Below are 55974 nucleotides of genomic sequence, written 5' to 3'. Positions count from 1 at the left end.
TCGGTCACCGAAACCGGATCGATCGCCTTGGTCGGCTGGCCGAGCCCGACACGCACCGTGCCGCCTGCTGCGGCCGCGGCGCGCGCGCCTCCCAGCCCTTGCGAGGCGGCAAAGCCGGTCAGGCCGAGCAGTGCGGCATATTTCAGGAGATCGCGGCGCTTGAGAAAGCCGCCCTGATATTCGTCGACGGCGACATTCCAGATGTCCCCCGACAGGTTGCGAACTGCGTCGATATCTCTGTGTTTGGTCATGTTAAACCCCTGCTCCGATATGAAGATTGAAAAGCTATGCGACGGGTTCGCCGTCGAGATGGATGCGGTCGACGGCCTGCGGATAGAAGGCAATGAGGCCTTTGATCTTCGGCATTTCGTCGATCGGGTCGCGGTAGCTCCAGGCGATATCCGGGCGCACCGAGCCGTCGCTCAGCAGGCCCGACCAATAGGAGGCGATGCCCTTGTAGGGACATCGCGTCGTTGTGACGGACGCCGTCAGCCGCTCCAGCCGGATGTCTTCCGCCGGCAGGTAGAAGCGGGTCGGCAGATGCGTCTCGAACAGCAGCACCGGGCGATGGCTGTCGGCGATCGGCTCGCCGTCGAACCAGACCTGCACATGGCTCGTGCTTCGCAGCACATCGATGCGCGCATAAGGGTCTCGCGCGTGGACGAAGACTTCCTCTTCCTCCTCGAACCATTGGTCGACGGCTTTCCAGGTGAAGGCGATGCGCCCTGCCAGCGGCGCCAGCGCTTCGTCCGGCGGCGAGATGAACGCCCACGCCGCGTTGGCACTGCGCCTGTCGCCGCTGTCGATATCCCAATAGGCGGTCTCGCCACCGACTGGATGCGGTTCGCGATGCAGCGAAGGCTTCAGCACCGACGGGTCGACCGATGACGGCGGGAAGAAATAGATCGGCAGGAAATGGTTGGAGCGCAGCACCAGCACGTTACGGCTGTCGGCGATGGTGCGGCCGCCGAATTTGACCCGCACGCGCTTGGGGCTGTGCAGGACATTGACGAGCTGCGGAGCGGTCGTTTCGCGCGGCTGCAATCTTGGGGCGACAGTCATGATCGTTCTCCCGGTCAGGACACGGCGCGCGCATTGTCGCGCTGCTCGGCGAAGCGGTTAGCGGGCCGCGCCAGGCCGAGGCGGTCGCGCAGCGTTCCCGGCGCGTATTCGGTCGGGAAGACGCCACGGCGCTGCAGTTCCGGCACCACCTGTTCGGCGAAATTCACCCAGTCCTCGGGCAGCAGCGGGAACATCAGGTTGAAGCCGTCGGCGGCACCCGAAACGAACCAGTCTTCGAGCTGGTCGGCGATCTGTACCGGCGTGCCGGCGACGGTCGGCACCGAACCGCTGTTGGCGAGCTTGCGGGCGATCTCACGCAGGCTGAGATTCTGCTTCGCCCACTGCTTGACCCGGTTGAGCGACGTGCGCCCGCCATTGAAGGTGCTTTCGTCCGGCAGCGGCGGCAGCGGCCCGTCCGGCGGAAACACCGATAGGTCCAGCCCGCTCCAGCTAGACAAAAGATCGATGCCGACCTGATCCGGCAGCAAGGTCTGCAGATATTCCTGCTTTTCCCGGCCTTCCGCCTCGGAAGCCGCCACGATCGGCAGGATGCCGGGCAGGATCTTGAAGCTTTCCGGCGGCCTGCCGTGGCGGGCGAGACGCTCGTTGATGTCCTGACGGTACTTGATGCCGTCTTCCCTGGTGCTGAAGATGGCGAAATGCACGTCGGCCTGGGCGGTGGCGAAATTCTTGCCGTCCTCGGACGAGCCTGCCTGGACGATCAGCGGATGGCCCTGCGGCGGCCGCGAGACGTTGAGCGGCCCGCGCACCTTGAAATGCTTGCCCTTGTGGTCGATGGGATGGACCTTGTCGGGGTCGGCGAAATAGCCTGACGCCTTGTCGATCAGCAGCGCCTCGTCTTCCCAGCTGTCCCACAGCGCCTTGACGATATCGAGGAATTCGGCGGCGCGCTCATAGCGGAACGCATGTTCGATATTGCCGTCACGGCCGAAATTGCGCGCCTCCTCGTCCATCGCCGAGGTGACGACGTTCCACGACGCCCTGCCCTTGCTGATATGGTCGAGCGAGGCAAACATGCGCGCCACATTGTAGGGCTCGCTGTAGGAACTCGACGCCGTGGTGATCAGGCCGATATGTTTGGTCACGCCAGCCAGCGCCGACAGCAGCGTCAGCGGTTCGAGGCGGGCATTGGCATAGTGGGCAACGCCGCTCTTGACCGAATCCCAGATCGAAACGTGGTCGGCGACGAAGATGGTGTCGATCCTGGCACGTTCGGCCGCCTGCACGAGATCGCGGTAGAACTCGAAATCCAGCACCTCTCGGCCCGGCGCCCGCGGGTGGCGCCACGACATCCGATGATCGCCCTGCGGGTTGAAGAAAAATGCGCTGAGGATCATGTGGTCTCGAGCCATGCCGGCCTCCTTCCAGATCTGCTCGGGAGACCGTCGCGCTGCCTCGGCAAGCGGCGACAATCTCTCCTGAACGATGAAAGGTAGATTGCGCTCTAGCCTAATTCGAGTAATTTTATAGAGATTATGTATTGCGAAAGCGGAAGCGATTGCCATCGATCGCGGCGCTGGAAGAAAGTGGTTTCAAGCTCCCAATGTCCTCCTCGGTTCTGAACGTCGACCAGCTTTCCATCGCCTATGACGGGCGCAACGGATCGCACCCCGCCGTCAGCGGCGTGTCGCTGCGCATCGGCGAAGGCGAAGCGCTCGGCCTGGTCGGCGAGTCGGGATCGGGGAAAAGCTCGGTGGCGCTCGCCATTCTGCGCTATCTGCCGAAGAACGCGCGCCTCGCTGCGTCAGCGCTGGAATTCCAGGGCCGGGAAATCCGCGACCTCTCCGCCGAGCAGCTGCGCCAGCTCAGGGGAAACCACATCGCCGCCGTCTATCAGCATCCGGGCGCGGCCCTCAATCCAAGCATGACGATCAGCCGGCAGATCACCGAGACGATCATGCGGCATCGCCCGGTTCGCCGCGACGAGGCGCGCGAGCGGGCTTCCGAACTGCTCGGGCGAGTCCGGGTGAGCCATCCAGAGCGGGTGCTGGGGCTCTATCCGCATGAATTGTCCGGCGGCATGCAGCAGCGCGCCAACATCGCCATTGCGATTGCGCTCGACCCGTCGCTGCTGGTGCTGGACGAGCCGACGACAGCGCTGGATGCCAGCATCCAGTCCGAGATCATCGCCATCCTCTCCGACCTGCGCAAGGATCACAAAACCAGCATCCTGCTGATCAGCCACGACATCCACATGATCCGCCGCTCCTGCGACCGGGTGGCGGTAATGCAGTCGGGAGCCGTGGTCGAAAGCGGTGCTGCCGGCGATGTCTTCGACAACCCCTCTCATGCCTACACAAAGGCGCTCATCGCCTCCATCCCGGCGCTCAACTACACCAAGCGGGACGGAAGACTGGCGGAGACGGACGGCCTGCCATCGCATCCGGCAACCCTCGATGAAGAAGCCGGCCCGCCAAAAGAACGCCGGATCGCGATCGCCTGCAAAGGCATCAGCCATTCTTTCGGCAGCCAGCCAGTGCTGCACGAGATCGATCTCGACATCGGCCAGGGCGAGACCTTCGGGCTGATCGGCGAATCCGGTTCCGGCAAATCGACCCTGGCACGGATCGTCACCGGCCTGCAGACGCCAGACGCCGGATCAGTCGAGCTGTTCGGCAGGACGGTCGCGCCGCGCGTCGAAAAGAGGAACCTCGCCGAACGCCGCGACATGCAGATGGTCTTCCAGTCGCCGGATCGCACGCTCAACCCGCGCCAGCGGATCGGCCGGATCCTCGGCCGTCCGCTGCGCCGGCTCGCCGGCCTGCGCCGAAGCGAAGTGAGAGCACGCATCAGCGACCTGCTGCAATCGGTTCGCCTCACCTGCGCCACGGCCGAGCAGAAATCGCGGTCGCTGTCCGGCGGCCAGCGGCAAAGGGCGGCGATCGCGCGGGCCTTTGCCGGCGTGCCGAAGGTCGTCGTGCTCGATGAACCGACCTCGGCGCTCGACGTCTCCGTCCAGGCGACCGTTCTCAACCTGCTCAACGACCTGCAGCGCGACAAGGACACGACCTATCTGTTCATCAGCCACGACCTCAGGGTGGTGCGCTACATGGCCGACAGGATCGGCGTACTCTATCGCGGCCGCCTCGTCGAGACCGGCTCATCCGACCAGATTTTTCGCGGCCCCAACCACCCCTATACGGCACTGCTTCTGGCGGCGTCTTCCGACGAGGCCGAGCCGAAGCCGTCCGCTCCAGTCGAGATCGAGGCCGCCGGCATCCCGAACACAGGATGCTCCTTCGCCGACCGCTGCCCCCTGGTCCTGCCCGAGTGCAGAACGGCAGAGCCACCCGCCAGCCAGGTCGCAGCCGGCCACCGGATCGCCTGCTGGCGGCACGGCCAGGCTTTGTAAGCAGGATCACCGGCAGTCCGAAGGCCCGCAACAGCAGGGTTCCTTCTCAGGCACGATGCGATGCCGGGATTGTCGCAGCATTGGAATCCGACTTGCAAATGCCGTCTTTTGAGGCCAGCCTAGATGCATGATGGCACGCCGGTCGCCAAAACATGTCCTTGTCATGCTGCTCGCGGTATTCCTGACCGCCGGATTCAGCCTGTCTGCCGCTCAGGCAAGCCTCATGTCGGCGAAGATGATGATGACGACTGGCAGCGGCATGACCATGCCTGCCGACACCGGCATAGCCAAGATGGCCGACACCGCCATGAATGGCGACTGCAACGCCTGCCTCAAGGGCGCGGGCGACACCGGCAAACCGATGCATTGTCCGCCGACCTGCATCGCGCTGGTGCTCGCGGTGTTGCCGCTCGAGTTCGCGGTGATGACTGTGACCCGGGCATCGCTGCCGACCCCGTTCCTTCACGGGCGAAGTTCCGTGCCCGACCCATTCCCTCCCAAATCCACCGATCTCGTCTGACGCCGTTTCAGCCATCCCGCGGCTGATTTCCGGCGTTTGATTGCCGCTGGCGCTTGCACCGGCAGGCACACAGCAATTCGACGTCGAGAGGCTCGCCGTCGATCGAGATCGCAAAGGGCTTGAGAGTGAGTATCGATTCCAGTCATTCCATTTCACGCCGCAGGTTTGTCCTTGCGGCGGCGAGCGTTGCTGCGGCCACCCTCGTGCACCCCGCAACGCCAAGAGCATCCGCCGTCGATGAGCGCCGTATCAGGATCGCGCCAGGCCACGCCAGCTTCACCAGCCCTGACGGTCCGCTTACTCCTGTCTGGGCGTATGACGGGACGGTCCCCGGCCCGATGCTGCGCCTGCGCCAGGGCCGACCCGCTCGCATCACTGTCGAGAACGCATTGGACGAGGAAACCACGGTCCATTGGCATGGCATCCGCCTGCAAAACGCCATGGACGGAGTGCCTGGCCTGACGCAGCCGCCGATCAAGCCGGGAGAAGATTTCGTCTATGAATTCACGCCGCCCGACGCCGGCACCTTCTGGTACCATCCGCATGCCAACAGCCTTGTACAGCTCGGCCGCGGGCTCGCCGGCGCCCTCATTGTCGAGGAGACCGAACCCGTTACCGTCGACCGCGACCTCTTGTGGTTGCTGCAGGACTGGCGGCTTGCCGACGACGGTCAGATGGCGCCCGGCTTCGGCAGCGCGATGGACGCGGCGATGTCCGGCCGCGTCGGCAACGTCGTCACCATCAACGGCACGGCGCCGGCCGACCAGAGCGTAAGGGCGGGCGAACGCGTCAGGCTGCGGCTGGCCAATGCCTCGCTTGCCCGCATCATGGCACTGCGCTTCGAAGGCCACCGCCCGGTCGTCGTGGCGATCGACGGCCAGCCCTGTGATCCGCATGAACCGGAGGACGGCCGTCTTGTTCTGGCACCTGCCATGCGCATCGATGTCGTGATCGATATGCAGGGCGACCCAGGCAAGCATTACACGGTGATCGACGACTTCTACGACGGCCTCGCCTACACGCTGACCACGCTTGCCTATGACGGGGCATCGCCGCTGCGGGCCCATCCTCTCGGTACGCCGCTTGGCCTGCCGCGCAACCCGTTGCAGCAACCCGATCTCGCAAGCACCGAGCGCCAGGAGATCGTCCTGCAAGGCGGCATGATGGGTGGCGGCAAGCTCGCCGGCGTCGGCGGCATGATGGGCATGGCGACACCCGGCATGAAGGGTGGCGCTGCCTGGGCGATCAACGGCATGTCGATGACCGGTGACGGCCACGTCGGCATGGCGCCGCAGTTCACCCTGCCCCGCGGCGCAACCTGTCATCTCACAATGCGCAACGAAACTGCCTGGTGGCATCCGATGCATGTCCATGGCTTCAGCATGCTGGTGCTTGCGCGCAATGGTTCGACGGTGCCGCGCCGGCAATGGCAGGACACGGTGCTGCTGGCTCCCAAGGACACGATCGAATGCGCCTTCGTCGCCGACAATCCCGGCGATTGGATGCTGCACTGCCATGTCGCCGACCACCAGATGGCCGGCCTCATGACGGTGTTTCGAGTGACCTGATTTTCTCGTCAACAACGTCAAGACAACAAGGAGAACTGCAATGAAACTGACTTACTCTCTCGCCGCTTTTGCAGTCGCAATCGCCATGCCGCTGCCAGCTGTCGCGGCGACCATCAACGCGGTGATGTACAAGAACCCGCAATGCAGCTGCTGCGAATCCTATGCCAACTATCTGGAACACAACGGTTTCAAGGTCGACATTAAGCCCGTCAACAATCTGTCCCAGATCAGCAGTGACGCCGGTGTGCCGGCGGACCTCGAAGGCTGCCACACGCTGATGGTCGACGGCTATGTCGTCGATGGCCTGGTGCCGGTCGATATCGTCAAGAAACTGCTGACGGAGCGGCCCGCCATCACCGGCATCACGCTGGCCGGCATGCCGACCGGTGCTCCCGGGATGGGTGGCGAGAAGGCCGGCCCCTTCATCGTCTACGCGTTCACCAAGGACGGCAAGGCGCCCACCGTCTACGCGACGGACTGAAAGGCAATCGCGATGTCTGCCGATATGTCGGATTGCCCTGCCCGAACCTGGCTCGCCATGATGTTGATCCTTTGCCGGGTTTCTCGTGCCGTTGCTCCTGCTGCTCGGCGTAGCGGCGCTCGGAAAATACTCGCTGACAGGTCGGCAAATCCCAAGCGGCCGCGCGGACCTTCGGCCCGAGTCGAAGGAGCAACAGCCATGAAGATGGTCGCTCTCGCTCTCTTCGGCGCACTGCTCGCGGTGCCTGGATCTGCGACGGCCGGCGAGCCGCCGCAGAATTTTGCCGTTCAAGCGAGCCCGCAGCCGCTTCCGGAGATTCAGTTCCAGGATGGCGATGGGCAACCCAAAACGCTCGCCGATTTTTCCGGCAAGATCGTGCTGCTCAACATCTGGGCGACATGGTGCGCTCCCTGCCGCAAGGAAATGCCGACGCTCGACAGGCTGCAGGCCAAACTCGGTGGGCCGGACTTCGAGGTCGTCGCGCTGTCGATGGATCGCGGCGGACCGGACAAGGTGAAAAAGTTCTTCGCCGAGATCGGCATCGAGCATCTCGCCCTCAACATCGACACGTCGGGCAAGGCGATGTTCACGCTCGGCGCCCCCGGCCTTCCCATGACATTGCTGATCGATCGCCAAGGCAAGGAGGTCGGCCGCCTGATTGGTCCGGCTGAATGGGATGCTCCCGACATGGCCGACTTCATCCGCAGCTATTTCGCTGCCAACTGAGAAGGAATTCACTGTGACCACTACAGAACTGATCCGAGCCAAGGAGGCCTCGTTCGGTCGCAATGTCCTCGCCTCCATTCGCTACTATCTCGGCGGCCGACATGGCTTCCCCGCATTGGCGGCGGCCGTGATCGTCGCAGGCCTTGCATTCAACTGGAGCTGGCTGGTCGCGGCGGGCGTCGCGCCGCTGCTTCTCAGCGTTTTGCCCTGCGTCGCAATGTGCGCGCTTGGCCTCTGCATGCACAAGATGACAGGCCGCGCCTGTCCGGCCGAAGACGGTTCCCCCAAAGCGGACGAGGTCACCGATGGTCCGACAACGGTGCCCGCCGATCTGAAAGGCAACAGTTGATGCCAGTCCGTATCCAAGAATGGATGCATTTCCTGCGGTGCCTGATTTCCGTGGCTGCCCTGGTCGTGGGTTTCGTCCACGGCGCGCAAGCGCACTCGCTCGAAGAACTCGACACCACGCTTCAGGGCGACGAAAAGTATTTCCAGCAGATCGACAAACCCGCGCCCGACTTCACGCTGCGCACCGCAGACGGGCACATGGTGCGGCTGGCTGATCTGCGTGGCAAGGTTGTTATCCTCCATTTCATCTACACATCGTGCACGGACGTTTGTCCATTGCATGCCGAGAAGATCGCCGAGATCCAGAAAATGGTGAACGGCACGCCGATGGAGGACCAGGTCACCTTTGTCAGCATCACCACAGATCCGACGAGAGACACGCCAGACGTGATGCGAAAGTACGGGCCAACGCATGGGCTCGATCCCGTCAATTGGGTGTTCCTGACCACGCCCCAGGACCAGCCGGAGGACGCCACCCGCACGCTGGCGGAAGCTTTTGGCCACAAATTCACCAAAACGGACGACGGCATTCAGGCGCACGGCATCGTCACGCATGTGATCGACAAGGAGGGCCATTGGCGCGCGAATTTCCATGGCCTGGATTTCGCACCGATCAATCTCGTCACCTTGGTCAATGCGCTGACCAATAGCATCGAGCGGCCGCATCACGAACAGCAAGAGGGCTGGCTGGCGAAATTAAAGAACCTTTTCTGAAGCATCATCCGAAGGAAGGAGAACCCTATGATCTATAATTCAGGGCAATTCGGCGGAGTTTCCGGCAAAATGGCCCGTTCCCTCATGCTGGCCATTGCAACGCAGCCGCCAGGTGGCGCCGATCATGGCGGGCTTCGTCGTCGGCGACCAGATTTTCCCGGGCGCGACCGATCTTGCGACCATGAAGAGCCTGGTCGAGCAGGCCAGGTCCGCCAAATGAGCCAGATATCGCACCCCAGTCGACGAACGGTTCTGGGCGGCATTTTTGGGACCGCCGCGATTATTGGCTTCCTCAGGGATACGGAATTGGCAATCGCCGCGGAGGATCCAGGTCTGGCGAGCCGCTTCAAAGACCTCAGCGAAAACGGCAACAGCACATGTTCGGCCAAATTTACGGAGTCGATCGCCACCATGCCGAGCACCTCGCGGATCAAGGGCTCGTGCTGCAGCCCGATGGAAATGAAGCGCTATGTCGAGCAGGTGAACGGCCTGGCCAGATACCGCGACATCGCGATGATCCCGAGCGATCCGTACGATATCCCGGCGGGCGTCGCGCAGAAGATGATGCCTTACTACGATGTGACACTTACCAGCGCCGAACAGCGGATCTACGACTATGCGATGGCAAATTCCGAGGAGAAGGGTCCGTGCTGCTGCCAATGCTGGCGCTGGAAAGTGTATGGCGGCCTGGCGAAATACCTGATCCGCGAGCACGGCTTCATCGGCAAGCAGATCGTCGATGTCTGGGACCTGTCCGACGGCTGCGGCGGCGGCATGTGAAATTGTCGCGGCGTACTGACTTGCCGTAACCGGAAGCCCGGAGTTCTACCGCCGAGATGGACTTCGGCGCTTCTTCGCATACAAGTAAATGCGTTTGTGCTAATATATCATCGCCATGCACCTTCGTGCGTGACCAACCAATGGGAGGACGCGATGAAAACCATGAATCGCAGGTCTGCAATTGCCCTCGGTATGACGGCTGCCGCGGCGACGCCTTTTTTTGCCCTGACGGCATCCGCGAAGGCCAAGAAATACGGCCCGAAAGAAGGCAAGGAGATTGCGCCCGGTGTCAGACTGGTTGAGGTCGGCACCGGCAACGCCGACATTCCCGCCTACAAGAGCATCTCGATTGTCGACATAGTCTTTCAGCCCGGAGCACACGTGCCTCAAACCGTGATGGACAACGACATGGTCTGCACGATCACTTCCGGCGCGTTCACCATCAAGAAGGCAGACAAGGAATTCAAGCTCAAGACAGGTGACATGTACACCTGCGCCAAGGGCAAGACCGACGAGGCGACGAATACAAGCAAAGAGGTCGGCGTGCATCGTATCGCCGTCCTGATACCTGCCTAGCAGCTGGAGTTCCGGCCGGACAGGCGGCTTGCATGCTGTCCGGCCGTCGTTTTGCGGATCGCCGGCCGCTGGCGTTGTCGGCTAGCGCCCCAACAAGGTGAGCAGGATTCCACCCCTTGCGGCGTGTGCCGGCGCTGGCGCCCGGTCATGCATCGGATCGCACTCGCGGTAGCGCGTTTCCGATCAGGTATAGTGCGATACCCGAATTGGCTCTTGAACGGTCAACTCGGACGCGCGTACCATCATATCATCTGAATTGAGTCTGCTTTATTAGTCCGGGCTAAGATCCGGATTGGCTTGGATATTTTTCCTTGAACACGCAAGCAATCGGCGGCGCGCCGGAGCGCGGCAAATCGTTTGCCCATGTGGCGGAAGCCTCCTGGGGCAAGGGCCTCAGCACCTTGCTCCGCATCGTGCGCATGACGCTGCGCCATCCCTGGCAGGTCGCCATCACCATCGCCTCGACCTTCATTGCCGCGACGCTGCAGCTTTTCATTCCCCGCCTGCTGGGACGCGCCATCGACCAGGCGCAAGGCGTCATGGCCGCGGGTGCCGGCACTGCCGCGGAGCAGGCGCTGTGGAGCACGGCGCTGACGCTGCTCGTCGTCAGCATCCTGCGCGGTCTTTTCACCATGGCGCAAAACTACTATGGCGAGGCCGTCGGCCACCGAACCGGCTATGAACTGCGCCTGGCCTTCTACGAGAAGATCCAGCGCCTGAGCTTTGCCTACCACGACAGGGTCCACACCGGCGATCTGATCACGCTCGGCCTGCTCGATCTCGACGGCGTGCGCATGTTCTTTTCCACCGGCATCCTGCGCGTCGTGCTGCTCGGCGTACTGATCGGCGTCGGTGCCTATTTGCTGATCAGCACCGACCTCGTACTCGGGCTGCTCAGCCTGAGCTTCGTGCCCTTCGTCGCCTGGCGGTCCTCGGTCACCCAGCTGGCGCTGCGCAGCACCTGGCTAACGTTGCAGGAGCGCCTCTCGGTGCTGAGCCGGGTGATGGACGAGAATCTCGGGGGCATCCGTGTCGTGCGCGCCTTCGCGGCGCAGCGGCACGAGCTCGAAAAATTCGACCGCGCCAAGCTGTCGGCGCTGGAGCTTGCCAATCAGCGCGTCGACATCCGCGTCGCCAACACCAGCGCCATGAACTTCTCCTTCCTGGCCGCCATGGGCCTGGTGCTCTGGTTCGGCGGCCAGAAGGTGATTGCGGGCCAAATCAGCGTCGGCACGCTGGCCCAGTTTCTCACCTTCATGACCATCCTGCAGATGCCGGTGCGCCAGCTCGGCCTGATGGTCAACTCCTTCGCGCGCGCCTCGACCTGCGGCACCCGCCTGTTCGAGTTGCTCGACGCTGAGCTCGACATCGAGGACGCGGCTGGCGCCAAGGACCTCGTCGTTACCGACGGCGTGCTGCGCTTCGACAATGTCGGCTTCCGCTACGAGGGCGTGGGCGGCCGGCCGACGCTGTCGGGCATCTCATTCGAGGCCCGGTCCGGCGAGACCATCGGCATTGTCGGCCCGCCTGGCAGCGGCAAGTCGACCATCGCGCACCTGATCCCGCGTTTCTACGACGTCACGTCAGGTGCGATCACCATTGATGGCCAGGACATCCGTGAGGTGACGCTGCAATCGCTGCGCAAGGCCGTCGGCGTCGTGCAGCAGGATGCGTTCCTGTTCACCACCTCGATCGAGAACAACATCGCCTACGGCAATCCCTGGGCGCGCGAGACCCGCATCGGGCAGGCGGCCGAGTACGCCCAGCTGCACAACTACATCATCGGTCTCCCGGCGGGCTACACCACGGTCGTCGGCGAACGCGGTGCGTCGCTTTCCGGTGGCCAGCGGCAGCGCCTGACCATCGCCCGCAGCCTGATGCTGCGGCCATCGGTGCTGGTCTTCGACGATTCGACCGCGGCAATAGACGCCGGCACCGAGCAGCGTATCCGGGCGGCGATGAAGCGCTTTGCCAAGGATCGCGTCACGCTGATCATCTCGCATCGGCTGAGCTCGCTGATGCATGCCGACCAGATCCTGTTCGTCGAGGGCGGCCGGATCGTCGAGCGCGGCACGCATGAGGAACTGCTGGCGCTCGGCGGACGCTACCGCGCCCTCTACGACCTGCAGCTGCGGCCGGAGGACGACCGGTCCGTGGCGGGAGCCGCGTGATGTCGACACAGAACGACGACGACAAGGAAGACACCAGCGGGCGGCCGACAAAGGCGGTCGTGGGCTCGCACCGCGACGAGGAAGAGGTTTTCGGCAAAGCCTACGATCCGCGCATCATCAGGCGTATCTGGAGCTTCGTGAGGCCGTACCAGAGCCGGATTTTCATCTCGGTCGCTGCAGTGCTGGTGTTCACGCTGACGCAACTGGCGATCCCGCTGGTCATCCGCTACGCCATCGACCACGGCATGACGGCGGGCAGGCTCGACCAGTCGGTGATGATCGCCGCGATCGGGGCTTTCTCAGCGATCATCCTAATCAACTATGCCGCCAGCTATGTGCAGGAAAGCGTCGTCGGCAAGGTCGCCGAGAACGTGCTGTCCGACCTGCGCCGTGCCATGTTCAGCCACCTGCAGCGGGTCTCGCTGAGTTTCATGGACAAGACCGAGGTCGGCCGGCTGATGTCGCGCCTGCAGGGCGACGTCAATTCGATGCAGGAATTCCTCGAGACGTCTGTGATGTCGGTGGGCGACATCGTGCTTTTGTTCGGCATTGTCAGCGTGCTTTTGTGGCTCGATTTCCGGCTAGGGTTGCTGACGCTGTCGACCATGCCGGTGCTGTTCATCGTGCGCCTGTTCTGGCTGCCGCGCGCCAAGGTCGCCTTCATGGCCGCGCACGAAACCAACTCGATCGCCAACGGCGCGCTGGCCGAAGGCATCCATGGCGTGCGCACGGTGCAGAGCCTCGAGCGTCAGCACGTCAATTTCGACCTCTACGACGAGAAAGTGCTGGCCAATCTCAATGCCCATCTGCGCTCGGCGAAATATGCGCAGGTGATGGTGCCGATCGTCGACACGTTGACCGGCATCGCCATGGCGACGGTCATCGTCGTCGGTGGTTCGATGGTGCTCTCGCACAGCCTCGACATCGGCGTCATGGTGGCGTTCCTGTTCTACATCCAGCGCTTCTTCGACCCGATCCGCTCGCTGACCATGCAGTACAGCGTCATGCAGCGCGCCATGGCTTCGGGCCAGCGCATCTCCGAAGTCCTCGACGTTCCCGTCGATGTCAGTGACAGGCAAGGCGCCGTCGCCCTGTCGCGCGACATGGACGGCTCGGTCGAGTTCAGGAACGTCACCTTCGGCTACCGGCAGAACCAGCCGGTGCTGAAGAACATCTCCTTCCGCGTCAATCCGGGCGAGACCGTCGCATTGGTCGGCCCGACCGGATCGGGCAAGTCGAGCTCGATGGCGCTGGTGCATCGCTTCTACGATGTCTGGTCGGGTGAGGTCCTGGTCGGCGGCCACGATGTGCGTGACCTGACGCAGGATTCGCTCGGCGATCAGGTGGCGATGGTGCTGCAGCAGCCGTTCCTGTTCTCCGGCTCGGTGCTGGAAAACATCCGCTATCACAAGACATCAGCCAGCCGTGAGGAGGTGGTGCGTGCCGCGGAGGCCGTCGGCGCGCATGATTTCATCGAGAACCTGCCCGACGGCTACGACACCGAGCTCGAGCAGCGCGGCGGCAATCTCTCGCTCGGCCAGCGCCAGCTGATCAGTTTTGCGCGCGCCCTGGTGGCGGATGCGAAGATCCTGGTGCTCGACGAAGCCACGGCCAGCATCGATTCCTACACCGAGATGCTGATCCAGAAGGCGCTGGTCAAACTGCTGGAAGGCCGCACAGGGCTGGTCATCGCCCATCGTCTGGCCACCATCCGCGGCGCCGACCGCATCATCGTGCTGCAAAACGGCGAGATCGTCGAAAGCGGCAACCACGAACAGCTGATGGCCAGAAAAGGCCTCTACGCCCGCCTCTACAACATGAACTACGCTTCGTTCGATGACATTTCTGGGGAAGAAATGGCAATGGACGCGGCGCTCGGCAAAGCGACCTGAGTGCGGCCAGCAAGCGGCGATTGCGCAATACGGCCGTTGTCCAAAGATCGCTTGTCCCGATTTTGTGAAGGAACGTGTGGGTGCAAAATCCGTTTTCGTCCCGTGCATGTCTCGCATGAACAGGAGGCATCCTCATGAAACGGCAGATGATGCTCACCGGTGCCATTGTCTTGGCGGCCGCGAGCGCGATCTCTTTTAGCACTGTCGCCGATGCCGCGGTCGTCAGGCACCATTCTGTCCGGCATGCCGCGGCACATCGTGGCGGCGAGCATCGGCACGTGGTTCACCGGGAATATCTACGGTCTGACGTGTGGGTTGGCGGCGGTTGGACGGGCGACAACTCGGCGGGCGACAATAGCCGGATGGACAGCTACTACAATGGTTACGGCAGCTACCATGGGTATGTCGGCGACTTTTGCGGAACCGTCGCGTGGACGCTCGGTCTATGCGGTCCCCACGGCCCCTGATTCCTGACTGATATGTGGGACCAACGAATTGTTTGACCGCCCGGATGCTACGCCATTTCGGGGTGTTTCGAGCCTTCGCGAATGGCTTTGTGCACGCCGCGCTGCAGATCCATGAATACAGGGCTTTCCATCACCTCTTCGCGGCGCGGACGCTCGATGTCGACATTGAAGGTCTGCGTGATGCGCCCCGGGCCGATCCCCATGACGACGATCCGGTCCGACAGATAGACGGCCTCCTCCACGTCATGGGTGACAAACAGGACGGTCAACCTGTGTTCCTCCCAGATCTGGGTCAGCAGCTCCTGCATCTGGTGCCGGGTCAAGGCATCGAGCGCGCCGAAGGGCTCGTCCATCAACAGCATCTTGGGCCGATAGGAAAGCGCACGCGCGATGGCAACGCGCTGTTTCATGCCGCCCGAGAGTTCGGCCGGATAGCGGTCGGCACTATCCGACAGCTTGACGAGTTCGAGATGCTCCAGCGCGATCCTGCGGCAGGTCGCGCGGTCGTAACCGGCGGCCTTGAGGGCAAACTCGATGTTCTGCCGCGCCGTCAGCCAGGGAAGCAGCGTGTAGGACTGGAAGACGACGCCACGGTCGAGACCCGGCTGCAGGATCGGCGCGCCGTCGATGCTGAGATCGCCGGCGTCGAAATCCTGCAACCCGGCGACGATCGACAGCAGCGTGCTCTTGCCGCAGCCCGATGTCCCGACCAGCGAGACAAACTCATTGTCGGCAAGATCGAGGTTGATATCGCGCAGCACTTCCTTGCGCCGCTCGCCGGTGCCGAAGCTCTTGTGGAGACCGGCGATCCGCAATTTGGGGGGGCTCATCGGCTGGACCTCATTGCGAGCGGCCCTCTTGCTTGAACAGCACCTTTTCCAGCGCCTTCATCACCTGATCGGTGATGAGGCCAAGCACGCCAAGCAGCAGGATGTAGCCGATGATGGTGTTGGTCTGGAAATAGCGCTGCGACACGGTGATGCGATAGCCGAGACCCGATGTCGCCGCGACGAGTTCGGCCAGCACCAGCCAGGTCCATGCCCAGCCGAGGCTGATGCGCAGCGTATCCCAGATGCCCGGCAAGGCGCTGGGAACGACGATGCGCGTCAGGATCTTGCGATCCGGCAGACCGAGCGTGCGCCCAAGGCCGATAAAATCGGCGGGAACCCGTTTCACATTGTCCATGATCATCAGCACCTGCTGGAAGAAGGTGCCGATGAAGATGATCAGGAACTTCTGCGAATCGCCGGTGCCCGCCCACAGGATCGATAGCGGCACGAAGGCGACGACCGGCATGTAGCGGATGAAATCCACCAGCGGCTCGATGGCCGCTTCCCAGGAACGGAAACTGCCGATCAGCACACCGATCGGTATCGACAGTGCCGAGGCGATGAGGAAGCCGATGGAAATGCGATACATCGAGGCTTTGAGGTCCAGCCACAACGTGCCGTCAGCCGCGAGCTTGGCGATCTGCGTCGCGACGCTGCCCGGCGACGGCAGGAAGATGGGCTTCACCAATCCCAGTCCGGTCGCCGCCCACCAGGCAAGGCCAAGCCCGACAAAGACAGCCACCGCGATGGTCAGAAAACGCGACCTGGCGATGGGCACGCCGATCCCGGAGGATCGGCGGCGGCGCGCCGGTTTCGCGATGGGGCTTGGCGCGGAGTGCGCCGGACCCGTTTTCGCGGGGGGCTCCCCGGGCATCTGCGTCACCACCGCGATCCGGCCTTGGTCATTCCGCCGCCTTGACGAAGGACGGGTCGATCATCTGCTCCGGCGTCACATCGGCCTGCAGCAGCTTGGCGTTCTTGGCGGCCGCTTCGACATCGGCGAAGGTCTTGGTGGTGAAGTCGCCGGTGAGCGCCGTCTTGTTTTCGGCGAGCGAGTAATAGCGCACGCCGTCAAAGGCGGTGTTGAGGTCCTTTACGTCCGAACCGACCGCCTTGGCGATGATGGTGCGGCCACCTGATGTGTCGGCATTGTAATCCTTGAGCGCCGCGTCCCAGCTCTTGATCATGGCCAGCACCTGGCCGGGCCGCGACTTGATCACCTCGTCGCGCACCACCAGCACGTCGCTGATCAGGCCGGGATCCTCGCCGGCGGTGAACAGCAGCTTGAGATCCTTGTTCTGTGCCATGGCGACGGTGAGGTACGGTTCATAGGTCACCGCGACCGGCACCTGGCCGGCGATCAGGGCGCTGCCGGCGTCGGACGCCGGCATCGGAACCGGCTTCACGTCGTCGATCGACATGCCGTTCCTGGCGAGTGCGTATTTGAGCAGGATGTCGCTCGTCGTGCCTTCCTCGAAGGCGACCTGCTTGCCCTTGAGGTCTGCGATGGAGGTGACGTCCTTGCCGGCGATGATGGCGTCGGCGGTCATGCTGACATCGAGCAGCAGCACGATCTTCACCGGCAGGCCGGCAGCAACCATGCCCATAGCCGTGTGGGTGGCGATATTGGCGGCGTCGAGCTGGCCGCTTGCAAGTGCTGCATTGATGTCCTTGTCCTCGGCGAAGTTGACGATCTGGACGTCCGTCAGCCCGTTTGCCTTGAACAGCGCCTTGGCCTCGGCGACATGCCACTGGCCATAGCCAAGCCAGGGCTCGATGCCGATCTTGAACGACCCCGCCTCGGGCGTGGTGGGAATGGCCGCATCGGCCGCGTAGGCTGCCGGGGCGGCGGCGAGTCCGATCGCGGCGGCCATCACGAGCGCGCGAAATTGTCCTGTTAGGTTACGCATCATCTTTGTTCCCCTTGATGATCAGACCGCTTTTTCTAACCCAGGTAGCCGGTCTGGTGAGACTGCGGGTTTCTGCTCTTGCGGCACTGTGCCTCGGCGTCTTACCTGCCACTTCATGGTGAAAGTGCAAGGATATTTCAGCGTCAGCGGGAGCGGATGTCAAGGCTAAAATACATACATGCATATACAAGTTGGAAAGACTCAATTTTCAAGCTTTTTCCGGATCGATGCGGTCGAGGAAATCGGTCACCCGATCGGCTCCGGCAACGGGTTCGCTGCCGACCATGACCGCGACTGAAAAGGCAATGAGGGAGGAGACCGGCGTGTGACTGCGCGCGCCGGCGCGCAGGTTCATGACCAGCGTCGGCGACAGGAACAGCCCTGAGCGCAGCACCGCCCGCCAATCGGCCGGAAGCATGCCGCGTCGTTTCAGTTCCAGCAGCAATGGCCGCCACAGGTCTGTCGCCTTGACCTCCAGCAGATCCTGGCGGATCGGGCTCAGGTCCCAGTCCGTGTCGACATGGAGCAGGTTTCCGTCCAGCCGAGCCTGAGCGCGAAAAGCCTCTGTCGCGGTCGCCGGATCATAGAGCCAGAACGGGTGGGCGAAGATATTGTGGAACGTCGCCTTCACCTCCGCCAGCAGCGTCGGGATATGCGAGCCGGCAAAGGCGGGATCGAAGAAAGACAGCTCCGCCCTTCCCGCCTTCGCCGTGTACCAGACATTGGCGTTGTGGGCGTCGCCATGCGCGACCACGCCGCCCGCGTCGGCAAGCCGCTCCGGCCGCAAGCGCACCGCCGCGGCGTCGAAAAGCTCACTGATGCTGCTGGTGTAGCGCTGGCCGTTGATGACGAATTTCAGCCGGGAAAACCGATCCCAATCCAGTTCCACACCGGGGAAGACAAACGGTTTGCCGACATAGAAATCGGCCAGCCGGCCGCCTGGCGACGAGCGTGTCTCGGCATCGATCAGCCGCTCATGAAAAAGCCTGTGGATCGGCTCCGCCGCTACATCCTCGACAGTCACCGGATGCAGCGTCTCCAGATAGACCTTGAGCAGCCTTGCCGACAGGTCGCGCTCGGCAAGAACCGCCTCTTGCCGCTTCTCGCCATCATCTTCGGCATCCAGCGCGAACAGCACATCCGAAAATCTCGGATCCGTGCGGCGGCGATAGACAAGGATCTGCTCGCCCGGCTGGGCGGACATGTGCACCGGCTGATCGACCGGCAGGCCGGCGCGCGACAGAATCTCGGCGCGGTAGTACTCGCCCGTCATCGCCTCTTCCCGCTCCTCCTGATGGAACTTGAAGAAGTAGGCCTTGCCGTCGTCTTCGAAGAAGCCGTTCAACGAATTGAGGCTGTATTTGTCGAAGTTGATGCGGACATTGCGGGGGGTCATCTCGAACAGGTCGCCCAGCAATGCCGACAGCGCACTTTGTGCCTCGGCAACATCATGCTGCGCGAGAGCCCGGATCCACGCCGTGCGGCTGGGTGTCTGCGTCATCTGTCGCTCCTTCCAGCCAGTTCGTTAGCCGAGGGCGAAACCATTCTCATCAGTACATGTATATACATTGGCAACGAAATCGCTCCTGCTTGCATTCGCCATGATTCCGTCAGCTGTTTTTGGAAGGGGAGTAGCGGCTGCCGAGCGAATAGCGGCTGCCGGCATAAGTCAGCTTGCTGATCGTCGCCACCACCGCACCCGTCCATGTCCGGCGATGCAGGAAAAGGCAGCAGGCGCCGACATCGATGCCCAGATGCCGCGCTGTCTCGGCATCCGCCGGGATCGCCGAGATGATGTGTTCGACCTCGGTCACCGGGGTTTTCTGCATGAGGTAGTCATAGGTCGCCGTCTTCGAAAAATCCTGCTTGTCATAATCGGGGATGAGGCTCGGATTGACGAAGCGCTCTTCCAACTGCACCGGCAGATCGTTCTCGAAATTGACGACGACGGAATGATAGATCGAGACACGCTTTGGAAACTCGAACGACAGCGTCAGTTCCTTTGTCGGCATGATAGTTTCGAGGACGAGGACTTCGGAACGATGCCTGTTGCCGCGCTCGACGATTTCCGCCGCGATGTTGTTGATCTCGATCAGCGTCGATTGCGGCCGCGGCGGTGCAATGAAGGTCCCCACACCTTGCAGCCGGGTCAGAAATCCCGCCGCGGTCAGTTCCCGCAAGGCCCGGTGCACCGTCATCCGCGACACGCCGAGCGAAGCCACCAACTCATTTTCGGACGGCAGCTTGCGATCCTTGTTCCACTGGCCTTTTCCGATGTTGGTCAGGATGTAGTCCTTCACCTTCTCGTAGAGAGGGCTGGCCGTATCGGGCAAAGTGATCATTTCAAAAGTCCTTTCCGGCGATTTATCGGAAATCACGACTGCTCGACAGGTTGCCGCATGCGGATGATTGTTTTCAAGCCGTCGCTGCGCCCCGCCAACAGCCGCTCATAGGCGGCTGGAATGTCATCCAGGCCGATCTCTTGGTCGATCAGGGCCAGCAGCGGTTCGCTGAGTTCACCCAGCAGCCGCACAGCCTCGGGCAGTTCGTCGGCAAAGGCATGACATCCCAGCAATCCGATTTCGCGTTCGACCAGACTGTTGGGATCGATGTCGAGACGGTCATGGAAGATGCCGACCATGGCGACCGTACCGCCGGGATCGAGAACGCCGAGCAGCTGATTGAGGGCCACCACGCTGCCGGTCGCCTCAACGGCCGCGAGCAGCGAGGCATTGGCGGTTGCGGCGGCAATGGCGTCCCGGTTCAGATCGACGATCGTTGCCCCCGTCACCCGCGCCACGCGGGCACTGCGAGCCTGGTTGCGGTCGGCAACGAGCACGGTGCCAGCGAAGGTTCGCGACAGCAGCAACGCGGCAAGACCACCGATCGGTCCACAGCCGACGACAAGCACGGCGCCTGCCGTTTTCGGCAGCCGCCGCACCGCATGCAGCGCCACCGCAAGCGGCTCGGCCATCGCCGCGACGCGCTCGTCAAGCGCGGCATCGATGACATGCAAAAGCCGTGCGGGCAGCACCGCCTGTTCGGCAAATCCGCCGTCGCAGATCTCACCCACGAAGCCCAGCGACGCGCAGAGATGCCGCCTGCCGGCACGACATTGCGCGCAGTCTCCGCACCAGAAACGGGAATCCGCGATCACCCTGTCGGCGAGGGCGACGGTGTCGACGCCCTCGCCGATGGCGATCACCGTGCCGGTCAGCTCATGACCGGCCGTCGAAGGCGACCGGCTTATCCACTGGCCCGTGCGGAAATTGTGTAGATCCGAACCGCAGATGCCGGCGGCATCGACCCTCAGCTTGACCCAGCCCGCATCCGGCGCGTCCGGCGTGGCGATATCCTCGACGCGCAGGTCGCCGGGTCCATAAAGTCGTGCGGCCTTCATCGCGATCGTGTCCGCTCAGCCGGCGAGATAGCGGTCGCGGATTTCCGAGACCGCGTTCTCATGCGAGCTGAATCCTTCGTAGCGGGCGAGCCTGCGGGCATGCAGCGCCAGTTCCGGATAGGCGGCCGAGGTGACATAGCCGACCGACGAGCGCTTGACGAAATCCGTCACCGAAAGCGGCCCGTAGGTTCGCGCCCAGCGGCTGGTCGGCAGCACGGCATTGGGTCCGAGGACGAAGTTGGCAAGGGTCACCGGCGTGTGCGGTCCCATGAGAATTTCGGCCGCCTCGGTGATGCGCCCGAGATGCGCGAACGGCTCCGTCGACAGGATCTCGAGATGTTCGGGTGCATAGTCGTTGATGAAGCGGTAGCTGTCTTCCAGCGACGCGGTCAGCACGATGCCGCCGCGCTTGCCGGTCAGCACCGCGCGCGAGAACTCGACACGCTGCTCGGTCATCCGCGACCAGTGTTCGGGGATTGCAGCCAATGCGGCTTCGGCGACCTTGCGGCTGTGCGTCACCAGATAGGCCGACGAATCCGGCCCGTGCTCGGCTTCGATGAGAAGATCAAGCGCGGCAAGCCCGCCGTCGACGCTGTCATCGGCAAAGATGATCGCTTCCGACGGGCCGGCTGGAAGACCCGTATTGATGACCGAGGACAGGACGCTCTTGGCCGCCACCACCCACGGGCTGCCGGGTCCGACGATCTTGAGCGCGGGCTTGACCGTCTCGGTGCCGTAGGCGACGGCGGCGACGGCTTGCGCACCGCCGCATTTGTAGACGGTCCCCACGCCGGCGAGGCGCGCGGCGACCAGCGTCGCCGCATCCACCGAACCATCCGATGTCGGCGGCGTCACGATGGCGATCCGCGGCACGCCGGCAATCACCGCCGGAACCGACGTCATCATCGTCACCGACGGGAAAGCGCCCTTGCCACGCGGCACGTAAAGCGCAACGGACGCGATCGGCGTGTACCTGTCGCCGGCATAGGCACCCGGCCGGACTTCCTTGAGCCACATCGTTTCCGGCTTCTGCTCCTCATGGAAATGCCGGATATTGTCGATGCCGAACTGGATGCTCTCCACGACGTCCCTTTCGACCTTGTCGAACGCCGCGTCGAACTCACTCTCCGACACCTGCAGTTCGCCCTCAGCGACATTGGCCTTGTCGAGTTCCCTGGCAAACCGGATCAAGGCCGCGTCGCCTTCGTCCTTGACGGCCTGGATGATCGGCCGGACCTTTTCGACGAAGACCGTCAGATCGGCCTCGGCGCGCTTCAGCAGACTGGCGCGCTGGTCGGCATCGATGGATGACAAATCGTGGAAGCTGATGTCGGACATGGCTGCTCGTTCTCCTGGGACTTTTCGAACGCAATCACGGTTGGCGTTGGTCGGCCATAGTTCTGCAGGCCGACGGGTCGACCCGGAACAAGGATCGAAGCCATCGAGAGGCTTCACTCGGGCAAAAGTATATACATGTATGTATGATGGTCGCCAGCAATTTTTCCATCATCCTTGCCGAGACGAATCGCTGCATCAGATCGAGGCGAGAAAGCCGCCATCGACCGGGATGGACTGGCCGGTGATGTAGGCCGCGGCGTCCGAAGCGAGGAAGACGGCGATGCCGTGCAGATCGCGAAGATCGCCGAAACGGCGCTGCGGGATCTTGGCCAGCATCGACTGCTGCCATGCCTCGTTGCTATAGAAGACGTCGGTCATCGCCGTCCTGAAATAGCCCGGCGCGATGGCGTTGACCCGGATGCCAAGCTCCGCCCACTCCGCCGCCAGCGCCCGCGTCATGCCGAGAAGGCCCGACTTCGACGAGCCATACGGCACCGCAGTGGGGATTCCGACTTCGGACGTCAGCGAGCACAGATTGATGATGGCGCCGGACCGGCCGGCGTCCCGCATCTGCCGCGCGGCGGCCTGGGCACAGAAGAACGCTCCCTTCAGATTCGTGTCGACGATCCTGTCCCACAGCGCCTCGTCGACATCGAGCGAGGGCCGCACCTCCTCCATCCCGGCATTGTTGACGAGAATGTCGAGACCGCCAAGCAGCCTGGCGGCCTCGGCGGTTGCTGCCCGGCAGCGGCCGACATCGGTAACGTCGAGTGCAATGGCATGCGCCACCCCGCCGGCCGCGCGGATGGCTGCCGTCGTCTCCTCAAGCGAAGCCAGGCTACGCGCCGTCACAGCAACGTCGGCGCCGGCCGCGCTGAGCGCTTCGGCGATGCTGCGCCCGATGCCGCGGCTTGCGCCGGTGACAAGCGCCTTCCTGCCGGAGAGATCGAAGAGAGAAGCGTTGCGCATGTGATCCTCCTGGTGCCGGCTTCGGTTTCGAACGCTATCATACGATCTTACATATACAAGCATATACAAAGTGCTTCAGCTGCGCTTCTGATGACATCATTCGCTGCATGAGCACCCTTGTCGTCAATGTCGACGGCACATTTTTTGGTCTCAAACCGGACGCAGCTCTTAACTTTCGCGGCGTGGGTTTTTACATCCCTTGGCGTCTGCAAACCATTGACGCTTGAGGAGGCTCCTTTGCAGCAGCAACCAGACTCTGTCGCCGCCCGCCGATTGGGCATTCTCATCGAGCAATATGTGGAAGCGCGCAAAAAGCGCTACGACTATGTGTCGACTGAACACGCCTATCGGGCCATCCGGCAGGTCCTCAAACCCGCCATTCCCGATCGCGAACTCGATGACATGGTCGCCTCGCATGCCGTCAAGAAGGGTTTGGCAGTCGTTTTCGACCGCCAAACCAAAGCGTCCGCCGATGATATTCCTCCGGGAACACGGTTTTAGGTCAACGCATGCCGGTCGGCGGCCGCGTCAGGCCGCCGACCAATAAGCGCCCGGCGTCCGCGCCCGGTTTGTCGAATACAGGACGGTTGTCCTGTTCTGCCATGCCGCGCAGAAAATCGCCAAGGATGCCGCGACCTTTGCCGTGGAATGCAGCGGAACAGAATTCTGCACCGCTGCAGCGCTCTGAAGTCGCGGCATGCATCCTCTGGTCTGCGCCGCGTTGCTACGCTCCTTGCTTCGCCCGTGGATGACGAAGCAATGGGCTCTACTCGTCTTCCGAACCGCCGGCAGTCGGCTTGCCTTCTATCGCCCGCCGCAAAGCATCGTTGATGCGGTCCTGCCAGCCCGGTCCATCCTCCTGGAAATGATCCAGCACGGCGCGGTCGATCCGGATCGAAACAAGCTCCCTGACGCCTGGAGCGGCCGAGGGCTCACGGACCGGAGCAGCCGGCTTCTTCACCGGCTTGAAAGCCGCTTCTGCGGCCGTCATCGGATTTGTCGGTCGGCGCGGGGGATTTGCCATTGGATGACCCTAACTGAAGACGATTCGTGCTCGACGCTGCACGCTTGCGCCACCATAGCCCAACCGGCGCCGTTGCGCAGGCCCCTTTGGTCAGGACAATCACTCGGCTGCTTGAAGACTTTGTGCGTCGACGATGACCCTGATCTCGGCACGGCAGGAGCCGCAATTCGTCCCGGCATGCAGGGCCGCGCCGATTGCCGCGACGCTACCGCAACCCTGGCGCACCGCTTCCGCGATCTGGTTGGTACCGACGCCGAAACAGGAGCAGACGATGGCGCCGCGGTCGACGTCGATCCCGCCCGGCCGCCCGGCAACGATCGCCAGCCTGCCGCGGCGGTCGACATGATCGGCACTCAACTGTTCCGCCGCCCAGCCGCGCGACGCGGCAACGGGTCCGGACGCGACGAACAAGGCCCCTGACAGTTGGTCGCCGTCGAAGGCGGCGATGCGATGCTGGCCGGCGTCGCGGTCATGATAGGCGAGGATTTCGGCGCCTGGTGACGTGCCGAACAAGGATTCGGCGAAGCCGGCCCAGTCGATATCGTCATCGCCAAAGGCGAGCTCGACCCGCCAGCCGCCCTTGCATTTGGCCACCGCCCAGTAAGCTGCTGCTACATGCGCCGGCCTCTCGCGCATCACGGCGAAGCCGAAGGCTTTCGCGGCGAATTTCTCGATGCGGGCCGCGACATGTTTCAGTGCCGGCTGGCCGGAAACCGGATCGGTCAGCGGGGCGGTCAGCGTGTCGAGCCGGCCCTTTGCCGCAAACTGATCGGTCCAGTGCATCGGTGCAAACAGGCTGCCCTGACGCTGGCGCACCGTCACCAGCGCGCGCACCAGCACGTCGCCGCGAGGGGTGGAAACGCGTACGATGTCGGCGTCGCCGATGCCGAAGCGCTGCGCATCCGCCGGGTGGATTTCGACGAAGGGCTCGGCGATGTGCTGGGAAAGCCGCGGGCTTTTCCCCGTCCGCGTCATGGTGTGCCAATGGTCGCGGATACGGCCGGTGTTGAGGATCAGCGGATAGTCGGGGCTGGTGCGGATTTCCGTGATGGGGCGGATGGCGATGAAGCGCGCCTTGCGGTCGGGTGTGTAGAAATTGCCGTTGGCGAAGAAGCGGGTATTTTCGCCTTCTGGTTTAAGTCCAGCCTGAGCGCCCCCCTCTGGCCTGCCGGCCATCTCCCCCTCAAGGGGGGAGATTGGCAGCTTCGGCGCTTCGCTCAGTTCTGCGACGCTGGAGATTAGCGAACGCCCGTATGACAGCCGATCTCCCCCCTTGAGGGGGAGATGGCCGGCAGGCCAGAGGGGGGCGCCTTGGCTCGGCGCCGGCCACTGGAACGGCTCAAGCGCCTCATACCCCTCCGCATCAACCCCGGCATAAGCCCCAATATCGAAATCCCGCACGCCATCATTTTCAAAACCCGACAGCGCGGAATGCTCGGCAAACACCTCCGCCGGCGTGGCATGGGAAAACGCCTCGCCAAAGCCCATCCGCTTGCCCACCTCGGCAACAATCCGCCAGTCCGGCAGCACTTCTCCGGGCAGGTCCAAAAAGGCGCGCTGGCGCGAGATGCGGCGCTCGGAATTGGTGACGGTGCCGTCTTTTTCGCCCCAGGCGGCGGCGGGCAGCCGGACATGGGCGTGGCGCACGGTATCGGTCTGGGCCAGCACGTCCGACACCACGACGAATGGGCAGGCCTTGATCGCCGCCTCGACGGCATCGGCATCCGGCATCGAATCGACCGGGTTGGTGGCCATGATCCACAGCGCCTTGATGCGCCCGTCCGCCACCGCCTGGAACATCTCGACCGCCTTCAGGCCGGTTTTTTCGGCCACAGTCGGCGCGTTCCAGAAGCGCTGCACGCGGTCACGATGTTCCGGGTTTTCGATTTCCATATGAGCGGCGAGCATATTGGCCATGCCGCCGACCTCGCGGCCGCCCATGGCGTTGGGCTGGCCGGTCACCGAGAATGGCCCGGTGCCGGGTTTGCCGATGCGGCCGGCGGCGAGATGGCAGTTGATGATGGCGTTGACCTTGTCGGTGCCGGACGACGACTGGTTCACCCCCTGGCTGTAGACGGTCACCGTCTTCGCAGTCGCCGCAAACAGGCTGTAGAAGCGGCCAAGCTCGTCCTCGCTCAGGCCCGTGGAAGCGGCGACCTCGGCAAGGTCGAGCGCGGAGGCGGCGAAAAGCGCTTGCCCGAAGCCGGTCGTATGCGTCGTGATATAGGCGCGGTCGAGCGCATTGTGCTGGCCGAGATAGGCCAGCAGGCCGGTGAACAGGGCAACGTCGCCATCCGGCGCGATCGCCAGGTGCATGTCGGCGATGTCAGCGGTCATCGTGCGACGCGGATCGACCAGCACGATCTTCATCTCCGGCCGTTTCTCTCTCGCGGCCGCGATGCGCTGGTAGAGCACGGGATGGCACCAGGCGAGGTTGGAGCCGACCAGCACGATGAGGTCGGCAAGCTCCAGATCCTCGTAGGTTCCCGGCACCGTATCGGCGCCGAAGGCACGGCGATGGCCGGCGACCGAAGAGGCCATGCACAACCGCGAATTGGTGTCGATGTTGGCCGAGCCGATAAAACCTTTCATCAGCTTGTTGGCGACGTAATAGTCTTCGGTCAGCAACTGGCCGGAGACATAGAAGGCAACCGAATCCGGACCGTGCTTGGCGACGGTTTGCGAGAAGGTCGAGGCGACGAGGTCGAGCGCCTCGACCCAGCCGGCGCGGCGGCCGTGGATCTCCGGATGAAGCAGCCTGCCGTCAAGGTCGACGGTCTCGGCCAGCGCTGAGCCCTTGGAGCACAGCCGGCCGAAATTCGCCGGATGGTCGGGGTCGCCGCGGACGGACACTTGCCCGTCCGCAGCGACCTTCGCCAGCACGCCGCAGCCTACCCCGCAATAGGGGCAGGTGGTCCTCACCTCGCGCGCTTCTTCAATTTCCATGTGTCAGGCCGCGCGGCTGGCCAGCGCTTCCAGCGCAATGAACAAAAGCTCGCCTTCGACCCGCACCGGAATGGTACGCACCGCGCCCTCGTCGGCGCCAAGCGCCTTGCCCGTCTCCAGCGAAATCACCCAATTGTGCAAGGGACAGGTCACGGCCGTGCTATGCACGATGCCCTGGCTGAGCGGTCCGCCCTTGTGCGGGCAATGGTCGTCGATGGCGTAGACCTGATCGTCGGCGGTGCGAAAGACAGCGATTTTCCCCTCGGGCGTGGCGACGCAGCGGGCGCCGCGGCGCGGGATGTCCGTGAGGGAGCCTATCGATACCCAGTTCATTGAGCTGCCTTTGCTTGATATGAATGCGCCAAGGCACCCCCCTCTGTCCTGCCGGACATCTCCCCCTCAAGGGGGGAGATTGGCAGCGTTGATTTTGTCGCCCATCTTGCGGCGTTGGAGATTGGCGGAACCTTTGATGAAGGATGATCTCCCCCCTTGAGGGGGAGATGGCCGGCAGGCCAGAGGGGGGCGGCTCGCGCAGACATCTCCATCACTCCGCCGCCTGCGCAAAGCCGACCGAGGCCATCGGCCGGAATTCGTGCTTGTCCTTGCCGGAAACACGTTCCGACCATGGATCAACCTGGGCAAATTTCTGGCTGAAGACGAAGCGCTCGTAATAGGCCTTGCGCTTGTCGCCATCGTCCATGATCTGGCGCTTGATTTCGGGAATGCCGACGCGCTTGGCCCATTTGTAGATGCGCTCGAGATAACGGCCCTGCTCGCGGTACATCTGCGTCAGCGCAACGATATGCTCCAGCGCCTCGTCCTCGGTCTTGACCAGGCCGAGCACTTCGGTGCCCTTGATATCGAGGCCGGCGGCCCCGGCAAAATGAATCTCGTAGCCACTGTCGACGCAGATGACGCCGACGTCCTTGCAGGTCGCCTCGGCGCAGTTGCGCGGACAGCCCGACACCGCCATCTTGACCTTGGCCGGGGTCCACGAGCCCCACATGAATTTTTCGATGCGGACGCCAAACCCCGTCGAATCCTGCGTGCCGAAGCGGCACCAGTCGGAGCCGACGCAGGTCTTCACGGTGCGCAGGCCCTTGGCATAGGCATGGCCGGAGACGAAGCCGGCCTGGCCGAGATCGGCCCACACGGCCGGCAGGTCCTCCTTGCGGATGCCGAGCATGTCGATGCGCTGGCCGCCGGTGACCTTGACCATCGGGATCTCGAACTTGTCGACGACGTCGGCGATGGCGCGCAGTTCGGCGGCGTTTGTGACACCGCCCCACATGCGCGGCACCACCGAATAGGTGCCGTCCTTCTGGATGTTGGCGTGGACGCGCTCGTTGATGAAGCGCGACTGGTAATCGTCGGCATAGTCGTCCGGCCAGTCGCAGACGAGATAGTAGTTGAGCGCGGGCCGGCATTTGGCGCAGCCGCAAGAGGTCTTCCATTCCAGTTCCTGCATGACCGCCGGAATGGTCTTCAGGCTCTTGGCTTTGATCAGCCGGCGCACCTCGTCATGGCCGAGCGTCGTGCAGCCGCACATCGGCTGCACCGCCGCCGGATTGTATTTGTCGCCGATGGTCAGCACCATCAGCTTCTCGACCAGCCCCGTGCACGAGCCGCAGGAGGCGGACGCCTTGGTATGAGCGCGCACGTCGTCGAGCGACGTCAGGCCCTTCCCCGTAATCGCGCCAGTGATCTTTCCCTTGCAAACGCCGTTGCAGCCGCAGATTTCCGCATCATCCGGCAAGGCTGCAACGGCCGCCATAGGGTCCAGCGGGGCACCCCCCTGGTAGGACTGGCCGAAGATGAGCGTATCGCGCATCTCCGATATATCGGTCTGCTTCTTCTTGAGGTCGTTGAACCAGGCGCCGTCGGCCGTCTCGCCATAGAGTACGGTGCCGATGATGCGGTCGTCCTTCAGCACCAGCCGCTTGTAGACGCCGGCCGAAGCATCGCGCAGCACGATTTCCTGGCGGTCGTCGCCGTCGGCGAAATCGCCGAGCGAGAACAACTCGATGCCGGTGACCTTGAGCTTGGTCGGCGTGTCCGAATGGACGAAGGCAGCAGCCTCGTCGCCGGCCAATTGGCTGGCGGTGACGCGTGCCATCTCGTAGAGCGGCGCGACCAGGCCATAGACCTGGCCACTGACCTCGGCGCACTCACCGAGCGCATAGATGTCGGGATCGTTGCTGCGCATGCCGGCATCGACGACGATGCCGCGATTGACGGCAATGCCGGCTTCCTTGGCGATTGCGGCGTTCGGTCGGATACCGACCGCCATGACCACCAGCGTCGCAGGAATGATGGTGCCGTCGGCAAGTTCCACCTGCTCGACTTTGCCGTTGCCCGTGATCGCCTGCGTGTTGGCCTTGGTGATGACCTTGATGCCTCGCTGCTCGACGGCGCGCTGCAGGAGATATCCGGCGGCAGGGTCGAGCTGCCGCTCCATCAGCGTCGGCATGACATGCAGCACGGTGACGTCCATGCCTTGCGCATTCAGCCCGGCTGCCGCCTCCAGGCCGAGCAGACCGCCGCCGATGACAACGGCCTTGGCCCGCGACTGGGCGGCAAGCATCATCGCCCTGACGTCGTCCAGATCGCGATAGGTCAGCACGCCGGGCAGATTGTGGCCGGGCACCGGGATGATGAACGGCACCGAGCCGGTGGCGATGACGAGCTTGTCATAGGGCTCGCTGACGCCATGATCGGACGTGACGGTCTTGGCCTCCCGGTCGATGGCAACGATCTTGTGGCCCTTGTAGAGGGTGATGTTGTTGGCGATGTACCAGCCATCGCCGTGGATGATGATCTCCTCATAAGCCTTCTCTCCCGACAGAACGGGCGACAGCATGATGCGATCGTAATTAACGCGCGGCTCGGCGTTGAAGATGGTGACCTGGTAGCGACCAGGCGCCTTTTCCAGGAGATGCTCCAGCATGCGCCCGGGGGCCATACCGTTGCCGATGATGACGAGTTTTTCGGTCATATTCCTGATCCGCTCCGGTCTCACTCAGCCGCGTAGGAAAGGGCTGGGGCTTCGGAAGATGCCGCGCGCTCCATCCGCCGAATGCTGAACTGCATCCAGGCAAAGCAAGCGACGACGATGACAAAGAGCAGCATGAAGCAGCTCGACCAGACGCCCGTGAGGTCGTTGAGCGCGCCGAAGGCAATCGGCAGGACGAAACCGCCTAGCCCGCCGATCATGCCGACAACGCCGCCGACCGCGCCAACGCTGCCTGGATAGTAGGCCGGTATGTGCTTGTAGACGGCTGCCTTGCCGAGGCTCATGAAGAAGCCGAGCACGCTTGCGACGGCGATGAAAGCCACCGGCCCGATGGCGAAGTGGAAGGCGATCGGCCCGGCAATGCCGTGCACGATATAATCCGTGGGCGGCAGCGACAGGATCAACGTCGCGACGGACGACACCGCGAAGGTCCAATAGAGCACGGTGCGAGCGCCGATCCGATCGGAAAGCACGCCGCCATAGGCGCGGAAGACACTTGCCGGGATCGAATAGGCTGCGCCGATCATGCCGGCGGTCGCGATGCCGAAGCCGTAGACGCCGATCAGGTAGCGCGGCAACCACAGCGACAGTGCCACGAACCCGCCAAAGGCGAAGAAGTAGTAGAAGGCGAAGCGCCAGACTTGCACGTTCTTCAGTGGCGCGAATTCCTCCCAGAACCTTCGAGCCGGTGCCGCCTTACCGGCGCGGCGCTCGCGGATGACCGGATCGTCGCCGGTCGTGAACCAGAAGACGGCGGCCATGACGACGAGTGCGGCCGCCCAGATCAGCGCGACCGACTGCCAGCCCCAGGAGAGAAGCACGAACGGTGCCAGGAACTTGGTGACCGCAGCCCCGACATTGCCGACACCGAAAATGCCGAGCGCCGTCCCCTGTTTGCCGGCAGGGAAGAAGCGCGAAACATAGGCGACGCCGACTGCGAAGGAGCCACCGGCGAGCCCGACACCGAGCGCGGCGATCAGCATTTGCCCGTAGGTGTGCGCAAAGGCCAGCAGGAAGGTCGCGACCGCCGCCGCAAGCATGGTCGCGGTGTAGACCAGCCGTCCGCCAAAACGGTCCGTCCAGACACCAAGCACCATCCGCACGAGCGAACCGGTGAGGATAGGCGTGCCGACCAGCAGGCCGAACTCCGTCTCGTTCAGCCCGAGTTCCTGCTTTATGCGCACGCCGATGATTGAAAAGATCGTCCACACCGCGAAGCAGACGGTGAAGGCGATGGTGGACATCACAAGCGCCTGCCGGGGAGCACTGTCCTGGCTGGGCGCGGCTGGGAGATTTGCGGTCAATGTCTGGCTCCGGTTTGCGGCGTAGGAGGCACCGCGGATATTTTGTGGGTGAATCAGCGATGCGGCATCGGTGCGTGCAACGAGACCGGGGCCGCCACGGTCAGGTTCCTGCTTTCGATCTTGGCGCCGACGGGAAACAGCAGGAGTGCCGCGGTGAACAGCGCCGCCGTCAGCGCGCTGCTGGCCAGAAAATCGCGGCGCGTGAAGTCCGCGAGGGACGCGCCAGTTCCGATCCGTTTCGTCATCGTCGTCTCCGGTTGGGCGCCGTGTGGGACCAGCGCCGTCGATTGCGTCAAAACAAAAAAAGCCGCCGGTCAGGTCTTCGCGCGCCCGTCCATCCGGGATCGCATATTGACCTGAGCGGCAGCTTTGCCTGTGGCGCCCGCCATTGGACGCCGTGTCACTTGGCCCTTGCGGACCTGTATTCTGAAAAGCAGGAAGCGTGCCAATTCGACAGCGCTCTAGATTATCGAATGAAATCAATGCGGATCGCAGCCGCGCGACTTTTGACCGAGCCCGGCAGCGGATCAAAGATTAGTCAGAATGCCTTGCACAGCAGCATAATATTTGTGCAATGCGGTAGATTGCCCATTGCCGATGCAGATTGCCAGTTGCCGATGACGACGCGTTTTTCGGTCATGGCCTTACTCCGCGGCTTCGACGAAGCGGTGGCGTTCGTAGAGGAACTTCAGCACCGCCTCGCGGCAGCGCAGGAAGGTGCGGTCGGAAGACAGCTCGACGCGGCGGCGCGGCCGCGTCAGCGGCACGGCAAGCACCTCGCCGACGGTCGCCGCCGGGCCGTTGGTCATCATGACGATACGGTCGGAGAGCAGCACCGCCTCGTCGACATCATGGGTGATCATGATCGTCGTCGAGCCGAGCCTGGAATGGATGTCCATAACCGCATCCTGCAGATGCGCCCGCGTCAGAGCGTCGAGCGCGCCGAACGGCTCGTCGAGCAGCAGGATCTTCGGCTCCATGGCCAGCGCCCGGGCAATGCCGACGCGCTGCTTCATGCCTCCGGAGATTTCCGCCGGACGCTTGTCCTTGGCATGCGCCATCTGAACGAGGTCGAGATTGCGCATGATCCAGTCATGCCGCTCGGCCTTGCTCTTCGAACGGCCGAAGACCTTCGATACCGCCAGATTGATATTTTCGTAGACGGTCAGCCATGGCAGCAGCGAGTGGTTCTGGAACACAACCGCGCGTTCGGGTCCGGGACTGTCGACCTCCTTGTCCTCGAGCAGCACGGCGCCGGCGGACACCTTCGTCAACCCGGCAATCAGGTTCAGCAAGGTCGACTTGCCGCAACCGGAATGGCCGATGATGGAGACGAATTCGCCCTTGTCTATGGTCAGCCGGATGTCCTTCAGCACCTCGCTGACCTGGTTGCCTCGGGCGAAGGATTTGTCGATATGGTCGAGTTTCAGATAGGCCGTCATCGCCCCTCTCCTCACTTTGCCGTTGTGCCGCGGGTGACGAAGGCGCCGACTGCCGCGACCAGGCGGTCGAGGCAGAAGCCGGTGACGCCGATATAGGCGAGCGCGACGATGATGTCGGGCAGCCGCGACGAATTCCACGCGTCCCAGATGAAGAAGCCGATGCCGACGCCGCCGGTCAGCATTTCGGCGGCGACGATGGCGAGCCAGGACAGGCCGATGCCGATCCTCAGGCCAGTGAAGATGTAGGGCGCAGCGGCCGGCACCATGATCTTGACGAAGAATTCGAACTGGTTGAGCCGCAGGATGCGCGAGACGTTGCGATAGTCCTCGGGGATGTTGCGCACGCCGACAGCGGTGTTGATGATGATCGGCCAGATCGAGGTGATGAAGATGACGAAGATCGCCGACGGGCTGGAATCGCGGAACGCGGCCAGCGACAGCGGCAGCCAGGCCAGCGGCGGCACGGTACGCAGGATCTGGAACACCGGGTCGAGGCCGCGCATCGCCCAGATCGACTGGCCGACCAGCGCGCCGAGCGCCACCCCGACGACCGCCGCCAGGCCGAAGCCGATGGCAACGCGCTGCAGCGAGATCAGCACCCGCCAGGCGAGCCCGATGTCCTGCGGGCCATTGTCGAAGAACGGATGCGCGATCAAATCGTAGGCCTCGTTCCACACCTGGCTCGGCGGCGGCAGGCTCGATGTCGGTGACGAGCAGGCGATCTGCCAGACGACCAGCATGAGGGCGATGACGATGGCCGGTGGCACCAACGCGCTGGCCAGCTTGCCAGCGATGGCGAGCAGATCGAAGCGCCGCCACGCCTTGGCGGTTAAGGCGATGACCTCCGCCGGTTTCGCGGGGAACGTCTTCACCTTTGTGTCCTCGATAGTCTGGATCGACATATCTGGGAAAAACTCCATGGTCGGGATTTGCGACAAGCGGCGAGAGCGCCGCTTGCGCAGGGAGGCGACAAACGGCGCAATGCGCCGTCTGCGGCGGTCAAGCCGAGGCCTTGATCTTCAGGCTGTCGAGATAGGCGGACGGGTTGGCCGGATCGAAGATCTTGCCGTCGAAGAAGGTCTCGACGCCGCGCGACGACGACGCCGGGATGTCGGCTGCCGCCACACCAAGATCCTTGGCCGCCTCGCGCCACAGATCCTCGCGGTTGACCTGATCGACCAGCGCCTTGATGTCGGTGGTCGGCGCGAACTTGCCCCAGCGTATGTTCTCGGCGAGGAACCACGAATCGTGGCTCTTGAACGGATAGGAGACGCCGCCCTTCCAAAACTTCATGTAGAGGTCGGTGCCGTTGGCGACGCGGCCATTGCCGTAGTTGATATCGCCCTTGAGGCGGCCGATGATGTCGGCGACAGGCACGTTCATCCATTGCCGCTTGCCGATGATGGCGGCCATCTCATCCTTGTTTTCCTTGGCCTCGCACCATTGCTGGGCTTCCATAACGGCCATCAGGATCGCTTTGGTGGCGTTCGGATATTTGTCGATGAATTCGGCGCGCAGGCCGAGCGCCTTTTCGGGGTGCCCCTTCCACAATTCACCGGTCGTGGCGGCAGTGAAGCCGACGCCCTGGTGGACGAGCTGCTCGTTCCACGGCTCGCCGACGCAGAACACGTCCATATTGCCGACCTTCATGTTGGCCACCATCTGCGGCGGCGGCACCACGATGGTCGAAACGTCCTTGTCGGGATCGATGCCGCCGGCGGCCAGCCAGTAGCGCAGCCACAAATCATGGGTGCCGCCCGGGAAGGTCATGGCGGCCTTGATTTCTTTGCCGGCCGCCTTTTTGGCGGCGAAGACGTCCTTCAGCTTCGACGCGTCGAGGCCGACACCGGTGCCGGCATATTCCTGGGCGACCGAAATGCCCTGGCAGTCGTAATTGAGCCGCGCCACGATCGCCATCGGCATCGGCTGGTTGTTCTGCGTCACCTTGCCGGTGTGCATGAGGTAGGGCAGCGGCGTCAGGATATGGGCGCCGTCGATGCCATTGGCCGCGCCGCCGAGCATCAGATTGTCGCGCGTCGCGCCCCAGGAGGCTTGTTTGAGCACCTCGACATCGGGCATGCCGAACTTGGCGAACAACCCTTTCTCCTTGGCGATCATCAGCGGTGCTGCATCGGTCAGCGCGATGAAGCCGAGCTTGGCGCCGGTGACCTCCGGAGTGGCGGTCGCCGCATAGGCTCCAGACGGCAGCAGCGCACGCGCGGCCGCCAGGGTTGCCGCGGTGGCAGCACTTGCCATCAGGAAATTGCGGCGAGTCATGCCCTCGAGAGGGGCTTTAGTCTTGATGCGTTTCGTCATCATCGTCTCCCATTGGGCACTGCTTGGGTTCAGCGCCGTCGATTGCGTGTTCGATCAAAACAAAAAAGCTGCCGGCCAGGCCGCGCGCGTCCGTCCATCCGGGATCGCGTGTTGACCTGAGCGGCAGCTTTGCCTGCAGCGCCCGCCATTGGACGCCTGTTCCGTGACCCGAGAGGAGTCTGCTTATTGCAAAGCAGGAACCATGCCAGTTTTGGAATGAATGACAAACATCAATGAGATCAATGAGATGACACAATCGTCGGCGCGCCGGCCCGCCGGGCGAGCAAGCCAAAGATTGTTCATTAGCGCAGGTGCACGCACAACTTTTGTGCAATGCACAAGAATGGCGCGGAAATGATCAGGCCTGAATGTCGGCGAATTTCTGGCCAGTGATGTAGGCGTCGATCTCGACGGGATCGAAGATTTGGCCGTCGAAGAACCCGTCCGGGCCGAGCACCAGGCCGGCACCTGTCGCGCCGACCGCGGTCGCTGCCTTGAGCGCGCCCTCGACCTTCGAATTGGCGCCGGGAAGTGCCACGCCAAGCGGCTTCAGCGCCGAGCGGTAGAGGTCGGGACGGTAGCAGTCGCGGGCGATGGCAAGGTTTTCCGGCGTGTGCGCCACATGCCCCCAGCGCACCATCTGCGTGTAGAACCACAGCGCATGGCTCTTCCACGGAAAGTTCGCCGCCTTGTCGAAAGGCAGGAAGAAGTCGTCGATATCCAACTCCGCCCCGCCACCCAATTGCAGATGGCCGGTCAGGATCGGCATCTGCATCGCAGGCGGCAGGCCGAGGAAGCCTGCCTGCGCCATCACGGCGGCCAACTCGCCATGGTTGGCCGGATCCTGGCACCAGCGTGCCGAGTGATGCAGCGCGCGCAGCAGTGCTGCCAGTGCCTCGGGGTTCTCGTCTGCCCAGGCCTTGCGCACGCCGATCACCTTCTCCGGGCTGTTGCGCCATATCTGCGCCTTGACGGTGACGATATGACCGGTGCCGGCGACAACCGAGGCGCTGTTCCAGGGTTCGCCGACGCAATAGCCGTCGATCCGCCCAGTGGCCAGCGCATCGGCCATGAAGGGCGGCGGCACGATAACGATCTCGATCTCGCGGCTGGGGTCGATGCCACAAGCCGCGAGCCAGTACCGCAGTTCGTAATTGTGCCCGGAATGCGGATGCACGACGGCGAAGCGCAGCGGGTCGTGACCGGCCACCGCCCGCTCGCGGATAAGCGCGCCAAGTGCGGCACCTGCGCGCGCCGGGTCGAGATCGGGTTCCGCGCCGTGCGCCATCATGCCGGCCCAGACAGCGTTGGAGATGGTGACGCAATTGCCACCGAGGCCGAGCGAGAACGGCACGATGGTCTCGGAAGCAAGCGGCGTCAGCCCGAGATTGCAGGCGAGCGGCATCGGTCCCAGCATGTGCGCGAGATGGAAGTGGCCGATGGCGATGCGGTCGCGGATGTTGGCCCAGGATGTCTCTCGGTGTAGCGTGAGATCGACGCCTTCCCGTTCGGCAAAGCCAAGCTCGCCGGCCGCGACCAGCACGGCGCTGTCGAAAAGCGGCATGAAGCCGGCGGTGATCTGGTGCTCGGCGGCCATCTTCATTCGTCCTCTGCCGATCCCAGCAGCCCGGCAGCGGTCACCAGGCTCTGGGCGATATCGCCGATCTTGCGGTTCTGGTTCATCGCCGTCTTGCGCAGCAGCGTGTAGGCGGCCTCTTCGGAGAGGCCGCGCGACTTCATCAGGATGCCCTTGGCGCGATCGATCACCTTGCGGCTCTCGAGTTCGCCGCGAACCTCTTCCAGTTCGCGCGCCATGCGCGAGAAGGCATTGAAGCGGCTGACAGCCATGTCAAGGATCGGCTTGACGCGCTCTTGCCGCAGACCGTCGACGACATAGGCCGAAACGCCGGCGTCGACCGCCGCCTCGATCGAGGCCTGGTCGGAACGGTCGACGAACATGGCGATCGGCCGCTTCACCGCGCGCGACAGCTGGAACATGTTCTCCAGCATGTCGCGGTTCGGATTTTCGAGATCGATGACGATGACGTCGGGCTCGATCTCGGCGATCCGCCGCGCAATGCCGGTCACGTCATGGATGACGGTGACCCGCTCATGGCCGGCCTCGCGCAACCCCGCCTCGATGATCGCGGCGCGGATGCGGTTTTCGTCGATCACCAGGACGGCGAGTGCGGTTCGGACCATGCCTGTATTGTGACCAAGCGAAAGAATTGTGCAATGCAGTATGGTTGAACAACCCCGACATTCGCTGACCGCGACGATGAGAAACGCGGTTCGAATACTCGCCTGTCCTCGGTCGCCGAGCCGACGAAGGCTGTCGACAGAGATTCTACAATTTTCTTAGAAAATGCATTCACAAGGCATAATAGTGACATGATCGACAGCCTCTGCAGGTCGGGCCGGTTTTCGCCTACGAATCCATGATGTCGCTGTGGGGCGCGCTGACCGGCCACGCAAGCGTCTATCTCCTGCCTTCTCACGACAGTTGCGGACGTCGGCGCTGCGATCGTTCGACGGTCTCACTTCATCACGTGACAGAAAATGCCCCACGACTGTTTTCCAGCCGCGGGGCATCGGGAGAATCCCGGGAAACCTGCGGTCAAATGTTGGCGAGCAATTCGTTGACGCGGCTTTCCATGTCGGCGAGCGCGGCATCGACGTCCTTTTGGCCGGTGATTGCGGCGCTCATTTCCTCGCCGACAATGTCCTGGATCGCAAACTGGCGCTGCACCGCGGACGGCAGCGGTCTGCCGAGATCGGCGACCGCGGCGATCGTGTTGCGATGCGGCAGGGCCTTGAAGGCATCCGAGGTGATGATGGCCTTGTATGCCGGCAGGTGACCTGTGCGCGACCATTCGAAGTCGTTGTCCGCGAAGAACTTCAGGAACTTGCCGATCGCTGCCGTCTGTTCAGGCGTGCGGTCCTTTTGGGAGACCGCCCAGGTGTGACCGTCGGCATATTGCACATGGGCGCCGCCAAACAACTGCGGATATGGGTAGACCGCATAGCCGCCTTTGTTCAGCGCTGTGCCCGCGGTTTCGGATTGGGCATTGTTGTCGCCGACAACCCACGTTCCGTTAAGCTGGACGCCACCGTCACCAGCAAGGAAGGCATTGATCGCCCCGCCGTAATCGAGATCCTTGGTGGTGTAATCCTTGTCGAAGATCGCCTTGTACATCTCGACGACCTTCTTGGCTTCCGGCGTATTCAGCTTGACGTGCTTTGGATCGGCAAAGAAGTCGGAATCCTGTTGAAAGAGATAGGTGTAGAGATTGCGCGTGTAGAGTGCCGTCTCATTGGCCAGGTTCTGAACGAAGTAGGGCTTGCCGGTCTTCTGCTTGAACTGTTCGGCCTGAGCGAGCAATTCCTCGGGCGACTTCGGAAGCATCGGCGTGCCGTCGGCATTGACGAGCCCGGCCTGTTTGAAGAGATCCATGTTGATGTGATAAAGCATCGTCCAGCTATCGATCGGCAGGCCGTAGATCTTGCCGTCTTTGGTGGCGCCGTTACGCGCTGCATCGGTAAAGGCTTCAGGCGTGACGCCGACGGACTTCAAGAGATCGTCGAGCGGCATCAACAGCCCCTTGGACTGGTAGTCCGACAGCGCGGATTCATGGATGGTGACGATGTCCGGGGCATCGCCCGAAGCGAATTGCGCGGTCAACTGGTCATAGCCCGGCCATTCCACGGTGCTGACGCTGACATGCACGTCGGGATTGTCGGCGTTGAACTTGTTGATGAGCGAGGTGATGATACCGCATTCACCAACTGCCTTGGTGACATCGGTGTTGGTGCCGAAATCGGCATCGCAGGCACCGAAAAAGCGCTGTACCGTCAGCTCCGTTGCTGCAAAGCCTGGGCTTGCTAGCATCATTACCCCCGCGGAGACCGCGGCAAACAGTATTTTCTGCATTTTCATGTCAGTTCCTCCTACTGAGTTCAGCCACTCCACCCTGGACTGGCCTCATGCTTCAATCGCTGCGGCACACTCCCCCGCTGCCGGGCAATCTCGTTATCGCACCGCCGCGCCGGAGACGGCCGTGACGATGTATTTCTGGAAAAAGAGGTAGACGATCAGGATCGGCGCGCCGGCGAACACCGCCTGCGCCATCAGGAAGCCGATGCCTTCGGACTGGGCGAAATTGGTCTGCGTCGAGGCCATGCCGACTGTCAGCGTGTACATGTCCTTCCTGGTTGCCGAGATCAGCGGCCACAAATAGTCATTCCACGCGCCAAGGAAGGTGAAGATGCCAAGCGTTGCCTGTGCGGGCACAGTGAGCGGCAGCAGCACCTTCCAGAAAATCCTGAACCGGCTGGCATTGTCCAGCATGGCGGCTTCGTCCAGCTCCTTCGGGATGGCCTTGAAATATTGGGTCATCAGGAAGACGCCGAACGAAGCCGACAGGCCCGGGAGGATGAGCCCGTGATAGGTGTTGTGAAACTTCAGTATGCTGAAGATCTGATGGCGGGCGACAAGCACGGCCTGTTCCGGAACCGCCAGACCGAAGAGCACGATCACGAACAGGATGTTTTTGCCGGGGAAGTTCAGACGTGCAAACCCGTAGCCGGCGAGCGACGACAGGATCAGCGTGCCGAGTGTCAGTCCGCCCGAGACGATGATGCTGTTGAACACCCAGACGAATACCGACGAGGTACCGATGGTGTTGATGTAGTTCTTGAGCGTGTAGGGCGCGTGAAACACCGAATTCGGATCGGCCATCAGCTCGGCATTTTCCTTCAGCGACAGGCCGATGACCCACAGAACCGGCGCGATCATCACGATCGAAAGCAGGATGACGAGGGCCAGCAACACGCGGTCGCCAAACGCCCGCCCCTTGATGGAAGTGGCTGAAGCTCTCATGCCCGGTCCGCCTTGTTGCGTGTAACGAGGTATTGGGCCATGGCCGCGATCAGGATGAGGATGAACAGGATTTCCGACGCGGCAGCACCCAGGCCCAGATCCCAGCGCCGGAATGCGGTGTCGTAGATGTAGAGCACGATCGGCTTGGTCAGGTTGTTCGGGCCGCCGCGTGTCATCAGCCAGGCCTGGCCGAACAGCTGGAATTGCAACACGATCTGGATGATGATCACCAGGATGAAGGTGCGCTTGATCGACGGCAGCGTGATCGAGCGCAACGTCTGCCAGCGATTGGCGTTGTCCAGCGCCGCTGCTTCATAAATATCTTGCGGGATCTGCTGCAGGGCCGAGAGAAAGAGCATCATCGGCAGACCGATGCACCACCAGACAGTGGCAATGGCGATGCCGATCATCGCAAGGCTTGGATCGGAAATGAAAGCCGGAGCGGTGGCGCCGAACCATCCGTAGACCGTCGACAACAGGCCGACATTCGGAATGAAGACGATGCGCCAGATCAGTGTGACGATGGTGACCGACAGCACCGAGGAGGAAAAGAACAGGGTCCGCAGCACCGCTGCAGTGCGGGTGCGGCGATTGAGACAAAGCGCGAGAAAGAGGCCGATCAGCGCCAGCGTCGGCACTGTCAGAAGGACGAAGTAAAAGGTGTTCCAGACCGATTGCAGGAAGACCTTGTCGTGGAACAGTCTGACATAGTTACCGAGCCCGACGAAATTTCCGGACGAGAACGTGTCGGCCTTGTGGAAGCTCAGCCACATCCCCCAGAGAAGCGGGAAGACGAGCAGGGTCGTGAAGAAGAACAGGAACGGCGCGACGAAAATGAAGTTTCGCCATTGCGGCGCGTAGATATCGACGCTGGGAGCCCTGACGCTCGCGGCCGGCGTCGCGGTTTGCGGCATCGTCAGCCGGTCGGCCATATCAGGCCTCCCCTGCGTGCCAGGCGCGGCCGTTCTTGTTGAACAGATGCGATTTCTGGCCGTTGAAAGCGAGCCCGACCTTGTGGCCGACGGCGACGCGGCTGTTGCCGACATCCGAGCCGACAATCTGCTGGCCGTCGCCAAGCCGGGCATAGACCAGGGTGCGTTCGCCGAGCCGCTCGAGCACATCGACCATGCCATCGGCATTGCCCTGTCCGGCGGCAACAATGCGAACATCTTCCGAACGGATGCCGAATGTGTATTCGCCGTCGGCCAACTGGCTGGAGGCGATCTCGGTCTGAACCGACATACCGTCCGCAAACCTGGCCGTGGCGTTCTCGGCCGATCTGTCGAGTGTCGCCTCGACAAAATTCATCGCCGGTGCACCGACGAAGCCCGCGACGAATTTGGTCGCGGGGCGTTCGTAGATCTCCATGGGAGTGCCGATCTGTTCGATCCTGCGGTTGTTCATGACGACGATGCGGTCGGCGAGCGTCATCGCCTCGACCTGATCATGGGTGACGAAGATCATCGTCGATTGCAGCCGCTGGTGAAGCTGAGCGAGTTCGATGCGGGTGCGGGTCCGCAAGGCCGCATCGAGATTGGAAAGCGGCTCGTCGAACAGGAAGGCCTTCGGTTCTTTGACGATCGCGCGGCCGATGGCGACACGCTGGCGCTGGCCGCCCGAGAGCTGGCCGGGCTTGCGTTCGAGCAGGTGCGGCATTTCGAGGATGCGGGCGGCTTCGTTTATCCGTGCGTCGACGACCTCGCGTGACATGCCGATGTTTTCAAGCCCGAAGGCCATGTTGTCGCGCACGCTCATATGCGGATAGAGCGCATAGGACTGGAACACCATGGCTATGCCGCGCTTGCCCGGCGGCAGATGGTCGATACGCTCATTGTTGATGGCGATCTCGCCGCTGTCGACGGTTTCGAGGCCGGCGATCATGCGCAGAAGCGTCGATTTCCCGCAGCCGGACGGTCCAAGAAACACAATGAATTCGCGTGCTTTGATGGAGAGCGACAGATCCTCCAACACCGTCATGGCACCGAAGTGCTTGTTCACATTCCTGATCTCGATATCGGCCGTCACGTCTACGCTCCTCCTCGCGCATGCACTTTCGACAATCCGCTGAAATCAGAGCTTCAGACGGATCATCTGGTAGGAATAGGCCGGCAGCGACAGGCTCAGCCTGCCGTCCGCAACCGAGGCGCCCGTCCCCCTCCTGGGACCGACATTACCGGGGTTCTCGGCCGAATTGACGGCTTTGAGATCCGCGTGTGCCATCAACTGGTGATCAACGATGTCAGCCGCGCCGAAACCGCTGATGTCGATCACGGTTTCGATAGCCTCGCTCGAATGACGGTTGACGGCGAAGAAAGTGACATGCCCGGTTTGCGTGTCATGCACGCCGGTGACGTCTACATAGGAAACGTCAGCCGCGACGGTGGACTTGTAGGTCGGGCATTCCACCTTGAGATCCAGCGCATTGCCGCGGCCGTAGATCGAGGCAAAGAGATAGGGATAGAATATCGTCTGACGCCATGCCGGGCCATTGGGAACCGTCATGATCGGCGCGATGACGTTGACCAGTTGCGCCATGCACGCGATCTTGACCACGTCGGAGCGACGGATGAAGGTGTTGAGGATCAAGCCGACCTGCAACACGTCCTCAAAATTGTAGATATCCTCGAGCAGCGGCGGGGCAAAGGGCCATCCGTCGTTGCCGCCAAGGATCTTCTTGTCCTGCTCCTTGGAATGGTACCAGACGTTCCATTCATCGAACGAGATGTAGACCTGCTTGGCTGAGCGCTTCTTGGCCTTGATATAGTCGATGACGCCGGCGACCGAGACGATGTAGTCGTCGAGCTTCTCGTTCATGGCGAGATAGTTCGGCGCGTCATTGGCTTCGTTGTCGAAATACATGTGCAGCGAGATGTAGTCGACCTCGTTGTAGGTGTGGTCGAGAACGGTCGCTTCCCATTCGGGATAGGTCGGCATCCTGGCATTCGAAGAACCGCAGACCACGAGTTCCAGCGACTTGGAAAAGGCGCGCATGGCCTTGGCGGTCTCATGGGCCAGGCGGCCATACTCGTCGGCGGTCTTGTGGCCGATCTGCCAGGGCCCGTCCATTTCGTTGCCGAGGCACCAGAGCTTGACGTCGAAGGGGTCCTTGCGGCCATTGGCGATGCGCCTGTCGCTCCACTCGCTGCCACCGGGATGATTGGTGTATTCCAGAAAATTGCGGGCTTCATCGAGGCCACGCGAACCGAGATTGACGGCAAGCATCATCTCGGTGTTGGCGGAGGCGCACCAGTCGGCAAATTCGTGCAGGCCGACTTCGTTGCTTTCCGAGGTGTGCCAGGCGAGGTCGAGGCGCACCGGACGCTCCTCCTTGGGGCCGACGCCATCTTCCCAATTGTAGGCGGACACGAAATTGCCGCCGGGATAGCGGACGATCGGAACATTGAGTTCCCTGACCAGATCGATGACGTCCTGACGCATGCCATTGGCATCTGCCGTCGGATGGCCCGGCTCATAGATGCCGGTGTAAACCGCACGCCCGAGATGCTCGATAAAGGATCCATAGAGCCTCGGATCGATTTTCGAGACAACATAGCGCGGATGCGCCGTGACGGCTGCCTTCATGCATTCCTCCCTTAATATCACAAATGATGATTTAAATCACCTTGTTCGATATCAAAGGGGACCAGCGCCCATTCGTCAAGCTAAAAACAGCCAAATGTCTGACAATTGAACGTCAGCTTCTACCATTTATTGGGGCAAGCACCTGAAATTGCCGCGTTATTTTTGAAACCCGGTTTGATGATATCAACCGGTTTTGATCCTGAGCAGGATGTCCTGATCGTAATTTCCAAATCCCTTGCCGAAAATATTGATCCCACCAGGGCGCTTGGCGTCGTCCTTGACGCCGATACGGATGCGGATCGAATGATGGCCCTTCAGGTCGAGGACAGCGAGGCTGGTTTCGGAAATCCTGACGCCGTCCACATAGGTGCCGTCGGCGGAAATTCGCCAATTCTTCAGCTTGCCATATTGCGAGCCCTTGAGCTTCCACCAGGACGGCGTGAAGACGCCGCGCTTATCGCCGAAATCGCCAGGCGACGTCCAGGTGCCGACATCGACGCCATTGATTGTCAGTGTAATGTCGGAGGGCCAGTCGGCGCTGGTGCCGGGCACCTCCGAGGATAGTTCAATTGCCACTTCGAGTTCGCTGATTTCGGCATTGGCGAGCTTGGCATTGTTAGGGAACTGGTATTCGACAAAGCCACGTGTGAACCACAGCAGCCCGGCTTTCAGACGGTCTGGGTCGAGGAAAGTGTTCGGCACATCAAGCAGACCGATGATGCCATCCGGCGAACACAGACCGCATGGCGCCGTCACCTCGAAATCGGTGTAAAGTCCGATCGGCATCGACACTTCGATCGCATTGTTCTTGACCGCACGATATTCGCTCTTGAACACCACGAGCACTTCTTCGGCGGTCGGATAACAGATCTTCTGACTGCCTTTCTTCGCCTTCTGGTTCTCGGTGCGGATCAGACCCGCATCCTCGAGCACCTGGATGTTGGTCGAGACCGTCGATTGCGGCAGCGACAGCACGGCGGCGATGTCGTTGACATTCATCGGGCCCTTCTCATGCAGCAGTTTCAGCATGGAAATGCGCGCCGAAGAGGCCAGCCCCTTGAGCACGGCAATGCCTTCCTCAGGTTCGATCACCAGAAAATTGCGACTCATGGAATTGCCAGTCTATTCGAAATTCATATCCGAAATTACCTTGTATATCTGAGTATCTGATTTAATCAATGCGCTGACCGAACCCGTGTCATTTATTGATCGGAACTGCGCAGTGTTCGGTGCGGACCACGCGTCGCGCCGATCCTGGGATGGCGCAATGCCGATCTCACAGGCCTTGCCCGCCGCCATCTACGGAGCTGCCTTCGGAGCCACTTGCACGATGCACCAGCGCATCATGTCCCTCGACAACCAGATGCTCAACAAGGACGCGGTTTCCGACTCAGCTTTGTGAACCCGTGAACGACACCACACCCAGGATTGGACGCTTGATGAACGACACCCCCGAAACGCTGGCACCGGACTCGCTGGGACCAACCGTGACGATTGGGCGCTAGCTGCGGCGTCTCAGCCAAGCGTTGCCCACGAGACGGCGCTAGCCCACTGAAGTGTCGTGACTATTCTGAGACGAAAACCCCGAAGAAAAACGGCGGGACTGGATGGTGGGCCCGGAGGACGTATTAAAACCATTGATTTTGTTGAGTTATTCGTGGGCCAAAATCAGAAATCTTCCCGTATCGTTCCGTATCGTCCCGCACTCTCGTACAGGCGACTTTAGCTGACCTCAATGCCTCCTTCGCAGCACGAGCGGCCCGTTCGGAGCCATTCCGGGATGACCGCATTGGGCCGAAAAGAGACCGTCCGCTTGGCCAATAAACCGGACTTAAGTGAGATTTGGACACACAGTTTGGGTTCGAATCTCGCCCGGTGGACCGAAAACGAATAGAGAACTGCGTTCGCTATAGCCTTCCCAAAAAGGACATCTGAACCAGTGCTGCGCGTCCCCGAGTGCCGTATGTCGGCGCACGGCCCTTTGGAGCATTGATACGCCACCGCCGCCGTTGCGGACCACCTCGCGCTCCAAATGTGAAGGACATATTGTATGAGGTCCTCATGTTCGAAGTGAGCGATTGCTGCCGCGCGTGAGATGCGGTCTAAAAAACCTTTGCGCGAGAAAATCTCGCCATAGGAATGTTCGACGATCATGCGCCAGAGGTCCAGTGCGATATCGTCAAAACTACGGACCACGGCATCCCCTGACCCTGAAGCGGCCGAGCTTTTGGCAAGCAGAGCCTTCCCTCGCTCCAATCGATCCGTCCGATTTTCCGTAACGACGGGCGTGGGGATGTCGACCTGAAGCGGCTGGACGCCAAGCGCGAGGACGCTCCGGGCGACCGAGAATGCGTTCAGGGCGGCCGGAAATCCACTGTAGACGCTGAGTTGGATGAAGATATCGATGATCTCTTCGCGCGTGACGCCATTGGAAAGGGCGCCGGCTAGATGAAGGCGAAGCGCCATCGGTTCCGCGACAACGGAAACCCCTTTGCGCGTTCACATCAACGCCGCCTTGAAAGTTGGAGCAAGCCGGGAAGAGATCATCGAAACGTTGGTCAATCTCGCCCCCTATATCGGCTATCCAGCGACGCAGCAGGCGATCCGCATCGCTGCGGAAGAGTTCGCCAAGAGCAACCCGTCCTCGCGACCGCGAAGTGAATGATCGACCCACGTGGCGCGATCACTTCAGGTAGCGGCTTGCCGATCGAGCTTCCAAGTCAGCCTGATAGACTTTTGAAATGGGCGGCATACAATCCATTTTTCTGCTTTCAATGAAAGCAAAGCGAAATGTCCGAAGTACGCGCCCAGCGCCGTCTCGCCGCCATATTGGCCGCTGACGTGGTGGGCTACAGTCGACTTCTGGACCTGGACGAGCAAGGAACATTGGCCGCGTTAAGGCGGCGGCGGAAGGAGATCCTCGAACCACTGGTCCGCGACCGTCACGGCCGTGTCGTAAAAGTGATGGGTGATGGCGTTCTGGTCGAGTTCGGAAGCGCGGTGAACGCGGTGTCATGCGCGGTCGAACTTCAGAAGCGAATGGCGGCCGCGAACGAGGGTTTGGCCGTCGACCGGCAAATCAACCTGCACATCGGCATCAATCTGGGCGATGTCGTTGTCGAGGACGGCGATCTGTTCGGCGATGGCGTCATTGTCGCAGTGCGGCTTCAGGCAATGGCCGGGGCAGGAGATATCTGTGTCTCCGGCAGCGTCTACGACCAAGTCAAGCGGAAGCTTGATTGCGGCTTCGACGAACTCGGTCCGCAAGCGATCAAGAACGTCACCGAACCGGTGTCCGTCTACCGGATTCGGTTGTTGACCGCGTCGGAAGATGGCGGGCCGGCGGAGAAAGCGCCGCTGCCGCTCCCCGCCAAGCCCTCCATTGCCGTCCTTCCCTTTACGAACATGAGCAACGATCCGGAGCAGGAGGCTTTTGTCGACGGCCTCACCGAAGATCTGATCACGGATCTGTCGAGGACCAGCGAGCTGTTCGTCATCGCCAGCAACTCGGCTTTTGCATACAAGGGCAGGCACGTGGATGTGCGTCGCATCGCACGCGAATTGGGAGTGCGCCATCTTCTGGAGGGTAGCGCACGGCGGGCAGCTGGACGGGTACGTATCAACGCCCAACTGATCGACGCGATCGCGGGTGATCACCTTTGGGCCGAAAGATTCGACCGGAGCCTTGAAGATATCTTCGCCGTTCAGGATGAGGTGACCGGCAAGATTGTCGAGGCTCTGGTGGGTCGCCTAATCGCCGCGCCGGCGCGCAACAGACCGAGCAACCTGGAGTCCTATGATCTATGTGTGCGTGCACGGGCCTTGGGCCTGCAAACGGCGCTCACCGCGAAAGAAGCCATTTTCCTGCTGAACCGGGCAATCGCGCTCGATCCGGAATATGCGGAGGCGCATCGTTGGCTGGCACTCAACCTCTGGCTGGGCTGGGAGTTCTGGGACGAACCGATGGATCCCAATCGCGCAAGTGCGCTTGCCGAAGCACAGCAGGCGGTCGAACTCGACCCGAATGACGCTGGGAACCGATGGGTATTGGGCGTTATATTAGGACATGAGGGTCGGTGGGCGGAATCGGATGCCGAATTCGCCGCCGCCCACAAGCTGGATCCCAACCACGCCGACGCATGGGCGATGCAGGCTGAACTGACGACCGAAAACGGCCGGCCTGCCGAAGCCATAGAGCAGGTGCGCAAGGCGCTGCGACTCAACCCTCACCCGCCCGGTTGGTATTACTGGATGTTGGGCCAGGCTCAGTATGCCATCGGTGACTACGAATCCGCGGTTCAAACATTGCGGAGACCCGAAACTTATCGCACGACTTCACGACGCCTGCTTGCGGCAAGCCTTGCGCGACTTGGCCGTTTGGAGGAGGCGCGCTGGGAGGCGGAAATGTTCTTGATAAGCAATCCGCACTTCACAATCCGGCATTGGTCAGCTTCGCAGCCTTTCCCGGCCGAAGACGTGCGGCGGCATATCGTGGAAGGCTATCGCATGGCGGGGCTGCCAGAATGACTGTCATAGCTATGCCGTCGGGGCCGCAGTGGATAGGCGTCTCGAGGCTGCCGCATCAGCGAATATTTGGTCTCTGCTGCCGGAAATTCGTCATATCGAGACTTGAACATGGCCAGTGAAGACTTTCGGCACCGGAAATCACGACGCGAGGATCGCCCGGCCCTGATTACGCTCATGGACGCGGCGATCTCTGAACTCCAAAACCCCTTTTTAGATTAGTGTGCGACTTGGAAAGCTGCCGCCATCAATTCTTTGGGATTTGGAGCCCGGCATACATTCTGGCCTTCCTCTTCAGCTTCCGTGAAGCTCCAGCGCACAATGCCTTCCCGATCGAGCAAGAACTCGCCGACAAGCGGCATGTGACCGGCGATCATAATCTGCCGGTCGGCCTCCGTAATTTCGTACCCGTCCTTTTTCTCAAGAAAGTCGCCCGCCGCAGCCGGATTCATCGGCTCGGGCAGCTCCCCCGGCAGATCGATCCGCATTGTCATGACCGCGTCCATTCCGAGCTTGTGCGGCCATTCGGTTTCATTCTCCGTGAGCTCGAGGATGGGTAAACCGAAGGCGCGGTGTGAAGCGCCCGCCGGGTCGGATGCGCTAAGAAGATCGGGTAGCGGATGGTAACGGAAGTAGAGCCGCGCACGTTCGACCGGCGTCTTGACCACTGCGAGACATTCTATGCCTTTCTCCTTCAGGGCCGGATTGAGCTGCGCCATCACCGCGACATGGCGCCGGCAGAATGGACAATGCAGGCCTCGAAACAAACCGACCAGTAACGGGCTACGCCCTCGAAAATCGTCGAGCGCGATCTTGCCTTCGCGCGAGATCGCGTCGAGCACAATATTCGGTGCCCGGTCGCCCGGCTGCAGCGGCCGGTCGATACTACTCGTGGACATGGACAACCTCCTCGCCCCCGATCAGTCACAAAAGGCAGCACACCCAGCGTTTCGGAGTTGAGCCCGTGCTTGGGCGCATAACTTCTTGCGCCAGGCAAAATGGCTTTCGGCCTCTGCCATTGCAGAGGTCGATTAAGCGTCGCAACACCATCTTAGCACGGAAAAATCATCTGCGGGTCGCCCGTTTCTCGCGCTGTCTCAAGCGCCTCTATAGTAGATAGAGCTAACCGCCAGCACCGGCCTTGCCAAACATGTCGGCCAGCGTGGTCGTTTGGGAAGTCGGCTTTCAGGAAGCGCCAAAGGCAGCCCGAATGGCCGCTATTGGGCGCAAAGCGGCCGTCTACACTCGATGCCTGCTAAACCGCGGGAAACCAAATCTACTTTCCCGTTTCGTCCATAAGCCCCAGCAATTCGGGCTGAGGTGCGACCCAGAAAGTTCGAAAAACTAGACGCCTCGATGGACAATGAGGGTCACGGGCATCCCGGCGAACATACCGCATGCAAGTGGTCAATATCGTCGGCAGAAGAGCGTTCGAAAAGGCTCTCGGCGCTTACGTCGTGGGAACGAAAAAAGAAGAGAAGCAGAACTTTCGTGTGCGATTTTGGCACACAACGTCTCGCAACTAGGTGATTTTATTTAGCTATCTGTCCAATCCATCACGGTACGCTAGAAGAGGGCGAGGCTGAATCGCGTTGGCAGCCTGGGCGCGAAAATGGTTCGATACGGCCCGTCCGATCCTTCTCGCCACGCGAGATATCTACGCGAAAGCCGCTGGACGTCGCCTGCTGCTGGCTATTGCTCTCTCCATTGATGATGGTGGTCATGTTCATTGTGCTCACTTCTTGTTCCGTCAATGCCGAAGGCGTGTCTCTCGGCATGCCTTCCGGCCGCGCGAACTCCCGGGAGTGATGGCGGCCGATGCCGGGGCGCGCGGAGCGCGGCAGCGCGGTCGAGCGAAGCGGGCAATGCCTATAGAGGGGGATTTGCTCCCAGTTGGCCGCTTTGCGAGCCGGCGGCCCAGCACTGCATAGGCGGTAATGAGCGCGAGGGATTTATGGTCGTCCGCGCAATCGTTCGCGACTTTCTGAAGCCAGCAAGGGTGATTATGCGCGACCAGAAAAGCTATTGCGGCATCCTTGTCGACAACAACAATCGTAAGCCACTGGGCCGACTGTGGTTCAACAGAACCGTCAAATATCTCGGACTTTTTGACGGTGAGAAGGAAGAGAAAGTCAAGATCGACTCGCTCGGCGAAATCTATGACTACGCCGATCGCCTGCGCGCTACAGCGGAGGAATACCTAGCGGGTGCAATCGCCGTGGCCTCTGCCGCCCCGTGACTTCAACGGAGGCTGCATCGTTAATCTCGTTATGGTAGACGGCCGGCACGAGCGTTATGATGTTGCCCGGTCGGTCGTCAATCAATAGAGAGGATGATTAGTCAATCGTAAGGACCGACACATGACCAACGAAGCCGACCGCAATCCCGCCGAACTTGCCGAACTAACCGCCGATGTTGTTGCCGCTTATGTCAGCAACAACCCCGTCCCAGTCGGCGAATTGCCAGGTCTCATCGCGTCGATCCACGCCTCACTGTGCGGCCTTAGCCATCTGATAGCACCACCAGCCGCAGAGCTGGTCCCGGCGGTCAACCCAAAGAAGTCGGTTTTCCCAGACTACATCGTTAGCTTGGAAGACGGCCGCAAATTCAAGTCGATGAAACGCCACCTGGGTCTGTTGGGCATGACCCCAGACGCATACCGCGCCAAGTGGAGCTTGCCACGAGACTACCCGATGGTGGCCCCGACTTATGCCGCACAGCGCTCGCAATTGGCCAAAGCCATTGGTCTCGGTCGCAAAGCGGCACCCGCCAAGAAGGCACCCTCAAAGCGAAAGGCAAAGTGACCCGCGCATCGATCGCAGAAGAGCTTGAGAGTGCTGCCGACCGCATCGCGGATTTATCGCGGCCGGATATGCAAATCGTCCTTCGCCGCGCTGCGTTGATGCTCCGGAACGTCTCTGGTGTGCCGCTGGAGCCGGCCACGGAAGACGCACTGAACTCCATCGCTGCCGAAATGAAGATCGGCCGGTCGAATCTTATTCAAATCGTCCTGCGTGAGTGGCTGGAAACGAACGCCTATCTGCCAGTCCGGATGATTGATGAGGAAAGCGAGACGGATGGAAGTACTTAGGCTTCCGTGATCACACCATAACCCCGCCCCGATGAATCGGCGATGTATGCGGCGCGGCGGACCTGATGTCCGCTTGGCCGACGCTGAAAAGCCTACCCAGCCCCCCTACCTTGGCGCCGGCCACCTTTCCTCATGCCGAACACGAGAAGCGTTCCCTTGGCGTTGTGCTGACCTGCCAATAGTGCTTTGGTGTCGACATTACTTGGGAGGGCAATATGAAAACAGTGATTCTGGCTGCTTTGACCGCTTTGACAATGGCTCTTGTGTCCGATGGCTATGCGCATAGCGGCGGCACGGATAGCAACGGGTGCCACACGAACCACAAGACCGGCGAATATCATTGTCACTAGTTCTTTAGTACCTTGTGGACCGCCAGCGGCTGCTACCTGTCGGGGATTGAAGATGAGAATTCGAACGATGGCCCATTTGTCGGCCGTGGCGCTTACGCTGGCGCTCGCCACTCCGTGCCTTGCGCAGCAGACATTCGGGGGAAATGACTGCACGGAAGATTGTTCTGGTCACAAGGCGGGCTATAACTGGGCCGAGCAGAACCAAATTTCCAGCGAAAGCGACTGCAGCTCAAACAGCCAGTCATTCAATGAAGGCTGCCAAACGTTCGTCGAAGATCCGTCTCGCGGTTCGGGTGAAGACGATGAAGGTGAAGAGATTGAGGACTGAGTACGCCCTCACCTCTCCGTCAGTATCGAGTTGAGACTGAACCTCGGATGTCCCATTGTCTGACGAGCCGTTAGCGCTTCTTCGGCTTCGACGTAATCTCTTCAACCTGCACCTTGTCGCCAATCTCTTTCGCCATCGCCAAGGCCTTGGCCTTGTCCTTCGTGGTCAGGACCGTGCGCCAGTGGCTTCTCGAACACGCTGACGACGTAGGTGGGCGGCTGGTCTATCATCGCATCTCCTGTGCAATTGAAGCCCGCGCCTCTGTGGGAGAGCGCGGGCCGATCGGAGGGGGCTCCGATCTTCAGCAGGCGATGGAGAGCAAACCTGCCGACAAGCAGGAACTTTTAGAGACTGCTAATGTTCCGGCTATTTGGTCGAATCGAAAGTCGGCTTCCAGTCACGGTTTCGCTCCCGCTGCTGGCCTTCGTAATGAGGAATGCATGTAAAGAACACCGGCCGGCGGTCGCGGCCCGCAGCCTTGCAATCCGAGCAGCCAAAGAGCCCGACCAAGTCCCAATGCATCGATCCGTGACCTGACCCGAGCCGATTGATCAGCGCCTGGATGTCGAGCTTAGTCGACTTGCAGCACATGGCATGCCCGCAATTTACATAGACGGTTTCGCGGGCGGCCAACGTGTCAGCGAGGGTCTTGGTCATCCTCTGAAGCGCTCGGTGTACCAAGTGATCTTGCCGTCGATCTTCATTGGTTTGTGGATCATCAGGCGCTTGGGCAAATGTTCGGGGTGCACCTCCAGAAGCGTGATCTTGACCTGAGGCTTGCAGCGGCCGCAATCGAACTTCAACGTCTGCGGATCGACGCCGCCGCCGTAGACCATCATCAAATCGGCCGATCGGCAGTAGCGAATATTACCGCAACTGCACTCTGCCTTCACAAGCATGTTGTGCCGGGTCGCTTTGCCCAGCGTGTCGATCGGTTCGTGCGCCATTACCATAAATGAGGAACATATTCCTAGGTAGTCAAGGGGCTCTTGACTCTTAGGTTCTCATTTTGTTCACTGTCGGCAAATTGGAGATAGACCCATGAAACCGATCACCGCCACTGAGTCCGAGCAGCCCGAGATATACGCCACAGTAATGAAGGAGATGCCGGCCATACATCGGGCCGTCAGCAAGATGGCCAAGCAAATGCGTGGCCTCTCCGATGTCAGTCAGAAGCAAGCGATAACCGAACTGACGACTGTTTGGATCTTGGCTATCTATCCGGAAAACCTCGAACTGGCCCTGTCACTTTCAGACGCCATGCGCCATCAGGTCGACATTCATCTGAGAGAAAGCAAGAAGGCCCGCGCACGTCATTGATGGCCTAGCCATGTGCGGCCGCTACACCAGATATCTGACCTGGTCCGAAATCCACCGGCTCTATCGGCTAACGGCGCCGGCTGAGACCGGGCGCAACGACGCCCCTCGCTACAACATCGCCCCGACTGAGGAAGTCCCATTCGTCACCGCCGGCGAAGACGGCAATCATAAGCTCCGTGAGGGCCGCTGGTGGCTCGTGCCGTTCTGGGCGAAAGAAATGCCCAAGGCGGCCATGTTCAACGCCAGGATCGAAGGCGTCGACACCGCGCCGGCATTCCGCGATGCGTTCAAGTCGAAGCGGTGCTTGATCCCGGCTGACGGCTTCTACGAGTGGACCATCTCTCCTGCGGACGGCAAGAAAGACCCTTGGCACATCTACCAGCCCGACCATGCGCCGTTCTCATTCGCCGGCCTGTGGGCCTACAATTCCAATCTCGACATCACCAGTTGCACGATCATCACCGAGCCGGCCGGAGAGCCGATGAAGAACCTGCACGATCGGCAACCAGTCATTCTCGACCGGGCTTACTATGACGCTTGGCTGGACCCCACGACGCCGAAGGACGGCCTAAGGGATATCCTCAGCCACGACATTGACGGCCAATTGCAGTTCAATCGCGTCGGCCGGGAGGTCAACGCGACGGTTGTCAACAAGCTGCCCAACGACCACCCTGCCTTGGTCGGGCCGATCAACCCGCTATGAGCGACGACCCGCTGAGGCTCGCGGAAGGCATGACGCCAGCGCCGCGCGAGCGGTCGCGGATCGAAAACCATGTTTGTGAATTTGCCAGATGTGGCATGCGTGCTCCGTTCGGATTTGCCAAGCCACGACAAGAGCCCTTGACTCAGAAAGAGAACGCCAGACGGAAGCGCAGTTAGCAATTACTCGCGCGATGATCCGAGCCGGCAAGCCACAGTGATGGGTCTCCTCGCTCAATAAATCTGAATGCCAAGCCGCTCGTTTTTCCTCCACCGCACCACGGCACGATATTCGACACCTTCTGCATGGACGTGCAGAACGAACCGATCAGGCACAACCACGCCGGGATCTACTCGTAGCTCCGCACCATGAGCGTGTTGATTTCTGACAGAGCAAGCGACCTTCATACCTTCTGTGATGATAGTTCCATCCTTAAGGACAGGCATGCGGAGATGCGAACGTCGTTCAATTGGTGGATCATCGGAGTTGCCGCTCATCTCATCATTCCTCGCGAAAATCCTGCAGCGAAGCGTGCCGCAGGTCATCACCTTCGGTGCCGGTCCGGATGCTACGTTTGCCCGTCACCTGAAGACAACAGGAGAGCGGCCTAACCGCGCACTCGGCTAGTATAAATATGCATTCGTGCTAATGTAATCGAGACCTGAAAACGCCATGCGCGGCTGGCGTCCTAGGGCTAAGCTGGGAGTTCGCCTCCGCTAGCGTGAGGGAGCACAAATGGCCGCCTATCTGATCGCGGATGTAGACATAAAAGACGCTGCCGAGTTCGAGGAATACCGGCGGGATGTGCCTGCCACCGAAGCGCGTTACGGTGGCCGATACCTGGGTCGTAGCGGTGCGACTAAGGTTTTGGAAGGTGATTGGGAGCCGCACCGTTTGGTTATTATCGAATTCCCCGACATGGCGTCATTGATGGGCTGGTACAATTCACCGGAATACGCCCGCCTTATCGAAATTCGCAAGCGTTGCGCCAGCACCAGGATCATCGCGCTTGAGGGATCGCAACCAATGCATGACGATGTCGTGATTTCACCGTCACCGTCATCAGACAGAAGCCGGTCGTCTTTAGTGCTCACCTGGCGCGATTGCTGTTTTTTGGGGACGGCGCGCAAATGACCGACGACATCTATAAGCAGGCGTACCGCGAGGGCGGAGTCGAAGCTGTCAATGCACTTCTGAAAGAGCTATTTCCCGATATGTCGGAGCGGGTCCGAGCAACCGAGGCCATGGAGAAAACAGGGTTTTGGGAGATCGACTGGCACTACAGCTCCAGAAATTCGGATGGGCGCGATCTGGGGCGGGTGAAGGCATATCTAGGCTACAACGACTAGACCATCTTCACCGTCATCGAATCGAGGCTTCCAATCTGGTTGCGCTCCTTGCGATTTGTACAAATCGTACATCGCATTGAACGCTGTGCAGGACGGTCCTATAAATTCGCGATTGTCCTCATATTGCGGGGAGGCAATGCGATGGATAGCGAGATACCGACGGCAAGGATCATCCCTGCATCGAAGTGGTCGAAGCCTGCGGCGAATGGTTCGTCCGCGTGGTCGAGGAAGACCAGGAACTAACCCGGATATCTCACACAGTTGAAGTGCATCGGGGCTCCGAATCAAGGAAAATGCTTCTGCGACAAAGACTTACCTTGAGCAGAGGTATTCCCCGATGCAAACAGAGTGTACACCGGAACGGTTTGATTTTGCACCTGTTGAAAGGCGCGCCGTCGTAGTCGGTTTTGACGGTGGAACGATCACCTCCGATGCCGGCGCGCTTCTGCTGGGGCTGACGGACCGGGCGATCGGGCTGGTCGGCCGCTTTGCCCGCTGCTTCGTGGATGCCCGCCGTCCGGCACTGATCGAGCATGAGGTGAAGACGCTGGTCGGCCAGCGCGTCTTGGCGCTGGCGCTTGGCTATGAGGACCTGAACGACCATGACGAGTTGCGCCATGACCCGGTGCTGGCGGTGCTGGCCGGCAAGCTCACGGCGCGCCGTCACAAGAAATGCGCGGC

60 protein-coding genes (1 of these 60 only partly in view) are annotated in these 55974 nt (G+C 61.6%); 26 read left to right on the top strand and 34 right to left on the bottom strand.

Annotated elements, in window-relative coordinates; genetic code table 11:
• The 3 genes in view from NKI38_RS08925 to NKI38_RS08915 are tightly spaced (at most 34 nt apart) and all read right to left on the bottom strand, a layout consistent with a single transcriptional unit that may run on beyond the window.
• On the bottom strand, positions 1-251 hold the beginning of the coding sequence (locus NKI38_RS08925) for an ABC transporter substrate-binding protein (RefSeq protein WP_352656533.1). The gene continues 1387 nt to the left of window position 1, outside the view; the window shows 251 of its 1638 coding nt (coding positions 1-251); it begins with the start codon at positions 249-251; its stop codon lies off the left edge, out of view.
• A 34-nt stretch (positions 252-285) separates the two neighbouring features.
• Positions 286-1062, bottom strand: a complete 777-nt coding sequence (locus tag NKI38_RS08920; RefSeq protein WP_352656531.1) for a DUF427 domain-containing protein — start codon at positions 1060-1062, stop codon at positions 286-288.
• A gap of 14 nt (positions 1063-1076) precedes the next feature.
• Positions 1077-2435 carry an LLM class flavin-dependent oxidoreductase gene (locus tag NKI38_RS08915; protein WP_352656529.1) on the bottom strand — a complete coding sequence of 453 codons (1359 nt, stop codon included), beginning with the start codon at positions 2433-2435 and terminating at the stop codon, positions 1077-1079.
• A 191-nt stretch (positions 2436-2626) separates the two neighbouring features.
• Between NKI38_RS08915 and NKI38_RS08910 the strand changes: the two genes are divergently transcribed.
• From NKI38_RS08910 to NKI38_RS08855, 12 genes are all read left to right on the top strand, one after another.
• Entirely contained in the window at positions 2627-4435 is a 1809-nt protein-coding gene (locus NKI38_RS08910) for a dipeptide ABC transporter ATP-binding protein (protein ID WP_352656527.1), read from the top strand.
• 223 nt (positions 4436-4658) lie between these two features.
• Complete coding sequence (locus NKI38_RS08905; protein ID WP_352656525.1) at positions 4659-4955, top strand: hypothetical protein; 297 nt, start codon at positions 4659-4661, stop codon at positions 4953-4955.
• Between the two features lie 125 nt (positions 4956-5080).
• Positions 5081-6523 (top strand): multicopper oxidase family protein, encoded by a 1443-nt coding sequence (locus tag NKI38_RS08900; RefSeq protein ID WP_352656523.1) that lies wholly within the window; start codon positions 5081-5083, stop codon positions 6521-6523.
• A 40-nt stretch (positions 6524-6563) separates the two neighbouring features.
• Positions 6564-7004, top strand: coding sequence for a DUF411 domain-containing protein (locus NKI38_RS08895; RefSeq protein WP_127294807.1), 441 nt, complete (start codon positions 6564-6566; stop codon positions 7002-7004).
• A gap of 198 nt (positions 7005-7202) precedes the next feature.
• On the top strand, positions 7203-7730 hold the full coding sequence (locus NKI38_RS08890) for a TlpA family protein disulfide reductase (protein ID WP_352656521.1): 528 nt from the start codon (positions 7203-7205) through the stop codon (positions 7728-7730).
• A gap of 13 nt (positions 7731-7743) precedes the next feature.
• Positions 7744-8079, top strand: a complete 336-nt coding sequence (locus NKI38_RS08885; RefSeq protein ID WP_352656519.1) for a hypothetical protein — start codon at positions 7744-7746, stop codon at positions 8077-8079.
• Complete coding sequence (locus NKI38_RS08880) at positions 8079-8792, top strand: SCO family protein (protein ID WP_352656517.1); 714 nt, start codon at positions 8079-8081, stop codon at positions 8790-8792. Before NKI38_RS08885 ends, NKI38_RS08880 begins: the two co-directional genes overlap by 1 nt.
• A gap of 216 nt (positions 8793-9008) precedes the next feature.
• Positions 9009-9572, top strand: a complete 564-nt coding sequence (locus NKI38_RS08875; protein ID WP_352656516.1) for a hypothetical protein — start codon at positions 9009-9011, stop codon at positions 9570-9572.
• Positions 9573-9701: 129 nt separating this feature from the next.
• A complete protein-coding gene (locus NKI38_RS08870) occupies positions 9702-10148 on the top strand; it encodes a hypothetical protein (RefSeq protein ID WP_352656514.1) in 447 nt (148 codons plus the stop codon).
• A gap of 311 nt (positions 10149-10459) precedes the next feature.
• Positions 10460-12319, top strand: coding sequence for an ABC transporter ATP-binding protein (locus tag NKI38_RS08865; RefSeq protein WP_352656513.1), 1860 nt, complete (start codon positions 10460-10462; stop codon positions 12317-12319).
• Entirely contained in the window at positions 12319-14211 is a 1893-nt protein-coding gene (locus NKI38_RS08860; protein WP_352656511.1) for an ABC transporter ATP-binding protein, read from the top strand. The genes NKI38_RS08865 and NKI38_RS08860 overlap by 1 nt, the downstream gene beginning before the upstream one ends.
• Positions 14212-14345: 134 nt before the next feature.
• Positions 14346-14678, top strand: a complete 333-nt coding sequence (locus NKI38_RS08855; RefSeq protein WP_352628978.1) for a hypothetical protein — start codon at positions 14346-14348, stop codon at positions 14676-14678.
• A 47-nt stretch (positions 14679-14725) separates the two neighbouring features.
• Here NKI38_RS08855 and NKI38_RS08850 read toward each other — a convergent pair whose 3' ends face one another.
• From NKI38_RS08850 to NKI38_RS08815, 8 genes are all read right to left on the bottom strand, one after another.
• A complete protein-coding gene (locus tag NKI38_RS08850) occupies positions 14726-15508 on the bottom strand; it encodes an ABC transporter ATP-binding protein (RefSeq protein WP_352656509.1) in 783 nt (260 codons plus the stop codon).
• Positions 15509-15518: 10 nt separating this feature from the next.
• Positions 15519-16286: an ABC transporter permease gene (locus NKI38_RS08845; protein ID WP_352656507.1), complete on the bottom strand. Its 768-nt coding sequence runs from the start codon at positions 16284-16286 to the stop codon at positions 15519-15521.
• 124 nt (positions 16287-16410) lie between these two features.
• On the bottom strand, positions 16411-17418 hold the full coding sequence (locus NKI38_RS08840) for an ABC transporter substrate-binding protein (protein WP_352656723.1): 1008 nt from the start codon (positions 17416-17418) through the stop codon (positions 16411-16413).
• 208 nt (positions 17419-17626) lie between these two features.
• Positions 17627-18919, bottom strand: coding sequence for a hypothetical protein (locus NKI38_RS08835; RefSeq protein WP_352656506.1), 1293 nt, complete (start codon positions 18917-18919; stop codon positions 17627-17629).
• A gap of 109 nt (positions 18920-19028) precedes the next feature.
• Positions 19029-19760 (bottom strand): histidine utilization transcriptional repressor HutC, encoded by a 732-nt coding sequence (hutC, locus tag NKI38_RS08830; protein WP_352656504.1) that lies wholly within the window; start codon positions 19758-19760, stop codon positions 19029-19031.
• 32 nt (positions 19761-19792) lie between these two features.
• Positions 19793-20818, bottom strand: coding sequence for a zinc-dependent alcohol dehydrogenase (locus NKI38_RS08825; RefSeq protein WP_352656502.1), 1026 nt, complete (start codon positions 20816-20818; stop codon positions 19793-19795).
• A gap of 15 nt (positions 20819-20833) precedes the next feature.
• A complete protein-coding gene (gene hisD / locus NKI38_RS08820) occupies positions 20834-22156 on the bottom strand; it encodes a histidinol dehydrogenase (protein ID WP_352656500.1) in 1323 nt (440 codons plus the stop codon).
• A gap of 195 nt (positions 22157-22351) precedes the next feature.
• Positions 22352-23125, bottom strand: a complete 774-nt coding sequence (locus NKI38_RS08815) for an SDR family NAD(P)-dependent oxidoreductase (protein ID WP_352656498.1) — start codon at positions 23123-23125, stop codon at positions 22352-22354.
• A 237-nt stretch (positions 23126-23362) separates the two neighbouring features.
• Between NKI38_RS08815 and NKI38_RS08810 the strand changes: the two genes are divergently transcribed.
• Entirely contained in the window at positions 23363-23626 is a 264-nt protein-coding gene (locus NKI38_RS08810) for a hypothetical protein (protein ID WP_352656496.1), read from the top strand.
• Position 23627: 1 nt separating this feature from the next.
• Here the strand turns inward: NKI38_RS08810 and NKI38_RS08805 are convergent, their stop codons facing one another.
• The 18 genes from NKI38_RS08805 to NKI38_RS08720 form a co-directional block, all read right to left on the bottom strand.
• Positions 23628-23828 carry a hypothetical protein gene (locus NKI38_RS08805; protein WP_352656494.1) on the bottom strand — a complete coding sequence of 67 codons (201 nt, stop codon included), beginning with the start codon at positions 23826-23828 and terminating at the stop codon, positions 23628-23630.
• A gap of 63 nt (positions 23829-23891) precedes the next feature.
• Positions 23892-24149, bottom strand: a complete 258-nt coding sequence (locus NKI38_RS08800) for a BrnA antitoxin family protein (RefSeq protein ID WP_352656492.1) — start codon at positions 24147-24149, stop codon at positions 23892-23894.
• A gap of 99 nt (positions 24150-24248) precedes the next feature.
• The gene (locus tag NKI38_RS08795; RefSeq protein WP_352656490.1) at positions 24249-27095 is read right to left on the bottom strand and encodes a nitrate reductase; all 2847 of its coding nucleotides are present in this window, start codon (positions 27093-27095) and stop codon (positions 24249-24251) included.
• 3 nt (positions 27096-27098) lie between these two features.
• Positions 27099-27428, bottom strand: a complete 330-nt coding sequence (nirD, locus tag NKI38_RS08790; protein WP_352656489.1) for a nitrite reductase small subunit NirD — start codon at positions 27426-27428, stop codon at positions 27099-27101.
• A 211-nt stretch (positions 27429-27639) separates the two neighbouring features.
• The gene (nirB, locus tag NKI38_RS08785; RefSeq protein ID WP_352656487.1) at positions 27640-30090 is read right to left on the bottom strand and encodes a nitrite reductase large subunit NirB; all 2451 of its coding nucleotides are present in this window, start codon (positions 30088-30090) and stop codon (positions 27640-27642) included.
• A 20-nt stretch (positions 30091-30110) separates the two neighbouring features.
• Entirely contained in the window at positions 30111-31352 is a 1242-nt protein-coding gene (locus NKI38_RS08780) for an MFS transporter (RefSeq protein ID WP_502899279.1), read from the bottom strand.
• A 113-nt stretch (positions 31353-31465) separates the two neighbouring features.
• Entirely contained in the window at positions 31466-31657 is a 192-nt protein-coding gene (locus NKI38_RS08775) for a hypothetical protein (protein WP_352656485.1), read from the bottom strand.
• Positions 31658-32056: 399 nt separating this feature from the next.
• Positions 32057-32854, bottom strand: a complete 798-nt coding sequence (locus tag NKI38_RS08770) for an ABC transporter ATP-binding protein (RefSeq protein ID WP_352656483.1) — start codon at positions 32852-32854, stop codon at positions 32057-32059.
• Positions 32855-32865: 11 nt separating this feature from the next.
• Entirely contained in the window at positions 32866-33756 is an 891-nt protein-coding gene (gene ntrB / locus NKI38_RS08765; RefSeq protein WP_352656482.1) for a nitrate ABC transporter permease, read from the bottom strand.
• Between the two features lie 97 nt (positions 33757-33853).
• Positions 33854-35170 (bottom strand): CmpA/NrtA family ABC transporter substrate-binding protein, encoded by a 1317-nt coding sequence (locus NKI38_RS08760; RefSeq protein ID WP_352656721.1) that lies wholly within the window; start codon positions 35168-35170, stop codon positions 33854-33856.
• A gap of 358 nt (positions 35171-35528) precedes the next feature.
• Entirely contained in the window at positions 35529-36767 is a 1239-nt protein-coding gene (locus NKI38_RS08755) for a CmpA/NrtA family ABC transporter substrate-binding protein (RefSeq protein WP_352656719.1), read from the bottom strand.
• Positions 36768-36769: 2 nt separating this feature from the next.
• On the bottom strand, positions 36770-37372 hold the full coding sequence (locus NKI38_RS08750; protein WP_352632257.1) for an ANTAR domain-containing response regulator: 603 nt from the start codon (positions 37370-37372) through the stop codon (positions 36770-36772).
• A gap of 415 nt (positions 37373-37787) precedes the next feature.
• Positions 37788-39101: an extracellular solute-binding protein gene (locus tag NKI38_RS08745; RefSeq protein WP_352656717.1), complete on the bottom strand. Its 1314-nt coding sequence runs from the start codon at positions 39099-39101 to the stop codon at positions 37788-37790.
• A gap of 99 nt (positions 39102-39200) precedes the next feature.
• On the bottom strand, positions 39201-40049 hold the full coding sequence (locus tag NKI38_RS08740; protein WP_352656481.1) for a carbohydrate ABC transporter permease: 849 nt from the start codon (positions 40047-40049) through the stop codon (positions 39201-39203).
• On the bottom strand, positions 40046-40963 hold the full coding sequence (locus tag NKI38_RS08735) for a carbohydrate ABC transporter permease (RefSeq protein WP_502899278.1): 918 nt from the start codon (positions 40961-40963) through the stop codon (positions 40046-40048). The genes NKI38_RS08740 and NKI38_RS08735 overlap by 4 nt, the downstream gene beginning before the upstream one ends.
• Before the next feature lie 19 nt (positions 40964-40982).
• Positions 40983-42074, bottom strand: coding sequence for an ABC transporter ATP-binding protein (locus NKI38_RS08730; RefSeq protein ID WP_352656477.1), 1092 nt, complete (start codon positions 42072-42074; stop codon positions 40983-40985).
• Positions 42075-42119: 45 nt separating this feature from the next.
• On the bottom strand, positions 42120-43631 hold the full coding sequence (arfA, locus tag NKI38_RS08725) for an arabinosylfuranosidase ArfA (protein ID WP_352656475.1): 1512 nt from the start codon (positions 43629-43631) through the stop codon (positions 42120-42122).
• Between the two features lie 183 nt (positions 43632-43814).
• On the bottom strand, positions 43815-44741 hold the full coding sequence (locus tag NKI38_RS08720) for an ArsR/SmtB family transcription factor (RefSeq protein ID WP_352656473.1): 927 nt from the start codon (positions 44739-44741) through the stop codon (positions 43815-43817).
• 157 nt (positions 44742-44898) lie between these two features.
• On the opposite strand from NKI38_RS08720, the gene NKI38_RS08715 reads away from it, so the two are divergent.
• The gene (locus tag NKI38_RS08715) at positions 44899-45033 is read left to right on the top strand and encodes a hypothetical protein (RefSeq protein WP_352656471.1); all 135 of its coding nucleotides are present in this window, start codon (positions 44899-44901) and stop codon (positions 45031-45033) included.
• Between the two features lie 320 nt (positions 45034-45353).
• On the opposite strand, the gene NKI38_RS08710 is transcribed toward NKI38_RS08715, so the two are convergent.
• Positions 45354-46097 carry a carboxymuconolactone decarboxylase family protein gene (locus NKI38_RS08710; RefSeq protein ID WP_352656469.1) on the bottom strand — a complete coding sequence of 248 codons (744 nt, stop codon included), beginning with the start codon at positions 46095-46097 and terminating at the stop codon, positions 45354-45356.
• Between the two features lie 25 nt (positions 46098-46122).
• On the opposite strand from NKI38_RS08710, the gene NKI38_RS08705 reads away from it, so the two are divergent.
• Positions 46123-46296, top strand: a complete 174-nt coding sequence (locus tag NKI38_RS08705) for a carboxymuconolactone decarboxylase family protein (RefSeq protein WP_352656467.1) — start codon at positions 46123-46125, stop codon at positions 46294-46296.
• 125 nt (positions 46297-46421) lie between these two features.
• Positions 46422-48158 (top strand): adenylate/guanylate cyclase domain-containing protein, encoded by a 1737-nt coding sequence (locus NKI38_RS08700; protein ID WP_352656465.1) that lies wholly within the window; start codon positions 46422-46424, stop codon positions 48156-48158.
• Between the two features lie 215 nt (positions 48159-48373).
• Here NKI38_RS08700 and NKI38_RS08695 read toward each other — a convergent pair whose 3' ends face one another.
• On the bottom strand, positions 48374-49054 hold the full coding sequence (locus NKI38_RS08695; protein WP_352656463.1) for a redoxin family protein: 681 nt from the start codon (positions 49052-49054) through the stop codon (positions 48374-48376).
• A gap of 1055 nt (positions 49055-50109) precedes the next feature.
• Between NKI38_RS08695 and NKI38_RS08690 the strand changes: the two genes are divergently transcribed.
• The 5 genes from NKI38_RS08690 (at position 50110) to NKI38_RS08670 (ending at position 51924) form a co-directional block, all read left to right on the top strand.
• A complete protein-coding gene (locus NKI38_RS08690) occupies positions 50110-50394 on the top strand; it encodes a hypothetical protein (protein ID WP_352656461.1) in 285 nt (94 codons plus the stop codon).
• Positions 50395-50515: 121 nt separating this feature from the next.
• Complete coding sequence (locus NKI38_RS08685; RefSeq protein ID WP_352656459.1) at positions 50516-50959, top strand: Ros/MucR family transcriptional regulator; 444 nt, start codon at positions 50516-50518, stop codon at positions 50957-50959.
• On the top strand, positions 50956-51246 hold the full coding sequence (locus NKI38_RS08680; RefSeq protein WP_352656457.1) for a hypothetical protein: 291 nt from the start codon (positions 50956-50958) through the stop codon (positions 51244-51246). The genes NKI38_RS08685 and NKI38_RS08680 overlap by 4 nt, the downstream gene beginning before the upstream one ends.
• A 215-nt stretch (positions 51247-51461) precedes the next feature.
• Entirely contained in the window at positions 51462-51596 is a 135-nt protein-coding gene (locus NKI38_RS08675; RefSeq protein ID WP_352656455.1) for a YHYH domain-containing protein, read from the top strand.
• 67 nt (positions 51597-51663) lie between these two features.
• Positions 51664-51924: a hypothetical protein gene (locus NKI38_RS08670; RefSeq protein WP_352656453.1), complete on the top strand. Its 261-nt coding sequence runs from the start codon at positions 51664-51666 to the stop codon at positions 51922-51924.
• Positions 51925-52290: 366 nt separating this feature from the next.
• Here NKI38_RS08670 and NKI38_RS08665 read toward each other — a convergent pair whose 3' ends face one another.
• A complete protein-coding gene (locus NKI38_RS08665) occupies positions 52291-52581 on the bottom strand; it encodes a hypothetical protein (RefSeq protein WP_352656451.1) in 291 nt (96 codons plus the stop codon).
• On the bottom strand, positions 52578-52871 hold the full coding sequence (locus tag NKI38_RS08660; protein WP_352656449.1) for a hypothetical protein: 294 nt from the start codon (positions 52869-52871) through the stop codon (positions 52578-52580). The genes NKI38_RS08665 and NKI38_RS08660 overlap by 4 nt, the downstream gene beginning before the upstream one ends.
• A 94-nt stretch (positions 52872-52965) precedes the next feature.
• On the opposite strand from NKI38_RS08660, the gene NKI38_RS08655 reads away from it, so the two are divergent.
• Positions 52966-53244 carry a hypothetical protein gene (locus NKI38_RS08655; protein WP_352656447.1) on the top strand — a complete coding sequence of 93 codons (279 nt, stop codon included), beginning with the start codon at positions 52966-52968 and terminating at the stop codon, positions 53242-53244.
• A 10-nt stretch (positions 53245-53254) separates the two neighbouring features.
• A complete protein-coding gene (locus tag NKI38_RS08650; RefSeq protein WP_352656445.1) occupies positions 53255-53947 on the top strand; it encodes an SOS response-associated peptidase in 693 nt (230 codons plus the stop codon).
• A gap of 230 nt (positions 53948-54177) precedes the next feature.
• Here NKI38_RS08650 and NKI38_RS08645 read toward each other — a convergent pair whose 3' ends face one another.
• Positions 54178-54441: a PilZ domain-containing protein gene (locus NKI38_RS08645; protein WP_352656443.1), complete on the bottom strand. Its 264-nt coding sequence runs from the start codon at positions 54439-54441 to the stop codon at positions 54178-54180.
• 238 nt (positions 54442-54679) lie between these two features.
• Here NKI38_RS08645 and NKI38_RS08640 point away from each other — a divergent pair, with 238 nt between their 5' ends.
• The 3 genes from NKI38_RS08640 to NKI38_RS08630 form a co-directional block, all read left to right on the top strand.
• On the top strand, positions 54680-55078 hold the full coding sequence (locus NKI38_RS08640; RefSeq protein ID WP_352656442.1) for a DUF1330 domain-containing protein: 399 nt from the start codon (positions 54680-54682) through the stop codon (positions 55076-55078).
• The gene (locus NKI38_RS08635; RefSeq protein ID WP_352656440.1) at positions 55075-55293 is read left to right on the top strand and encodes a hypothetical protein; all 219 of its coding nucleotides are present in this window, start codon (positions 55075-55077) and stop codon (positions 55291-55293) included. The genes NKI38_RS08640 and NKI38_RS08635 overlap by 4 nt, the downstream gene beginning before the upstream one ends.
• Before the next feature lie 337 nt (positions 55294-55630).
• Positions 55631-55974: transposase (locus tag NKI38_RS08630; protein ID WP_352656438.1), on the top strand; the 344-nt coding region annotated here is incomplete at its 3' end.

The organism is Mesorhizobium sp. M0621, assembly GCF_040320745.1.
Taxonomy (GTDB): domain Bacteria; phylum Pseudomonadota; class Alphaproteobacteria; order Rhizobiales; family Rhizobiaceae; genus Mesorhizobium.
The sequence above is the reverse complement of the archived record's forward strand: the minus strand, read 5'-3'. Positions and strand labels throughout refer to the sequence as shown.

Bases quoted from the DNA above. Each gene is read 5' to 3' on its own strand.
- NKI38_RS08835 (WP_352656506.1), bottom strand. From the start codon at position 18,919: ATGACGCAGACACCCAGCCGCACGGCGTGGATCCGGGCTCTCGCGCAG.
- NKI38_RS08890 (WP_352656521.1), top strand. From the start codon at position 7,203: ATGAAGATGGTCGCTCTCGCTCTCTTCGGCGCACTGCTCGCGGTGCCT.
- NKI38_RS08660 (WP_352656449.1), bottom strand. From the start codon at position 52,871: ATGGCGCACGAACCGATCGACACGCTGGGCAAAGCGACCCGGCACAAC.
- nirD (WP_352656489.1), bottom strand. From the start codon at position 27,428: ATGAACTGGGTATCGATAGGCTCCCTCACGGACATCCCGCGCCGCGGC.
- NKI38_RS08880 (WP_352656517.1), top strand. From the start codon at position 8,079: ATGCCAGTCCGTATCCAAGAATGGATGCATTTCCTGCGGTGCCTGATT.
- NKI38_RS08740 (WP_352656481.1), bottom strand. From the start codon at position 40,049: ATGAGAGCTTCAGCCACTTCCATCAAGGGGCGGGCGTTTGGCGACCGC.
- NKI38_RS08760 (WP_352656721.1), bottom strand. From the start codon at position 35,170: ATGACGAAACGCATCAAGACTAAAGCCCCTCTCGAGGGCATGACTCGC.
- NKI38_RS08710 (WP_352656469.1), bottom strand. From the start codon at position 46,097: ATGGCGCTTCGCCTTCATCTAGCCGGCGCCCTTTCCAATGGCGTCACG.
- NKI38_RS08775 (WP_352656485.1), bottom strand. From the start codon at position 31,657: ATGACGAAACGGATCGGAACTGGCGCGTCCCTCGCGGACTTCACGCGC.
- NKI38_RS08895 (WP_127294807.1), top strand. From the start codon at position 6,564: ATGAAACTGACTTACTCTCTCGCCGCTTTTGCAGTCGCAATCGCCATG.
- NKI38_RS08920 (WP_352656531.1), bottom strand. From the start codon at position 1,062: ATGACTGTCGCCCCAAGATTGCAGCCGCGCGAAACGACCGCTCCGCAG.
- NKI38_RS08755 (WP_352656719.1), bottom strand. From the start codon at position 36,767: ATGGCCGCCGAGCACCAGATCACCGCCGGCTTCATGCCGCTTTTCGAC.
- NKI38_RS08640 (WP_352656442.1), top strand. From the start codon at position 54,680: ATGGCCGCCTATCTGATCGCGGATGTAGACATAAAAGACGCTGCCGAG.
- NKI38_RS08720 (WP_352656473.1), bottom strand. From the start codon at position 44,741: ATGAGTCGCAATTTTCTGGTGATCGAACCTGAGGAAGGCATTGCCGTG.
- NKI38_RS08685 (WP_352656459.1), top strand. From the start codon at position 50,516: ATGACCAACGAAGCCGACCGCAATCCCGCCGAACTTGCCGAACTAACC.
- NKI38_RS08665 (WP_352656451.1), bottom strand. From the start codon at position 52,581: ATGACCAAGACCCTCGCTGACACGTTGGCCGCCCGCGAAACCGTCTAT.
- NKI38_RS08850 (WP_352656509.1), bottom strand. From the start codon at position 15,508: ATGAGCCCCCCCAAATTGCGGATCGCCGGTCTCCACAAGAGCTTCGGC.
- NKI38_RS08700 (WP_352656465.1), top strand. From the start codon at position 46,422: ATGTCCGAAGTACGCGCCCAGCGCCGTCTCGCCGCCATATTGGCCGCT.
- NKI38_RS08860 (WP_352656511.1), top strand. From the start codon at position 12,319: ATGTCGACACAGAACGACGACGACAAGGAAGACACCAGCGGGCGGCCG.
- NKI38_RS08745 (WP_352656717.1), bottom strand. From the start codon at position 39,101: ATGCAGAAAATACTGTTTGCCGCGGTCTCCGCGGGGGTAATGATGCTA.
- ntrB (WP_352656482.1), bottom strand. From the start codon at position 33,756: ATGTCGATCCAGACTATCGAGGACACAAAGGTGAAGACGTTCCCCGCG.
- hutC (WP_352656504.1), bottom strand. From the start codon at position 19,760: ATGATCACTTTGCCCGATACGGCCAGCCCTCTCTACGAGAAGGTGAAG.
- NKI38_RS08825 (WP_352656502.1), bottom strand. From the start codon at position 20,818: ATGAAGGCCGCACGACTTTATGGACCCGGCGACCTGCGCGTCGAGGAT.
- NKI38_RS08910 (WP_352656527.1), top strand. From the start codon at position 2,627: ATGTCCTCCTCGGTTCTGAACGTCGACCAGCTTTCCATCGCCTATGAC.
- NKI38_RS08735 (WP_502899278.1), bottom strand. From the start codon at position 40,963: ATGCCGCAAACCGCGACGCCGGCCGCGAGCGTCAGGGCTCCCAGCGTC.
- NKI38_RS08795 (WP_352656490.1), bottom strand. From the start codon at position 27,095: ATGGAAATTGAAGAAGCGCGCGAGGTGAGGACCACCTGCCCCTATTGC.
- NKI38_RS08905 (WP_352656525.1), top strand. From the start codon at position 4,659: ATGTCGGCGAAGATGATGATGACGACTGGCAGCGGCATGACCATGCCT.
- nirB (WP_352656487.1), bottom strand. From the start codon at position 30,090: ATGACCGAAAAACTCGTCATCATCGGCAACGGTATGGCCCCCGGGCGC.
- hisD (WP_352656500.1), bottom strand. From the start codon at position 22,156: ATGTCCGACATCAGCTTCCACGATTTGTCATCCATCGATGCCGACCAG.
- NKI38_RS08675 (WP_352656455.1), top strand. From the start codon at position 51,462: ATGAAAACAGTGATTCTGGCTGCTTTGACCGCTTTGACAATGGCTCTT.
- NKI38_RS08695 (WP_352656463.1), bottom strand. From the start codon at position 49,054: ATGTCCACGAGTAGTATCGACCGGCCGCTGCAGCCGGGCGACCGGGCA.
- NKI38_RS08690 (WP_352656461.1), top strand. From the start codon at position 50,110: ATGGTCGTCCGCGCAATCGTTCGCGACTTTCTGAAGCCAGCAAGGGTG.
- NKI38_RS08875 (WP_352656516.1), top strand. From the start codon at position 9,009: ATGAGCCAGATATCGCACCCCAGTCGACGAACGGTTCTGGGCGGCATT.
- NKI38_RS08645 (WP_352656443.1), bottom strand. From the start codon at position 54,441: ATGAGCGGCAACTCCGATGATCCACCAATTGAACGACGTTCGCATCTC.
- NKI38_RS08715 (WP_352656471.1), top strand. From the start codon at position 44,899: ATGCCGATCTCACAGGCCTTGCCCGCCGCCATCTACGGAGCTGCCTTC.
- NKI38_RS08635 (WP_352656440.1), top strand. From the start codon at position 55,075: ATGACCGACGACATCTATAAGCAGGCGTACCGCGAGGGCGGAGTCGAA.
- arfA (WP_352656475.1), bottom strand. From the start codon at position 43,631: ATGAAGGCAGCCGTCACGGCGCATCCGCGCTATGTTGTCTCGAAAATC.
- NKI38_RS08780 (WP_502899279.1), bottom strand. From the start codon at position 31,352: ATGTCCACCATCGCCTTCACCGTCTGCTTCGCGGTGTGGACGATCTTT.
- NKI38_RS08655 (WP_352656447.1), top strand. From the start codon at position 52,966: ATGAAACCGATCACCGCCACTGAGTCCGAGCAGCCCGAGATATACGCC.
- NKI38_RS08800 (WP_352656492.1), bottom strand. From the start codon at position 24,149: ATGGCAAATCCCCCGCGCCGACCGACAAATCCGATGACGGCCGCAGAA.
- NKI38_RS08770 (WP_352656483.1), bottom strand. From the start codon at position 32,854: ATGACGGCCTATCTGAAACTCGACCATATCGACAAATCCTTCGCCCGA.
- NKI38_RS08670 (WP_352656453.1), top strand. From the start codon at position 51,664: ATGGCCCATTTGTCGGCCGTGGCGCTTACGCTGGCGCTCGCCACTCCG.
- NKI38_RS08650 (WP_352656445.1), top strand. From the start codon at position 53,255: ATGTGCGGCCGCTACACCAGATATCTGACCTGGTCCGAAATCCACCGG.
- NKI38_RS08840 (WP_352656723.1), bottom strand. From the start codon at position 17,418: ATGCGTAACCTAACAGGACAATTTCGCGCGCTCGTGATGGCCGCCGCG.
- NKI38_RS08915 (WP_352656529.1), bottom strand. From the start codon at position 2,435: ATGGCTCGAGACCACATGATCCTCAGCGCATTTTTCTTCAACCCGCAG.
- NKI38_RS08855 (WP_352628978.1), top strand. From the start codon at position 14,346: ATGAAACGGCAGATGATGCTCACCGGTGCCATTGTCTTGGCGGCCGCG.
- NKI38_RS08805 (WP_352656494.1), bottom strand. From the start codon at position 23,828: ATGCATGCCGCGACTTCAGAGCGCTGCAGCGGTGCAGAATTCTGTTCC.
- NKI38_RS08750 (WP_352632257.1), bottom strand. From the start codon at position 37,372: ATGGTCCGAACCGCACTCGCCGTCCTGGTGATCGACGAAAACCGCATC.
- NKI38_RS08815 (WP_352656498.1), bottom strand. From the start codon at position 23,125: ATGCGCAACGCTTCTCTCTTCGATCTCTCCGGCAGGAAGGCGCTTGTC.